56 protein-coding genes (2 of these 56 running past the window's edge) are annotated in these 56,020 nt (G+C 60.9%); 21 read left to right on the forward strand and 35 right to left on the reverse strand.

The genetic code is table 11. The features are described 5' to 3' along the window. The 3 genes in view from J5J09_RS19860 to J5J09_RS19870 are tightly spaced (at most 19 nt apart) and all read right to left on the reverse strand, a layout consistent with a single transcriptional unit that may run on beyond the window. On the reverse strand, positions 1-2,102 hold the 5' portion of the coding sequence (locus J5J09_RS19860; RefSeq protein WP_208553963.1) for a sarcosine oxidase subunit alpha. 892 nt of this gene lie to the left of the window's left edge; only the first 2,102 of its 2,994 coding nucleotides appear in the window; the start codon lies at positions 2,100-2,102; the stop codon falls past the left edge of the window. Further along, the gene (locus J5J09_RS19865) at positions 2,099-2,419 is read right to left on the reverse strand and encodes a sarcosine oxidase subunit delta (RefSeq protein ID WP_208553964.1); all 321 of its coding nucleotides are present in this window, start codon (positions 2,417-2,419) and stop codon (positions 2,099-2,101) included. Before J5J09_RS19865 ends, J5J09_RS19860 begins: the two co-directional genes overlap by 4 nt. A 19-nt stretch (positions 2,420-2,438) precedes the next feature. Further along, positions 2,439-3,692, reverse strand: a complete 1,254-nt coding sequence (locus tag J5J09_RS19870) for a sarcosine oxidase subunit beta family protein (protein ID WP_208553965.1) — start codon at positions 3,690-3,692, stop codon at positions 2,439-2,441. Positions 3,693-3,993: 301 nt separating this feature from the next. Between J5J09_RS19870 and rpsU the strand changes: the two genes are divergently transcribed. Together rpsU and J5J09_RS19880 are read left to right on the forward strand one after the other, a co-directional pair. Further along, a complete protein-coding gene (rpsU, locus tag J5J09_RS19875; RefSeq protein ID WP_208554453.1) occupies positions 3,994-4,221 on the forward strand; it encodes a 30S ribosomal protein S21 in 228 nt (75 codons plus the stop codon). Positions 4,222-4,348: 127 nt separating this feature from the next. Then, positions 4,349-5,218, forward strand: coding sequence for a tetratricopeptide repeat protein (locus J5J09_RS19880; protein ID WP_208553966.1), 870 nt, complete (start codon positions 4,349-4,351; stop codon positions 5,216-5,218). 70 nt (positions 5,219-5,288) lie between these two features. Here the strand turns inward: J5J09_RS19880 and J5J09_RS19885 are convergent, their stop codons facing one another. Both J5J09_RS19885 and J5J09_RS19890 read right to left on the reverse strand, forming a co-directional pair. Then, complete coding sequence (locus J5J09_RS19885) at positions 5,289-5,513, reverse strand: aa3-type cytochrome c oxidase subunit IV (RefSeq protein WP_208553967.1); 225 nt, start codon at positions 5,511-5,513, stop codon at positions 5,289-5,291. A gap of 164 nt (positions 5,514-5,677) precedes the next feature. Beyond that, positions 5,678-7,975 (reverse strand): EAL domain-containing protein, encoded by a 2,298-nt coding sequence (locus tag J5J09_RS19890; RefSeq protein ID WP_208553968.1) that lies wholly within the window; start codon positions 7,973-7,975, stop codon positions 5,678-5,680. 311 nt (positions 7,976-8,286) lie between these two features. Here J5J09_RS19890 and J5J09_RS19895 point away from each other — a divergent pair, with 311 nt between their 5' ends. Then, positions 8,287-8,838 carry a TRAP transporter small permease subunit gene (locus J5J09_RS19895; RefSeq protein ID WP_208554454.1) on the forward strand — a complete coding sequence of 184 codons (552 nt, stop codon included), beginning with the start codon at positions 8,287-8,289 and terminating at the stop codon, positions 8,836-8,838. Position 8,839: 1 nt separating this feature from the next. Then, positions 8,840-10,672, forward strand: coding sequence for a TRAP transporter large permease subunit (locus J5J09_RS19900; RefSeq protein WP_208553969.1), 1,833 nt, complete (start codon positions 8,840-8,842; stop codon positions 10,670-10,672). A gap of 124 nt (positions 10,673-10,796) precedes the next feature. Here the strand turns inward: J5J09_RS19900 and J5J09_RS19905 are convergent, their stop codons facing one another. Next, entirely contained in the window at positions 10,797-11,903 is a 1,107-nt protein-coding gene (locus tag J5J09_RS19905; protein WP_208553970.1) for a TRAP transporter substrate-binding protein, read from the reverse strand. Positions 11,904-12,152: 249 nt separating this feature from the next. Here J5J09_RS19905 and J5J09_RS19910 point away from each other — a divergent pair, with 249 nt between their 5' ends. After that, a complete protein-coding gene (locus J5J09_RS19910; RefSeq protein WP_208553971.1) occupies positions 12,153-12,911 on the forward strand; it encodes a gamma-glutamyl-gamma-aminobutyrate hydrolase family protein in 759 nt (252 codons plus the stop codon). A 3-nt stretch (positions 12,912-12,914) separates the two neighbouring features. Here the strand turns inward: J5J09_RS19910 and J5J09_RS19915 are convergent, their stop codons facing one another. The 4 genes from J5J09_RS19915 to J5J09_RS19930 form a co-directional block, all read right to left on the reverse strand. Then, positions 12,915-13,355 (reverse strand): hypothetical protein, encoded by a 441-nt coding sequence (locus J5J09_RS19915; RefSeq protein WP_208553972.1) that lies wholly within the window; start codon positions 13,353-13,355, stop codon positions 12,915-12,917. Positions 13,356-13,424: 69 nt separating this feature from the next. Further along, positions 13,425-14,387, reverse strand: a complete 963-nt coding sequence (locus J5J09_RS19920) for a 2-hydroxyacid dehydrogenase (protein WP_208553973.1) — start codon at positions 14,385-14,387, stop codon at positions 13,425-13,427. A 23-nt stretch (positions 14,388-14,410) separates the two neighbouring features. Then, positions 14,411-15,427 (reverse strand): LacI family DNA-binding transcriptional regulator, encoded by a 1,017-nt coding sequence (locus J5J09_RS19925; RefSeq protein ID WP_208553974.1) that lies wholly within the window; start codon positions 15,425-15,427, stop codon positions 14,411-14,413. Positions 15,428-15,522: 95 nt separating this feature from the next. Continuing rightward, positions 15,523-16,011, reverse strand: a complete 489-nt coding sequence (locus J5J09_RS19930) for a MarR family transcriptional regulator (RefSeq protein WP_208553975.1) — start codon at positions 16,009-16,011, stop codon at positions 15,523-15,525. Between the two features lie 89 nt (positions 16,012-16,100). Between J5J09_RS19930 and J5J09_RS19935 the strand changes: the two genes are divergently transcribed. Beyond that, positions 16,101-16,895 carry a creatininase family protein gene (locus tag J5J09_RS19935; RefSeq protein ID WP_208553976.1) on the forward strand — a complete coding sequence of 265 codons (795 nt, stop codon included), beginning with the start codon at positions 16,101-16,103 and terminating at the stop codon, positions 16,893-16,895. 3 nt (positions 16,896-16,898) lie between these two features. Here J5J09_RS19935 and J5J09_RS19940 read toward each other — a convergent pair whose 3' ends face one another. Continuing rightward, positions 16,899-18,419, reverse strand: coding sequence for a hypothetical protein (locus J5J09_RS19940; protein WP_208553977.1), 1,521 nt, complete (start codon positions 18,417-18,419; stop codon positions 16,899-16,901). Between the two features lie 206 nt (positions 18,420-18,625). On the opposite strand from J5J09_RS19940, the gene J5J09_RS19945 reads away from it, so the two are divergent. Then, a complete protein-coding gene (locus J5J09_RS19945) occupies positions 18,626-19,732 on the forward strand; it encodes a GTP-binding protein (protein WP_208553978.1) in 1,107 nt (368 codons plus the stop codon). Then, a complete protein-coding gene (locus J5J09_RS19950; protein WP_208553979.1) occupies positions 19,732-20,721 on the forward strand; it encodes a WD40 repeat domain-containing protein in 990 nt (329 codons plus the stop codon). The genes J5J09_RS19945 and J5J09_RS19950 overlap by 1 nt, the downstream gene beginning before the upstream one ends. Before the next feature lie 49 nt (positions 20,722-20,770). Here J5J09_RS19950 and J5J09_RS19955 read toward each other — a convergent pair whose 3' ends face one another. Together J5J09_RS19955 and J5J09_RS19960 are read right to left on the reverse strand one after the other, a co-directional pair. Continuing rightward, entirely contained in the window at positions 20,771-21,457 is a 687-nt protein-coding gene (locus J5J09_RS19955) for an OmpW family protein (protein WP_208553980.1), read from the reverse strand. A gap of 261 nt (positions 21,458-21,718) precedes the next feature. Continuing rightward, complete coding sequence (locus J5J09_RS19960) at positions 21,719-22,351, reverse strand: outer membrane protein (protein WP_208553981.1); 633 nt, start codon at positions 22,349-22,351, stop codon at positions 21,719-21,721. Positions 22,352-22,553: 202 nt separating this feature from the next. Here J5J09_RS19960 and J5J09_RS19965 point away from each other — a divergent pair, with 202 nt between their 5' ends. Further along, on the forward strand, positions 22,554-23,399 hold the full coding sequence (locus J5J09_RS19965; RefSeq protein WP_208553982.1) for a hypothetical protein: 846 nt from the start codon (positions 22,554-22,556) through the stop codon (positions 23,397-23,399). A 113-nt stretch (positions 23,400-23,512) separates the two neighbouring features. On the opposite strand, the gene J5J09_RS19970 is transcribed toward J5J09_RS19965, so the two are convergent. Beyond that, the gene (locus J5J09_RS19970) at positions 23,513-24,106 is read right to left on the reverse strand and encodes an N-acetyltransferase (protein ID WP_208553983.1); all 594 of its coding nucleotides are present in this window, start codon (positions 24,104-24,106) and stop codon (positions 23,513-23,515) included. A gap of 70 nt (positions 24,107-24,176) precedes the next feature. Beyond that, positions 24,177-25,310 (reverse strand): ornithine/lysine decarboxylase, encoded by a 1,134-nt coding sequence (gene odc2 / locus J5J09_RS19975; RefSeq protein ID WP_208553984.1) that lies wholly within the window; start codon positions 25,308-25,310, stop codon positions 24,177-24,179. Positions 25,311-25,874: 564 nt separating this feature from the next. Between odc2 and J5J09_RS19980 the strand changes: the two genes are divergently transcribed. From J5J09_RS19980 to J5J09_RS19990, 3 genes are read left to right on the forward strand one after another with little or no spacing between them, the layout of a single operon-like run. Then, positions 25,875-26,768, forward strand: coding sequence for a LysR family transcriptional regulator (locus J5J09_RS19980; protein WP_208553985.1), 894 nt, complete (start codon positions 25,875-25,877; stop codon positions 26,766-26,768). Positions 26,769-26,824: 56 nt separating this feature from the next. Then, positions 26,825-27,466, forward strand: coding sequence for a DUF1007 family protein (locus tag J5J09_RS19985; protein WP_208553986.1), 642 nt, complete (start codon positions 26,825-26,827; stop codon positions 27,464-27,466). Beyond that, positions 27,460-28,515, forward strand: coding sequence for a nickel/cobalt transporter (locus tag J5J09_RS19990; protein ID WP_208553987.1), 1,056 nt, complete (start codon positions 27,460-27,462; stop codon positions 28,513-28,515). Before J5J09_RS19985 ends, J5J09_RS19990 begins: the two co-directional genes overlap by 7 nt. Before the next feature lie 6 nt (positions 28,516-28,521). On the opposite strand, the gene J5J09_RS19995 is transcribed toward J5J09_RS19990, so the two are convergent. The 4 genes from J5J09_RS19995 to J5J09_RS20010 form a co-directional block, all read right to left on the reverse strand. Next, a complete protein-coding gene (locus tag J5J09_RS19995; RefSeq protein ID WP_208553988.1) occupies positions 28,522-28,728 on the reverse strand; it encodes a hypothetical protein in 207 nt (68 codons plus the stop codon). Continuing rightward, positions 28,725-29,411: a GNAT family protein gene (locus tag J5J09_RS20000; RefSeq protein WP_208553989.1), complete on the reverse strand. Its 687-nt coding sequence runs from the start codon at positions 29,409-29,411 to the stop codon at positions 28,725-28,727. Before J5J09_RS20000 ends, J5J09_RS19995 begins: the two co-directional genes overlap by 4 nt. Positions 29,412-29,487: 76 nt before the next feature. After that, a complete protein-coding gene (locus J5J09_RS20005) occupies positions 29,488-30,189 on the reverse strand; it encodes a tellurite resistance TerB family protein (RefSeq protein WP_208554455.1) in 702 nt (233 codons plus the stop codon). A gap of 85 nt (positions 30,190-30,274) precedes the next feature. After that, positions 30,275-30,913, reverse strand: coding sequence for a 2-dehydro-3-deoxy-phosphogluconate aldolase (locus tag J5J09_RS20010; RefSeq protein WP_208553990.1), 639 nt, complete (start codon positions 30,911-30,913; stop codon positions 30,275-30,277). Positions 30,914-31,074: 161 nt separating this feature from the next. Here J5J09_RS20010 and J5J09_RS20015 point away from each other — a divergent pair, with 161 nt between their 5' ends. The 4 genes from J5J09_RS20015 to J5J09_RS20030 all read left to right on the forward strand — a co-directional run bounded on the left by J5J09_RS20015 (position 31,075) and on the right by J5J09_RS20030 (position 34,246). Further along, entirely contained in the window at positions 31,075-31,563 is a 489-nt protein-coding gene (locus tag J5J09_RS20015; protein WP_208553991.1) for a CYTH domain-containing protein, read from the forward strand. Continuing rightward, entirely contained in the window at positions 31,547-32,461 is a 915-nt protein-coding gene (locus J5J09_RS20020) for a CHAD domain-containing protein (RefSeq protein ID WP_208553992.1), read from the forward strand. Before J5J09_RS20015 ends, J5J09_RS20020 begins: the two co-directional genes overlap by 17 nt. A gap of 44 nt (positions 32,462-32,505) precedes the next feature. Beyond that, positions 32,506-33,204, forward strand: a complete 699-nt coding sequence (locus J5J09_RS20025) for a YafY family protein (protein WP_208553993.1) — start codon at positions 32,506-32,508, stop codon at positions 33,202-33,204. A gap of 97 nt (positions 33,205-33,301) precedes the next feature. Beyond that, the gene (locus J5J09_RS20030) at positions 33,302-34,246 is read left to right on the forward strand and encodes a rhodanese-related sulfurtransferase (protein WP_208553994.1); all 945 of its coding nucleotides are present in this window, start codon (positions 33,302-33,304) and stop codon (positions 34,244-34,246) included. 2 nt (positions 34,247-34,248) lie between these two features. On the opposite strand, the gene J5J09_RS20035 is transcribed toward J5J09_RS20030, so the two are convergent. The 6 genes from J5J09_RS20035 to J5J09_RS20060 all read right to left on the reverse strand — a co-directional run bounded on the left by J5J09_RS20035 (position 34,249) and on the right by J5J09_RS20060 (position 39,768). Continuing rightward, positions 34,249-34,620, reverse strand: a complete 372-nt coding sequence (locus J5J09_RS20035; RefSeq protein WP_208553995.1) for a hypothetical protein — start codon at positions 34,618-34,620, stop codon at positions 34,249-34,251. Positions 34,621-34,725: 105 nt separating this feature from the next. Further along, a complete protein-coding gene (locus J5J09_RS20040) occupies positions 34,726-35,505 on the reverse strand; it encodes a MetQ/NlpA family ABC transporter substrate-binding protein (protein WP_208553996.1) in 780 nt (259 codons plus the stop codon). A 40-nt stretch (positions 35,506-35,545) separates the two neighbouring features. After that, positions 35,546-36,214 (reverse strand): methionine ABC transporter permease, encoded by a 669-nt coding sequence (locus J5J09_RS20045; protein WP_208553997.1) that lies wholly within the window; start codon positions 36,212-36,214, stop codon positions 35,546-35,548. Further along, entirely contained in the window at positions 36,204-37,244 is a 1,041-nt protein-coding gene (locus tag J5J09_RS20050; RefSeq protein WP_208554456.1) for a methionine ABC transporter ATP-binding protein, read from the reverse strand. The genes J5J09_RS20045 and J5J09_RS20050 overlap by 11 nt, the downstream gene beginning before the upstream one ends. 334 nt (positions 37,245-37,578) lie before the next feature. After that, entirely contained in the window at positions 37,579-38,271 is a 693-nt protein-coding gene (locus J5J09_RS20055; RefSeq protein ID WP_246746025.1) for an EAL domain-containing protein, read from the reverse strand. Positions 38,272-38,385: 114 nt separating this feature from the next. Continuing rightward, the gene (locus J5J09_RS20060; protein WP_208553999.1) at positions 38,386-39,768 is read right to left on the reverse strand and encodes a GH1 family beta-glucosidase; all 1,383 of its coding nucleotides are present in this window, start codon (positions 39,766-39,768) and stop codon (positions 38,386-38,388) included. Positions 39,769-40,012: 244 nt separating this feature from the next. Here J5J09_RS20060 and J5J09_RS20065 point away from each other — a divergent pair, with 244 nt between their 5' ends. Next, positions 40,013-40,186, forward strand: coding sequence for a DUF1328 domain-containing protein (locus tag J5J09_RS20065; RefSeq protein ID WP_208554000.1), 174 nt, complete (start codon positions 40,013-40,015; stop codon positions 40,184-40,186). Between the two features lie 59 nt (positions 40,187-40,245). Here the strand turns inward: J5J09_RS20065 and J5J09_RS20070 are convergent, their stop codons facing one another. Continuing rightward, a complete protein-coding gene (locus J5J09_RS20070) occupies positions 40,246-41,418 on the reverse strand; it encodes a Gfo/Idh/MocA family oxidoreductase (RefSeq protein ID WP_208554001.1) in 1,173 nt (390 codons plus the stop codon). 191 nt (positions 41,419-41,609) lie between these two features. Here J5J09_RS20070 and J5J09_RS20075 point away from each other — a divergent pair, with 191 nt between their 5' ends. After that, positions 41,610-42,248 carry a CatB-related O-acetyltransferase gene (locus J5J09_RS20075; RefSeq protein WP_208554002.1) on the forward strand — a complete coding sequence of 213 codons (639 nt, stop codon included), beginning with the start codon at positions 41,610-41,612 and terminating at the stop codon, positions 42,246-42,248. Between the two features lie 5 nt (positions 42,249-42,253). On the opposite strand, the gene J5J09_RS20080 is transcribed toward J5J09_RS20075, so the two are convergent. The 4 genes from J5J09_RS20080 to J5J09_RS20095 all read right to left on the reverse strand — a co-directional run bounded on the left by J5J09_RS20080 (position 42,254) and on the right by J5J09_RS20095 (position 47,050). Further along, positions 42,254-43,306, reverse strand: a complete 1,053-nt coding sequence (locus J5J09_RS20080) for a sugar phosphate isomerase/epimerase (protein ID WP_208554003.1) — start codon at positions 43,304-43,306, stop codon at positions 42,254-42,256. A 132-nt stretch (positions 43,307-43,438) separates the two neighbouring features. Then, a complete protein-coding gene (locus J5J09_RS20085) occupies positions 43,439-44,383 on the reverse strand; it encodes a substrate-binding domain-containing protein (RefSeq protein WP_208554004.1) in 945 nt (314 codons plus the stop codon). Between the two features lie 68 nt (positions 44,384-44,451). Next, positions 44,452-45,399, reverse strand: coding sequence for an ABC transporter permease (locus J5J09_RS20090; protein ID WP_246746055.1), 948 nt, complete (start codon positions 45,397-45,399; stop codon positions 44,452-44,454). Positions 45,400-45,523: 124 nt separating this feature from the next. Continuing rightward, positions 45,524-47,050, reverse strand: coding sequence for a sugar ABC transporter ATP-binding protein (locus J5J09_RS20095; RefSeq protein WP_208554006.1), 1,527 nt, complete (start codon positions 47,048-47,050; stop codon positions 45,524-45,526). A 173-nt stretch (positions 47,051-47,223) separates the two neighbouring features. Here J5J09_RS20095 and J5J09_RS20100 point away from each other — a divergent pair, with 173 nt between their 5' ends. Further along, positions 47,224-48,243 (forward strand): substrate-binding domain-containing protein, encoded by a 1,020-nt coding sequence (locus tag J5J09_RS20100; protein ID WP_208554007.1) that lies wholly within the window; start codon positions 47,224-47,226, stop codon positions 48,241-48,243. Positions 48,244-48,298: 55 nt separating this feature from the next. On the opposite strand, the gene xylA is transcribed toward J5J09_RS20100, so the two are convergent. The 5 genes from xylA to J5J09_RS20125 form a co-directional block, all read right to left on the reverse strand. Beyond that, entirely contained in the window at positions 48,299-49,609 is a 1,311-nt protein-coding gene (gene xylA / locus J5J09_RS20105) for a xylose isomerase (protein ID WP_208554008.1), read from the reverse strand. 58 nt (positions 49,610-49,667) lie between these two features. Next, complete coding sequence (gene xylB, locus J5J09_RS20110; protein ID WP_208554009.1) at positions 49,668-51,116, reverse strand: xylulokinase; 1,449 nt, start codon at positions 51,114-51,116, stop codon at positions 49,668-49,670. 20 nt (positions 51,117-51,136) lie between these two features. Continuing rightward, entirely contained in the window at positions 51,137-52,162 is a 1,026-nt protein-coding gene (locus J5J09_RS20115) for a LacI family DNA-binding transcriptional regulator (RefSeq protein ID WP_208554010.1), read from the reverse strand. A 139-nt stretch (positions 52,163-52,301) separates the two neighbouring features. Further along, complete coding sequence (locus J5J09_RS20120) at positions 52,302-53,885, reverse strand: DHA2 family efflux MFS transporter permease subunit (protein ID WP_208554011.1); 1,584 nt, start codon at positions 53,883-53,885, stop codon at positions 52,302-52,304. A 26-nt stretch (positions 53,886-53,911) separates the two neighbouring features. After that, positions 53,912-55,096 carry an HlyD family secretion protein gene (locus tag J5J09_RS20125; protein ID WP_208554012.1) on the reverse strand — a complete coding sequence of 395 codons (1,185 nt, stop codon included), beginning with the start codon at positions 55,094-55,096 and terminating at the stop codon, positions 53,912-53,914. A gap of 145 nt (positions 55,097-55,241) precedes the next feature. Between J5J09_RS20125 and J5J09_RS20130 the strand changes: the two genes are divergently transcribed. Together J5J09_RS20130 and J5J09_RS20135 are read left to right on the forward strand one after the other, a co-directional pair. Next, complete coding sequence (locus J5J09_RS20130; protein ID WP_208554013.1) at positions 55,242-55,922, forward strand: TetR/AcrR family transcriptional regulator; 681 nt, start codon at positions 55,242-55,244, stop codon at positions 55,920-55,922. 77 nt (positions 55,923-55,999) lie between these two features. After that, positions 56,000-56,020 carry the start of a TerC family protein gene (locus tag J5J09_RS20135; RefSeq protein WP_208554014.1) on the forward strand. It continues 741 nt past the right edge of the window, so 21 of the gene's 762 nt are visible here — the first part of the coding sequence; its start codon is at positions 56,000-56,002; its stop codon lies beyond the right edge, outside the window.

Below are 56,020 nucleotides of genomic sequence, written 5' to 3' on the forward strand. Positions count from 1 at the left end.
ATGATACCGTAGCGGCATTTACCGGGCTTCAGCGTGTCCCATGCATTGGTATACATCAGGTTCAGGAACTTCGCCGCGTCCGGACCGACCACCTCGATCTTGCCGAGGGTGGACGCATCGAAGACGCCGGCGATCTCGCGAACCGTCTTGCATTCGCGATTGACGGCAGTGTGCATGTCCTCGCCCGGCTTCGGATAGTACCAGGCACGCTTCCAGTTTCCGACATCCTCGAAGTCCGCCCCGGCCGCCACTTCAAGGGCGTGGAGCGGCGTTTTGCGGGTCGGATCGAAGAGATCGCCACGCGAGTGGTTGATGAGCGTGCCGAAGGTCACCGGCGTATAGGGCGCGCGGAAGGTCGTGAGACCCACCTGCGGGATTTCCTTGCCGAGCATCTCCGCCGCGATCGCGAGACCATGCATGTTCGACAGCTTGCCCTGGTCGGATGCCATGCCGTTCGTGGTGAAACGCTTGATGTGCTCGATCGAGTGCATGCCTTCGCGCACAGCCAGACGGATGTCCTTGGCGCAGACGTCGTGCTGGAAGTCGATGAAAGCCTTCACGGCATCGTCCGGACCGGCACCCTCGGCCGCGCCGATCATACCGCCTGTCCAGGCATATGCATTGGCGCCGGAGAGCTTGGTAACGGATGCACCCGTGGCACCAGCAGAGGCGGCCATCGCGGAGCCCGCCGCAGACGCCTCGTCCAGAACAGCCTGCAGGTCGTCCGTACCGTTGCAGGCGCCGACGCAAATGCTGTCCTGAGCGTAGATGTCAGGCAGGAAGCGCTGGGTCGCGGCATCGAATTTCAGCTTGCCACGCGATTGCGAGAACAGATGGACCGACGGTGTCCAGCCGGCGGAAATCAGCAGCGCATCGACCTCGATCGTGCGCGCCGAACCGCCACCGTTGCGCTGGACCTTGATCGACTTGACCCGAAGGCGGCCCGAGGTATCGACGACGGAGTGACCGGTCAGGACCTCGATGCCGAGCGACCGGGCTTGTGCCAGAACATCCGCGCCCGGCGCTTCACGGCAATCGACGATCACGGGGACGGAGACGCCGGCCTTTTTGAGATCGATAGCCGCTTCGTAAGCCGAATCGTGCGCCGTGTAGACGCCGACCTTGGCACCGACGGAGACTCCGAAATGGTTGAGATAAGTCCGGCCGGCGGCTGCGAGCAGGATGCCGGGACGGTCGTTGTTCGCGAACACCATGTGGCGTTCGATCGCGCCTGTCGCCAGAATGACCTTCTTCGCGCGAACCTGCCAGAGGCGCTCGCGCGGCTGGTTCTTCTCCGGCTTCGCCAGGTGATCGGTGACACGCTCAGCCAGAGCCACGAAATTGTGGTTGTAGTAGCCGAACGCGGTCGTTCGGTTCAGCACGGTGACATTGGGCATCGCGGCCAGTTTTGCAGCGGTGGCCTGTGCCCAGTCGTAGCCGTTCTGGCCATCGACCATCGCGCCGATATCGTGGTGGAAGGCTCCACCCATTTCCGGCTGCTCGTCGCAGATGAACACCTTGGATCCGGCCTCGGCGGCAGCAAGAGCGGCCGCGAGACCAGCAGCCCCGCCGCCGACGACCAATACGTCGCAATGGGCGTAGCGGTTGGCATAATGATCCGGATCCGGCTCCTTCGGCGCGACACCGAGACCGGCGGCGCGGCGGATGAAGGGCTCATAAAGCTTGTGCCACGCAGCCTTCGGCCACATGAAGGTCTTGTAGTAGAAGCCGGCGGCGAAGAACATCGAGAAGGCGTCGTTGATCGCGCCAATGTCGAGCGACAGCGACGGCCAGCGGTTCTGCGACGTCGTGATCATGCCGTCGAAGACTTCCTGCACCGGCGCGCGCACGTTCGGCTGGCGACGCGCGGCATCGCGCGACACATCCAGCAGCGCGTTCGGCTCTTCCGGACCCGCCGTCAGGATGCCGCGCGGCCGATGATATTTGAAAGAGCGACCGGTGAGATGAACGCCGTTGGCGATCAGCGCCGAGGCAACGGTATCGCCCTCGATCGCCGTGTAACTGGTGCCGTCGAAGGTAAAGCGCGCGGTTCTGGCCGGCGTCAGGCGACCCTTGCCGGGAATACGATTGGCTCCGCTCATTTCGTCGCTCCCGTTACGACACCCGCAGCAGCGAGCCGTTCAGCGTCAGGCATCGGCTCTCCGGCCTTGTAAGTGAAGTGGATCTTGTCGCTGACGGTATCGCGGGCCGCATTGAAGAACCGGCCGCAGCCATGAATATGGCGCCAGCGTTCGAAGATCAGGCCCTTCGGGTTGTCGCGGAGGAAGAAATAGTCTGCGAATTCGGTATCCGAGATTTCGGCAATATTCGTTGGGCGCGCGATGTGCGCCTCTCCGGCTCCGCGGAATTCGAGCTCGGAGCGCTCTTCCTCGCAATACGGACATCTAATCAGGAACATCTTGTGTATCTTCCTTCAATCAGTGCGCAACGGCCGCCGCGGCGGCTTCGTCGATCAGTCTGCCGGTCTCGAAGCGCTTCAGCGTCAACCCTTCGGCAAGGCGATGCGGCTCTCCACGGGCGATAAGATGGGCAAAGAGATGCGCGGAACCGGGCGTCGCCTTGAAGCCACCGGTGCCCCAGCCTGCGTTGACGAACAGGTTCGGAACCGGTGTGACGCTCTGGATGGCGGAACGATCCGGCGTGTTGTCGGTGATACCGCCCCACTGGCGCATCATCTTGACGCGACGGAACATCGGGAACAGCTCGCAGATGGCGTCAAGCGTGTGCGTGATGATCTGCAGGCCGCCGGTCTGCGAATAGGAATTGTATTGATCGGTACCGGCACCGATGACGAACTCGCCCTTGTCCGACTGCGAAATGTAGGCATGAACCGAATTCGACATCACGACGCATGGGAAGATCGGCTTCATCGGCTCGGACACCAAAGCCTGCAACGGGTTGGAATGCAGCGGCAGCTTGACGTCCGCCATCTCCATGATCATCGAGTTGTGGCCGGAGGCCGACACGCCGATCTTCTTGGCGCCGATGAAACCCTTGCTGGTTTCCACACCGGTCACCTCGCCATTCGGCCCGCGACGGATCGCCTTGACCTCGCAGTTCTGGATGATGTGCACGCCCCGGTCGGATGCCGCGCGGGCATATCCCCAGGCAACGGCATCGTGACGGGCCGTTCCACCGCGGCGCTGCAGAGCGGCACCGTTGATCGGATAACGTGCCGATTTCGAGATATCGAGAACCGGCACGAAGTCCTTCGCCTGCTCCGGCGTCAGCCATTCGTTGTCGATGCCGTAAAGATTGTTGGCGTGGACATGTCGCATGAACGACTGCTTGTCGTGGATGTTGTGCGACAGCATCATAACACCGCGCGGGGAGTACATGACGTTGTAGTTCAATTCCTGCGACAGGTTTTCCCAGAGCTTCAGCGAATGCTCGTAGATGTCCATGCTCTCTTCGTAGAGATAGTTGGACCGGATGATCGTCGTGTTTCGGCCGGTATTGCCGCCGCCAATCCAACCCTTTTCGAGAACGGCCACATTGGTGATGCCGTGTTCCTTGGCGAGATAATAGGCCGCCCCCAGGCCATGGCCACCGCCGCCGATGATGATCACGTCGTAGGACGACCGCGGCTCGGGCGAAGCCCACTGGGCTCCCCAGCCCTTGTGGGCGCGCAGTGCCTCCCGCGCCACGGCAAAAACCGAATATTTGCGCATTCGCCTTATAACTCCTGTGGTTTCGGCACTTGGGTATGTCGATAGCAGTCGCAAATCAAGCAGTGTCGCGAAGTCCGTTTTGCGACTCATTGCCACCCGCTTTCGACACCGAGGGAAAAACCGGCGCTCCGCTGTATTTTTTTCGTTTGGCCGCCGCCGGCATCTGGACTTGACCCTGCTGATCTGCTATCCCGCCTGCCAAATCGTGGGCAGGAATGTCTCGCGAGCGGAATTTATTGATACATCCGTCTGTCGCCATTGTGACACGGAATTGCAACCAACCAAAGGAACGGGATTAGACGTGCAGGTACTTGTCCGCGACAACAACGTTGATCAGGCGCTCCGCGCCCTCAAGAAGAAGATGCAGCGCGAAGGCATCTTCCGTGAAATGAAGATGCGGGACTACTACGAAAAGCCGTCTCAGAAGCGTGCCCGTGAAAAGGCCGAAGCTGTTCGTCGCGTTCGCAAGCTGGCCCGTAAGCGCGCACAGCGCGAAGGTCTCGTCAGCGCAGGTCGTACCGGCCGTTAATTCGTCGTTTTTTCGACGTTTTCCGATGTTGTAAGGGCGGTTGCGACTGTGTCGCTGCCGCCCTTCAAGTATAATGTTCATGTCGGCCCTCGTGGCGGAAAAGACTAGACGGAAAGCGCGCCTGGCAATGGCTCTGATGACGTACCTTCCCCTCGTGACTTCCCATAGGGCCGCATCGGTCACCGGATTTCGCACCGTGCTTTGCACTGCAGTAATCGCGATCGGTCTGGCAGGCTGCCAGTCCACGCCGTCAACGACGGACGTCATCCGCATTGACCGGGCGCAGGGATCCGAGGAAAACATTGCGTCGCTGACAGCCGTCATCAACGCCAATCCGCAGGACCCCGAGGGATATAACGTGCGCGGATCGGCTTATGGCCGCGCCGGAGAGTTCCGCAAGGCGCTTGAGGACTTCAACCGGGCGCTTCAACTCAATCCGCGCTTTTATCAGGCATACGCGAACCGCGCCCTCGTCTATCGCAACATGGGCCAGCCGGTCGAAGCGGCAAACGACTACAATTCGGCGCTGAAGCTCAATGCGAACTACGACGTTGCCTATATCGGCCGTGGCAACATTTATCGCCAGGCTGGACGTATCGACGAGGCGTTCACCGATTTCAACCGGGCAATCCAGCTCGATACGACCGACGGTCGCGCCTATCATAATCGGGGCCTGATCTTCCAGCTGCGCGGCCAGCACGCCAAGGCGATCGAGGATTTCTCCAAGGCGATTTCGCTCTCTCCGAGCTCGCCGGAACCCTACAACGGTCGCGGCGTGTCCTATGTCGCATTGAACGACGACGAAAACGCCTTCGCCGATTTCAACCACGCCATCGAGCTCAATCAGCGCCTCGCTGAATCGTGGGCGAATCAGGCCCTGATCTATGAACGCCGGGGCGACAAAGCGCGTGCGATGAAGTCCTATTCCCATGCGCTGGGCCTCGACCCCAAGTATGTCCCGGCACAACAAGGGTTGGCGCGCCTGCGAAGCGCTTAGTCCGTCCATCTCGCGACACAAAAAAGCCGGCGTCACCGCCGGCTTTTTCTTGGCCTTGACGATGCGGTGATCACCGCATGAAGAAAACGCCGATGATCGACAGCACGATGAAGACGATGATGCCGCCGAAGAAGCCGGCTGCCGTGTAGAAGCCCGCTGCCATCGCGACGAGAAGTGCGATCAGGATCGCCGTTCCATACTTGGTGCCGGCGATGAAGAAGTCATACGTCTTCTCGTGCTCGGCATAGTTCATCGGCGCGCCGGTTTCGACGGGGCCCGTGTGGTGTTCGCTCATCATCATTCTCCCTCGCCATCAGATGACCCGGCCCGGGCTATCTGGAGTTTTCCGGTCGTGACGACATCGGTCGCCCCGCAGTGTTTCTGAATTACACAAAGCCGGCGCAGAGCGCAATCGGCTCCTGAGCCAACAGCAACGCCGACGACAGCATCCACATTGCGTTAAGCCACATACGCGCGTCCGCCGCGTCCCTTCTTCCTGGTTCGTTCGAGCAGGTTCGAGATGTCCTCGGCGGATTGCGGGGTAGAATAAACATAGCCCTGGATGAGGTCGGCGCAGCGATGCTGATTGATGAGGGCCAGTTGCTCCTTCGATTCGACGCCCTCGATCACGATTTTCAGATCGAGCTGGCGCGACAGATTGACGATACCTTCGAGGAGTTTGAGACGCCGCGAGTCACCCGTGATGTTCCTGACGAAAGACCGGTCGATCTTGACGACGTCAGCAGGCAGCGAATCGAGGTAGCTCAAACTGGAGAAGCCGGTCCCGAAATCATCGATGGCGATAGTGATGCCCATCGCCCGCAACGCCTCCAGAATAGACCTCGCGGTTGCGAGCTCCTCGATCAGGCTGGTCTCGGTGATCTCGAGATGGAGGCGGCTTGCCGAAAGGCCCGACCTTGAAAGCGCGTCTCGCACGACTTGGAGGATAGTGTCGGTTCGAAGATCCTGGACCGAAAGATTGACCGAGACCGCCACATTCTCCGGCCATGCCGCGGCGGCATGACAGGCGGTATCGACGATCAGGTGGGTCACGTGGGCCGCAATACCCATATCTTCCGCCAAAGGGATGAAGATGTTCGGCGGAATGGAACCCTTCGTTGGATGAATCCAGCGCGCCAAGGCCTCGCAGCAGGCGATGCGGCTACCGTCTGGGAGGAACATCGGCTGATAGGCGACAGACAGTGCCCCGTTCTCGATTGCGTCGCGAAGATCGTCCTGAAGTCTCTGGCGCTCGACATAGCGGGCATCCATTTCCTCCGCGAAAAAGGTCAGCCGGCCCCCTCCCCGAGACTTCGATTCGAAGAGAGCAAGATCAAGCTTGATCTGCCACTCCTCCATGGAGGCAACGGCGGGATCGACGGCCATGCACCCCGCGCTGAACGATACGCGGAAACTCATGCCGTCGAGCTCGTAGGTACCGCAGAGGTCGGCGTGGATGCGTCTGAGCCGCTCGATTAGGCTATCGAGCCCGTCGCGGTTCGTTCCAAAGACGATGAACTGGTCCCCAACCAGGTGACCGACAACCTCGCCGTGGGCGAGCTGTTGCAGCCGTTGTCCGATTGCGACCAGCAGGCGGTCACCGGCCGTATAGCCTTTGGTATCGTTGACATGTCGGAAACCGTCGACGTCCAGCAGCAGCAGCGCTGCGGCGGCGATGTCCTCCTGTTCAGACACGCGCTCTGCGACCAGTTCCGCGAAATGATTGCGCTGCGGCAGGCCGGTCAGGCTGTCATACCTGACCATGTGCAGTATCTTGCGCTCCGCCGACGCTCGCGCGGTGACATCCTCGAAGATCAGAACCACGCCACCTTCGGGACGACGGCTGGCGGAAAACTCCAGCACGAGATCATCGGAGAAGGTCATGACGGCTCTCGAGAGCGAGCCGTCCATCAGTTGCGTCAGCTGTCTCTGGATCATGCCGGGCAGCGATCCGCCAACAACGGTATGTCGGACGCCGTATCGCAAAGCCACATCCAGGTCATATCCTTTCAGCCGGTTCCGCTCGCCAAGATGCAGCAGCTCGCAAGCCTTGCGATTGATCACCTGAATACGGTTTTCGGTATCGAGCATGATAAGACCATGGGTCATGTTGTTGAGCGCCGTATCGAAACGGTCGGCAATCGTCTTCATGTCCCGGGATGCCACGACATTCTCGTGCAGGAACTCGCGCAAGCTCTTGGCCATAGCCTCCGTCGTCAGCATGAAAGGTATGAGCATTGCCGAGAGCACCGCTTTGTATGGATCGTTCGCGAGGAACGCGCCCACGATGATCGGTGCACAGCAGGCGAAAGTCTGCAGGTTGACGGCAAGTCGTGAACCATAATTCCGCCCGACAATCGAAACCATAGAGGCCATGGCAACAGCAACAGACGCGAGCTCGACGAAGGTATCTTCGTAGACGAGGATGGAATAGCCGCATCCGATGCCCAGGACCGCCGCGGTCGACGCAGCTCCGATCACGTAACGGATCTCCCAGCGGCGTATATCCGCGACCGTCAGCGTCGATTTGTCCGCTCTCGCGAACCGCCGGAACAACAAGATCCGGCTGGCGAAAACGACCATGAACGCGAGAGAAACAAGGAGATAGATCGGGTCGCCCGTTTTGTGGAAGACGACCGCATAGGCCAGGATATGGACGACCATGCCCTTCAACAACGTACTGCTGTTGTCGAACAACGAACTGACGAGAGAGAGCTGAACCTCTTTCGGCGTCTCGATCGTGTTGCGAACCTTCATAGCGTGGTCTCCCGATCACCCTGTCGATTAGACCAAACGCTTTAAGGTCGGCTTTCCAGCGTCGTGAGATTTTTAACGATCCTGCTGATCCACCGCCCACGAGGCCAAATCATGTCGTGTTCTGGAGCAACCCCCACAGCAACGGAGCACACACCGACGTCGTTGGCACACGATGGCATCCAGACGCGCTGCTGGTTCAGGGCGAGACATATTTGACGAAAGACAAATGTAGCCCGAAAGACGGAGACCCGTTTGGTTGCAAGGCGTTTGGCCTTGCTCTATGGACAAAGGGGTGCGTCAGGGAGAAAACAATGCGGGCTTTATTGCTGCTGAGCCGGGTGATTGATGCAATCAACGGCGCAATAGGCAGGTGGGTATCTTGGCTGCTTTTGGCTGCCGTTCTCATCAGTGCCGGAAATGCGATCATCAGAAAAATGTTCGACATGTCGTCAAACGCGTTTCTGGAGCTGCAGTGGTACCTGTTCGGCACTGTCTTCATGCTTGCTTCCGCCTATACGCTGCTGAAGAACGAGCACATCCGGATCGATATCCTCTCGAACAACTGGTCCAGGAGGACGCGAAACTGGATCGACCTGGTGCTCCATATCATCTTTCTGGTCCCCTTCTCCTTTCTCATGGCATGGCTTGCATGGCCGTGGTTCTGGAATTCCTACAATATCGGTGAGATTTCCTCGAGCGCTGGTGGCTTGATCGTCTGGCCCGCCAAGGCAGCGGTCTTGGTCGGATTCCTGCTCCTGAGCGCCCAGGCGGTTTCGGAGATCATCAAGCGCGCAGCGGTGCTTGCCGGCGTGCTGGACGAAGACGCCGCAGACAAAAGCGCAGCCGAAACGGCGGGGCAGTGACATGATCGATTTCATTGCCCATAACCTCGCACCCATCATGTTCACAACCGTGATGCTGATGCTTCTGCTCGGCTATCCGGTGGCTTTCACGCTCGCGGCGGGCGGTCTCATCTACTTCGCTCTCGGCGTGGAACTGTCGACGATCTCCCCGGAGATCCGGCTCTTCTGGCCGCTGTTGCAGTCGCATCCGGATCGCATCTACGGCATCATGTACAATGATACCCTGTTGGCGATCCCCTTCTTCACGCTTATGGGACTAATCCTGGAGCGCTCCCGTATGGCGGAGGATCTGCTCGACACGGTCGGCCAGCTTTTCGGCCCGATCCGCGGCGGCCTTGCCTATGCGGTCATCCTGGTGGGTGCGCTGCTCGGTGCCACGACCGGCGTGGTCGCGGCATCGGTGATGGCAATGGGCCTTATTTCCCTGCCCATCATGCTGCGGTACCACTACAACAAGCCGCTCGTATCGGGAACGATCGCCGCGTCTGGCACACTGGCACAGATCGTTCCGCCGTCGCTCGTCCTGATCGTGATGGCCGACCAGCTGGGACGTTCGGTCGGCGACATGTATGTCGGCGCGCTTTATCCGGCGATCATGATCGTCTTCGCTTACTGCGCCTATATCTTTGCCGTCACGATGGTGAAGCCGCATTGGGCACCGGCCCTGCCGCTGGAGGCTCGGACACTCGGTGGCGGGGTGACATCGCTTATCGTCATGCTGCTCATCGCGATCGGCCTCTATTTCCTCGGCCACGACGTGCTTTTCACCGGTATAGAAAGCCCCGAGTGGCAGCTCGTCGCTGCGTTGGCCTTTGCAGTTCTCACTGTCTATGTCGTCGCCATCGCCAACCGCACACTCAATCTCAATCTCATTTCCCGCCTGACCCAGCAGGTGATCATCGTTCTCATTCCGCCTTTGGCTCTGATTTTTCTGGTGCTCGGCACAATCTTCCTCGGCATCGCGACACCCACGGAAGGCGGCGCCATGGGCGCGGCTGGTGCCATCGTGCTGGCGGCCGCCAAGGGGCGACTGTCGATGGCCGTGATGAAGAACGCGCTCGACGCGACCACCAAGCTCTCCGCCTTCGTGATGATGATCCTGATCGGCGCCCGCGTTTTCGGCCTGACGTTCTATGGCATCAACGGCAATGTGTGGATCGAGGAACTGCTGACGGCGCTGCCGGGCGGTGAGTACGGCTTCCTGATCGTTGTCACGATCATCGTCTTTATCCTCGGTTGCTTCCTGGATTTCTTCGAGATCGCTTTCGTCATGGTTCCGCTTCTCGCGCCGGTGGCCGACAAGCTCGGGATCGATCTGGTCTGGTTCGGAGTGATCCTCGGCATCAACCTGCAGACCTCGTTCCTCACACCGCCGTTTGGTTTTTCCCTGTTCTACCTGCGCTCCGTGGCCCCACCCTCCGCCTGGAAGGACAAGGTGACCGGCCGCATGATGGATGGCGTCAGAACGATCGATATCTACAAGGGCGTTTTCCCTTTCATCATAATCCAGTTCATCATGATTCTGGTTGTGATCGCCTTCCCGGACCTCGTCTTGCGGTACAAGGGCGACGCGCCGACCGTCGATCCGAACGATGTGCAGATCGAAATCCCGGGCTTCGGACAAGGCAACGGAATGTCATTGCCGCCTCTCGGCTCAGATGGCGCCGGAGGAGCGCCGGCCTTCGGCTTGCCCCCCCTTGGCTCGGAGGGTGGCAACGGCCAACAGGCGCCCGCCATAGGCCTGCCGCCGCTCGATCTCGGAGGTCCTGCCCCTGCGCCAGCAACTCCGGCGGCGCCCGCTCTCGACCTCAGCCAGCCACCCGTTATCCAGTAGCTGGCACAGATGATGTCCGACCTGAAGGACGGCGCCATCGAGCGCCGTTTTTCTTGACTGCCGTCGCGGGACAAAAAAGGCCCGCGCGATGCGCGGGCCCCGAAGTCTTCGAACGGTGGAACCGTTAGAGTTTGCCGGCCCGCTGCTGGATCATCATGAACGTGTCGAAGGTGTACTCGCCGAGCTGGGCCCAGAGGTACGCGTCCTTCTTGAACGCGAGCTGGTCTTCGTAGGTCTTCTTGAAGAACTCGCTCTGCGCGGAGAGCTCGGCGTAGATGCCAATTGCAGCCTGATAGCAGGCTTCCATGATTTCCTGGCTGAACGGACGCAGCACGGTGCCCTCGGACACCAGCTGCTTCAGCGACGCCGGGTTCTTGGCGTCGTATTTCGCCATCATGTTGGTATTGGCGTAGGCACAGGCGTCCGTGAGGATCGCTTGGTAATGCTTCGGCAGTCCATTGAACTTCTCCAGATTGAAGAAGCCATGAACGACCGGTCCGCCTTCCCAGAAACCCGGGTAGTAGTAGTACTTGGCGACCTTGTGGAAGCCGAGCTTCGAATCGTCATAGGGGCCGACGAATTCGGCCGCATCGATCGTGCCCTTTTCAAGGGCCGGATAGATATCGCCACCCGCAAGCTGCTGCGGCACGACGCCGACCTTCTCAAGCACCTTGCCAGCGAGGCCGGCGATACGCATCTTCAGACCCTTGAGGTCGTCGACCGTGTTGATTTCCTTGCGGAACCAGCCGCCCATCTGAACGCCAGTATTGCCAGCCGGAAGACCGTAAAGACCCTGCGTGGCATAGAACTCGTTCATCAACGTGTTGCCGTTGCCCTGGTTGAACCAGGCGTTCGACATGCGCGCGTTGAGACCGAACGGCAGTGCAGTGCCGATTGCGAACGTCGGCTCCTTGCCCCAGAAATAGTAGGACGTGGTATGCGCCGCCTCGACGGTGCCAGCGGCCACGGCATCCACGGCCTGCAGGCCGGGAACGATTTCGCCGGCGGCAAACACCTGGATATTGAAGTTGCCGTCGGTCGCGGCAGCGACGCGTTCAGAGATATCGGTAGCACCACCGAAAATCGTGTCCAGCGACTTCGGGAACGACGACGTCAGGCGCCAGGTAATCTTGGGGTTTTCCTGCGCGATCGCAGGTGCTGCAAGCACGGTGGACGCGGCAGCGCCGGCGCCAGCGACTCCGGCCTTCTTAATGAATGAACGACGATCCATGAATTAAACCTCCCATCATGGTTACCCCTGCCTCTCTTCGAAAGACCAAGGGAGTAAAACGAGATAACCATGCCGTTCAAAGCGTTTCAAGCTTTGAACCAGACGACTTTCGACTAAAGAACGGTGTCCTCGAACAACTGGCTTTGCCATCCGCCAAGTGGGGCACCAGCGGGCAAGGCCAAACGAATTTCGTTGACTTGGGCTCGCGGATGGAATGAGAAAAGACATCGTCCCCAATCGGAGCCATCTATGTCCAAACCGATTATCGCAGTACCAGCCGACATTCGCGAATTCGATGGCACGACATGGCACGCGGCACAGAACCAGTATGTGAAGGCGGCGCTTAAGGTCGCGGACGTGATGAGCTTCATCATTCCGGCTTTCGTCGAGGGGAATGACGCGGACGCGATTCTCGATCGCGTCGATGGGCTTCTGGTGTCCGGTTCAGCGACAAATGTCCACCCGACGCTCTATGGTGCCGAAGCATCTGAAAAAGATGGGCCCTTTGATCCCGCCCGCGATGCGACCACGTTCCCCCTGATCCGGCGCGCGCTCGAGAGAGGCATTCCGCTGCTGGCGATATGTCGTGGCATTCAGGAGTTGAATGTCGCGCTCGGGGGTACGCTCGCAACCGAAATCCAGGAGCAGCCGGGCGTCTGGGACCATCGCAAACCTGCGGATGTCGATCGCGACACGGCCTTCTCCATTCGTCAGGACGTTATCATCGCAGAGGGCTCATGCATCGCGCGTTATCTCGGCACGGGAAGGGTCGCGGTCAATTCGCTCCACCGCCAGGCGATTTCCAAAACGGCGCCAGGCCTGCAGGTCGAAGCGATCGCAGACGACGGCACGATCGAGGCCGTGTCGGTTATCAATGCCAAGGGCTTCGCGATTGGCGTGCAATGGCATCCGGAATACTGGGCGGAAACCGACCGTCCGTCCCGCTCCCTGTTCCAGGCATTCGGGGATGCCGTGCGCGACTATGCCGGAATGCGGGCAGCGGCCTGAAAGTCAGGGCAACAGGAGCCAGGCCAGACTGGCTCCGTCGGTATCCAGGGACTCGTAGCTGAAGCCGTGCCCACGACCGAGCGTCAGCACCACTTCGCCGTTACCGTTTGACAACGTCACCGTTCCGTCGCCGTTCTCGATCCAGTTCGCGGCCTGAACGAGGCCGGGCCACACGGCGCTGCAATCCTGTCCGGCCTCGAAGCTGCGGCTGCGGCTGGTCAATGCGCCGCCCCGATCGACCAGACACACCGTCATATCGCTCAGGTTGGTTACCGAAAACCGCGCTGGCGGTGATGCCAGCCCGGCGGTCAGTTGCGGTGGAATCGAGGCCGAGACGAAATCATCCGGCCAATCCTGGCGCTGAGAGAGAAACGGAAGCGTCACGACGGCTGCCAGCCCCGCTCCCGAAATCGAGCTCAAAGCAACGACACCACGAAGTCCCATGAATGCCCCCTGCCCATCGTCCATGAAGCAGAGTGTGCGCTCCGGAACTTGCCGAAAACTGGAGGATGGTCAGTCCCTCGAGACAGGCGTCTCTGGTACGGGTGTGATAGGCTTTCCAGTGTCGAACCAGGCGATGAGGTTGTCGACCACCAGATCCGCCATGGCGTTACGTGTCGGCACCGACGCCGATGCCACATGCGGGAAGAGGGACGCATTCGGCAGACCGATCAACCCCTTCGGCACCTTCGGTTCATCCTGGAACACATCGAGCCCGGCAGCGGCGATCGTTCCCTGCCTCAAGGCCGCTTCCAGCGCATCCTCGTCAACGGACCACCCACGACCGACGTTGATGAGAACCCCGTTCTCACCGAGCGCCGCCAAAACCTGCGCATCGATGGCCTTGTGGGTTTCTGGCGTCTTCGGCACGATGCAGATCAGCGTGTCCACCGCCTTGGCCAGATCGAGAAGGGTTGGCTGGTAGGAATAGCTGACATCCGTCCGCGGGCTGCGAGTATGATAGCTGATTGCGACCTTGAATGGCTCGAGCCGGCGCGCGATCTCAAGGCCGATTCGGCCGAGGCCGTACAGACCGACATGACGTCCCTTGAGCGACAGCGGCGACAGCGGAAAGGCGCCCTCGCTCTCCCAGCGACCGTCGCGCAGCCAGCTTTCCGCAGCATGGAACCTGCGAACCGTATTGAGCAACAGCGCGATCGTGGTATCGGCAACTTCATCGTTCAAGACGTCGGGCGTGTTGGTGACGACCACGCCTTGGGACGCGGCGGCCTTGGCATCAACGCCATCATAACCCACCCCGAAATTCGCGATGATTTCGAGACTTGGCAGCTTTTCGATCCATGAGGCGGGGGCGAAGTTGAAGGATGCCATGCCCTTGATGCGCCTTGCCTCCTCGTCCCCAAGCGTGAAACCGGTACCCGCCGGTGCCGTGACGATCTCGAAGCGCTCCTGCAATCGCTCAAGGACACGCGGGTGCACCCGTCCGGGCACGAGAATGGTCGGCGTTTCCGTCATCAGTCTTCCTCGTAGTCTTCTTTTCAACGTCGCATGGGGCCGGTTGACTGGCGAATGCGCATCTCCGGCTTGATCAGATGGATACCGTCCGGCTCGTGGCTGCCGGCGAGTTTGTCGAGCAAAGCACGGGCAGCAAGCCGCCCGACCTCCGCCTGACCGTTCCAGACCGTCGTCAGCGCCGGTGTGGCGATAGATGCCTCTTCCAGATCGTCGTAGCCGGTCACGGAAATATCCTGTCCGGGCACCAGCCCGGCACGGGCGATACCGTTCATCAACCCGATCGCAACGAGATCGTTCCAGCACACGGCGGCGGTCGGCTTTTGCGGCAGCGACAGGAAGTGAACAGCAGCCTCGAAGCCGCCCTGCTTGGTGCGCGGGCCGGGAATTCGCAGGTTGGGATCGACCTCGATACCCGCCTTGCGCAGCGCGTTGACGTAACCCTGGTATCGATCCCTGCCGGTCGAGGTCAGGTCCGTGCCGCCAATGAAGGCGATCACCCGGTGGCCCAGTCCGATCAGGTGATTGGTAGCAAGCGATATCCCGTAGCTGTCGTCACCACGATAGATCGGCAGGTCCACGCCCTCCATCGATCGGGCCACGAGGATGGCAGGCATGCCGTTCTGCTCGGACAGCATCACATCCTCCGCCGGCGTCCCGATCGCCGGTGACATGATCACGCCATCGCCACCGAGTTGCAGCAAGGTCTCGATGAACGTTCGTTGCTTTTCGACCGAGTCATAATGGTTGGAGAGGATGAACGTGTGCCGGCTGCGATCGAGTTCGCTTTCGATGGCCTTCAGGATCTCGCCATAGAAAGGGTTCATGATGTCATGAACCACGACACCGATAATACCCGATCTGGAGGTTCTTAGGCTGGCGGCCCGGCGATTGTAGATATAGCCGAGGGCCCGAGCCTGCTCCTTGATCTTTTCTCTGGTGTCCACGGCCACCAGAGGACTGTCGCGCAGCGCGAGCGATATGGTTGCAGTGGAAAGACCGAGAGACTCGGCAATCGTCGACAACTTGACCTTTTGCGCCACGATTCCTCCGTCGGGCTTGCCCCCTCTCCCGCGTCTACCGCGATTAAACCGTTTAATTAAATAGTTTAATTCTCAGATGCAACTGTTTTCGTTTCTCATTCGGACTGTTGCTGGAGATTGTCCTCGACGCTCTGCAAGAGCCGAACCAGAAGTTTCACGTCCTTGCCCGACAGGCCCTGCACAGCCTGCAGACTGCATTCTTGCGTCGCGCGCTCAATCTTGGAAAGGGTATCGGTGCCTGCCGGCGTCAGATGCACCTTCGTCAGGCGGGCGTCCTTGGGATCGGCGCGCCGCTCCACGAAGCCCTGCGCCTCCAGACGCCCGATCGTGCGGGTCATGGTCGGCGCCTTGACGCCAAGCCGTTGGGCAAGAGCGCCGGTCGTCAGCCCCTCCTCCTCCGCCAGAGCCTGGATCACCCCGTCCTGGCCGGCATAGAGGCCGCTTTCGGCCAGATTGCGCGACAACCGCGTCCGCATCGCCCGCGCCGCGTGGATCATCACGGGCCCGAGGTCGCCGATCCTTTCGTCGAGCGCCGCCTTTTTCTTGGCCTTGCCCTTCTTGTCGCCCTTGTCCTTTTTCGACATTGTTCACCCCGCCGCTCGCCGGCATTCGCCGCAGTCCGCACCATCTAAGACAGGCTATGCATACCAGTCAAAGCCGGAGCAACAATTCCATGGCACGTCCCGAACGCGCATTTTCTGAGAACGACCCGGCACTCCCGAGATCAGAACGTCGCGAGTGGATCGCAGTGCTGCCGCTGGGAGCCCACGAACAGCACGGACCCCACCTGCCGTTTGAGACGGACACGCTTATCGCGGCCGGAATCGTTGATCGCCTGATTGAAGCTCTTCCCGAATCCATACCCGCCACGTTTCTCCCGGTTGAACCCGTGGGCTATTCGATCGAACACATGGATGTGGATGGGACCCGAACGCTGCCCTTCGACGAGGCCTGTCATCGATGGCTCGCGATCCTTGCCGATCTGGCGCGCCAAGGCATCCGGAAGGCGGTTCTGCTGAACGCACATGGTGGCAACTCTCCCTTGCTGACGATTGTCGCCACGGAAGCGCGGGTTCGCTTCGACATGCTGGTGGTAGCGACCAGCTGGACCCGGTTCGGCGTGCCTGACGACGTGATTGTCGCGGAACGCAAGGCCATCGACATCCACGCCGGCGATATCGAAACCTCGGTCATGCTCGCTCTCCACCCTGAGAAGGTCGTCATGTCGAAGGCCGGCAACTTCACCTCCCGGCAAAGCCGCTTCATCGAGGACTTTGTCCATCTCCGCGCCTACGGTCCCCACGCCTTCGGATGGAAGATGTCGGATCTCAATCCTGAAGGCGCGGCAGGCGACGCATCCGCCGCAACGGCAGAAAAGGGCGAGGCGCTCATCGCCCACGCGGTAGCCGGTCTCCTGGCGCTCCTTGACGACGTGCACCGCTTCGACATCACGCTCTTCGACCGGTGAAGGCTAGCCTTTGCCGAGCACTCCGCTCAGCCTGTCCCGCCAGAAAGCCAGAGCTTCGTCTTCGGTGCGGACGTCCGTCGCATAGCTGTGCCGCAGTGCATAAAGCAGCGCCTCGATCCGCTCCGCCGGCGCCGGCAGCCGGTCCGGAACGAACAGGCGCGCGAACTCGCCGCGTTCCCTGATCCGGAACGTCGCCGCCTGATATTCCGCCCGCCCGAATGTGTAGACGGGCTTGCCATGCAGAAGCGCCTCGGCACCGACGCCGGAATTGATCACGCAGACCGCGCAAGAGCCATCGATCAGATCGTGAATGGAGCCCTCGGTCAGCGAAAACAGCCCACGCCTGACGCCCTTGGCTAGGACGAACCGGACAGCCGCCGACCGGCAGAGCGGATGGCGCTTGACGACGACCGCTATCCCTCTGGCCGCACAGGCCCGACTGACCTCCTCCAGCATGTCGAACATATGCAGGGCCGCCTGGCGCTGGACCGCATCGTCGATCACCTGCAGGGCGACAAACACATATTGTCCCGCCGGTCGATCCGGACCGGTCTCAGGCTGGAGATATTTGGACTGGTTTCCGGCGATCAGTTGTTGTCGTTCGGACGAGATGAAAGCTGCCACCACTGCCGGATCGAAAGCGTCAGCCGGCGGCAGGGGCTTGTCACTGAAGGCGCTCCAGCCCGAATAGCCTCCGGTGTCGCCGCTGAAGTGGCTCCGGCGATCGGTTTCCTTGACGTGGAGACCTCGTCCCTCGCCACCGACGGTATGGTAGGCGATAAACGCTCCCTCATCAGCCAAAGCGCCGTGCTTGGCGACCCTCATCTCGACCGAGTAGGACGTGCCGTTTTCACGCAGAACGGATACGATCTGCCGGAACGACCGGCGGATGTCCTCCCTGAATCCCGGATAATCCCGGTGATTCATCCGGAAGGCTGCCACGGGCACATGAACGGTCAGCCTCTCCTGAAGGGGTGTTGCGCCTCCCTGTAAACGTCGCCTCAGCGATGCACACGCAGCGTCTACGACATCCCGCCAAGGCTTGCATTCGGCTTCGAGGTCCGCGACACGCTGCGACAACTGGTTCGCAAGCTCGGGACGCGTATCACGGATAGCTCCAATGACGCGCTTTGCGGCATCAAAGTCCATGAGCGAGATTTGGAAATCCACGAGCAGCGTGGCGCTTCCAGGCTTTTGCCGGAGACGTGTTTCCAAACGTCCCGCATCGGCAATCGCACGGCGCATCATGGCAGCGAACGTGCGTTCGTCGCCGAGGCCTTCCGCCAACATTGCCACGTCGCGCGCCAGCGAGATCATCGGCGACCGCAGAAATGTCAGAAGAAGACGTCCGAGCAGGATCAGTTCGCGCTGCTGGCGATCATATTGCCGGGGGTCATGCCGGATCACACCGCTGAAGCGCGTGAAGGCCAGCAGCGCCTTTATCCCGTCCCGGCGACCCGTGATCATCTCGCCTAGCCGTTCAGGGAGATTCGCGAGACGGGAAAGAACGGAGCTTTTCGACATGTCGCTCGCAAATCCGCTGAAAGAAAATGTCGTACGCAACGACCAAACGGCATCTTGAGCGTCGATAGGGTAAGGAACCCGGAGTGTCAAACAGGGGAACGCCGAAGACCGGCAGAAAGCCTTTGAACTGACGCAAGCCAGCGCCTATATGACGGTAACACCATTACAGGCGCACTGCCGTAACTCCCCTTTCGTCGAGGTTTCCGATGACCGAAGCTGCTGCTGCAAAACCCACTCCCGTGACCGTTCTGACCGGCTATCTCGGAGCAGGCAAGACCACGCTCCTGAACCGGATTCTTTCCGAAAATCACGGGAAGAAATATGCCGTCATCGTCAACGAGTTCGGCGAGATCGGAATCGACAACGATCTGATCGTGGAGTCGGACGAGGAAATCTACGAAATGAACAACGGCTGTGTCTGCTGCACAGTCCGCGGCGACCTGATCCGCGTGGTCGAAGGCCTGATGCGCCGCCCCGGCCGCTTCGACGGCATTATCGTTGAAACCACGGGCCTCGCCGACCCCGTTCCGGTCGCGCAGACTTTCTTCATGGATGATGACGTCCGCTCCAAGACGGAACTCGATGCCGTCGTGGCACTCGTCGACGCCAAGCACCTGCCGCTCCGCCTGAAGGACAGCCGCGAAGCCGAGGACCAGATCGCCTTCGCCGACGTGGTCGTTATCAACAAGACCGACCTCGTCAGCCACGACCAGCTCCACCAGATCGAGGACATCGTCCGCGCCATCAACCCCTCGGCCCGCATCTACTCCACGACCCGTTCGGGCGTCGATCTGGCCAAGGTTCTGGATCAAGGTGCCTTCAACCTCGAGCGCGCTCTCGAAAACGATCCGCATTTCCTGGATCACGACGACCCGGATCACGTCTGCGGACCCGATTGCGATCATGATCACCATCATCACGGTCATGACCATCACCATGATCACGATCATCATCACCACCACGACCATGATCATCACCACCATCACGACCATGGACCGTCCGCCATTCACGACGTCACGGTGACCTCCGTATCGCTGCGTGGTGGCGAGATGAATCCGGACCGCTTCTTCCCCTGGATCCAGAAGGTTACCCAGACGCAGGGACCGAATATCCTTCGTCTCAAAGGCATCATCGCCTTCAAGGGAGACGAAGAGCGCTATGTCGTCCAGGGCGTTCATATGATCGTCGAAGGCGACCATCAGCGCCCTTGGAAGGAAAACGAGAAGCGTGAGAGCCGCCTGGTCTTCATCGGGCGCGAACTTGATCGCGAAAAGCTGGAAGCAAGTTTCAAGGCCTGCGAGGCCACCGCCTGATGCCATCGGTTGCGCCTCTCGATATAGAAGGTCACGTCGTCGCGGCGACCTTCCTTGGTGACATGCCGGTTTTCGCGGCCGCCAGTGGAACCATTCACCGTCTGGACGGCGGAGAAAAGGTGACCGAAGCACACGAAGGCATCCTCGCCTGCGTCAAGGATCCGGCCAACCAGACTCTCGTCACGGGCGGCGAAGACGGCAAGGTGTTGCGGATCGCGCACGACGGGAGCATCACCGAGCTCGCGCATCTGCCTCGAAAATGGATCTCCGTCGTCGCCACCGGTCCGCAGGGCGCGGTCGCGTATGCGCAGGGCAAGTCAGCCTTCGTTCGTCTGGCTGACGGCACCACAAAGGAGTTCACAGAGCAGCGGACAGTCGAAGCGATTGATTTCGCACCGAAGGGTCTGCGCATTGCGCTGGCGCGCTACAACGGCGTCACCCTTCACTGGGTCGGCACCTCCGGCGCACCGATCGATCTTGAGTGGAAGGGAGCTCATACCGGCGTCACCTTCTCACCCGACGGGCGCTTCATCGTCACGACGATGCAGGAAAATGCGCTGCATGGCTGGAAGCTGGACGGCAAATCCGGCGCGGACGCCCGCCACATGCGTATGACCGGCTATCCGGCGAAAGTGAAGTCCGTTTCCTGGTCGCCCAAGGGCAAGTGGCTCGCCTCCTCAGGTGCGCCGGCCGCGATCGTCTGGCCTTTTTCCGGCAAGGATGGCCCGATGGGCAAGGCACCGCTCGAACTGGGAACGCGCGCCAACATCATGGTCACGGACGTGTCTTTCCATCCGGCGGAGGAAATCCTCGCGATTGGTTTTGTCGACGGAATGATCCTCGCGGTTCGCATCGCCGACGGCAAGGAGGCGCTTCTGCGTCGTCCAGGCAAAGGTGCGATCACGTCGATGGGATGGAGTTCGACGGGCAAGTTGCTGGCATATGCGTCAGACGCCGGCGATTGCGGCGTCATCGACATTTCGGCCTGAAAGACTGTGGAGAAAAACATGGGGAGCACGAGGCTCCCCATGTCGCTTTCTAGAACCGGTATGTGACACCGCCGCCGATCAGCCAGGGATCGAGCTTGGCCTTGCCGCTCAAGGGAGCGCCGCCGCTGGTGGCCTCGTAGTCGGCCTCGAGGAAGATCTTCTTCACGTCGAAGTTCACACCCCAGTGCTCATCGAGCATGTAGTCGAAGCCGACCTGCAAGGCCGCACCGAATGTGTCCTTGACGTCGATGTCATCCACGGCCGAACCGGACTGATTGTAGAACATCGTGTAGTTGATGCCGGCACCCACATAGGGCTTGAAAGCGCCGAAGTCGGTGAAGTGGTACTGAAGCGTCAGCGTCGGCGGCAGAACCCAGGTCTTGCCGATCTTGCCGAGGCCCGCGATTGATCCTTCTCCACTGATGTTGGCATAGGTGGTGCCAAGGATCAGTTCGGCAGCGATGTTGTCGGTGAAGTAGTAGGTGATGTCCAGTTCCGGGATCACCGTATCGCTATAGGAAAGGTCCGAACCCGGCACGCCATCCAGACTGCCACTGTCATTGGTGATGACGCCGAGCCCGCGGACACGGATCTGCCAGGGGCTCAACGACGCCACCGCCGACTCTTCCGCCGGGGTGAGCGGCGCCAGGTCCGCCGCCGGCGCGACCTGCGCAGTAAGCGTCAGTATGGTGGTTGCGGCCAGCGCCCGAAGGCGCGTGCTCCATGTCTTGCTCATTGTTCTCTCCTAGATTTCAGATTTGGCAGAGCCGCGTCGACTATCGGGGAGCGAGCCTTCAAGCGTTTGATTCAAATCAAAGAAAGGGAATTGCTGCTGCTATGCACACAAGGAGAAACGTATAGTTACAGTTTTACAACATAACAAAATGACAGATGCCAAATCCGGGTCATTTGAAGCGTCGGTTTTGACCGGGATAAACACAAAAAAGTCCGGCCCACAAAGGGGCCGGACGTGTCACGACGGGTCTGTCAGCGATTCTTAGAACTTCACGCCAAGACCGACATTGACGACGTGCTGGCTGAAATCGACGTTGGTTCCGCCGATATCCTTGTCGCCATAGTCGTTGTAGCGGTACTCAAGCCGGCCGAACATCCGGTCGGTGAACGCGTAGTCTACGCCTGCGCCAATCGTCCAGCCATGCATGGTCTCACTGTCTTCGCCGGCGCCGGTGTCGAGGTTTGCATCGGTTGCTGTCCAGCCGCCAGCCGCATAGATCAGCGCCCGGTCCATCGCGTAACCGACGCGACCGCGAATTCCGCCGTTGAAGCCCGTTTCGAAATCGGCGCCCGCGACGGAACCGTCGTTCCAATCGTAATCTACGTTTCCTTCGAGACCGACGATAACGCTGTTGCCGAATTCCCAGTTGTAACCGACAAAGCCGCCAAAGCGGCCGCCGTCGAATCCGTCAGAGCCAAAGCCATCGACATCGGCGTCACCCCAGCCGTAACCGCCTTCGACACCGACATAGCCGCCAGCCCATGAGAACACGACGGGCGTTTCTATCGTTGCCGCCGGAGCTTCCGGCACCTCGTAGATCGCGTCCGCAGCAAAAGCGGCGCCGGTGGACAGAAGCACTATCGCGGTGGACGTCGTGAGCAATTTCTTGAACATTCGGATATCTCCCCTGAGACTGTGTGCGAACCCCGATCGCGGGGCAGGTGTCTATCACCACCGCCATAACTCATGAACGCAGGGGTAAAGTTCCGAAGGTTCCACAGCCGCTCGAATTTCTTCCGGCTTGCCGTGACGCATTTGTCACAACGGCTCGACGCCATTCGGCGATTTCGGCTAGACTGAACTCTGGAGGCTCCAAATGCACATTCTGCCGCGATCGCTTCTGGCGGGCGCTCTTGCCCTTGTCGCCGCAACCGCCGGTGCGGCCGACATCTGGCGGATGGCCGATCTGAGCGACCCTGTATCACCGCAGATCCCCACCACTTTCCTGGATCTCGCTCGCGCGGTCGTACCGGATTTGGAAGCGACGTCTGGAGGCTGGCGGGGAAACACGGTCGCCCCCACCATGGCGGAGGAACTGGATGTGGACGAGGCGTGGCCGGAGGGGCTGCAAGTCAACAAAGCCGAAGTCATGCACCTCGCAGGCGCGAAGGCGATGATCGTTTTCCTGGATTTCGGCGAGCCGGATGGACAACCCGATGCGCCAGCGTCGCTCGCCCTCTATACGCTCGCCGGAGAAACGCCCGTGCTAGGCGATATAGTAAATGTCGGCCTTGATCGGCAGACAGGGATATCAGGCGATACGCGGCTCGTCGATGACAGGACGGCGTTGATTGTCATCGACAATACCCACTCCAACTCATCCCAGCACTACCGAATCACGAGCCTCTATCTCGCGACACCGGAGGAACTCCTTCATGTCGACGATGTCTTCACGTTTTCGGAATCGCTTTGCGGCCTCTGGCGCCAGCAACAAACGGGTGTTTCGGTCAACGACGCGGTTCCAAGCGGCAAACCCGCGATTTACGTCGAAATCAGCCTCCACGACGATCCGAAGGAGGGCGACGAATGTGCCGAGCCGATTGCCGTCATCGCCGACCGCACCATCGGCGTTACCTACACTTGGTCTGAGAAAACAAAGTCCTATCAACCTGACTCCGATGCCCTGCAAATGCTCGCTGAAGAGAACGAGCGCCGGTTCTGACGCCGACACAGGAGATCGGGAATCGGACATTCACGACCCGCGCTCGACCGGCGGCTCCAGACGCGGGTTGCGTCGAACCGGTCCGGGAGCGCGGGCCGAGCGAGCGGCGGCCTTTACGCCGCCTGTTCGAGAGAGGTACCGCTCAACTTGCGGCCGGTGGCAACGATCATGCCCGCCGCGCCGCCCAGCCATCCGTCCTTGAGTTCCAGCCCCAGAAAGCGCGCACGATCGAACGGTCCCGGCATGACGAGATGGCGGGCACGATACGCAAAGAAGCCGAAGCGCTCGTAATAGGCCGCGTCACCCACCAGGAGTACGGCACCGTGGTCGCGCTTCTTCGCTTCCAGAAGCGCTGCACGCATCAGCGCGGAACCGATGCCCTTGCCTTCATGGGCGCAATCTACGGCCAGCGGCCCGAGCAGGAGCGCCTCGATCGGGCCCCCGTCCCGGTCTACGCCGGCCTCGACATTCCAGAGGCGAACGGTGCCGATGACATGACCGGCGCGATCGCGCGCCACCAGTGCGAGGCCCTCGGCCGGGACGCGCCCGCGCCGGATCTTCTCGGAAGACTTTGTCTTGCGATCGGCGCCCATCACCTTGTCGAGCAGCGTCTCGCGCGCCACGACGTCGGCAGGCGTCTCGCGGTCGATGACATAGGCAGGTGCAGGCGCGAAAAGGGCGCGCACGTTGTCGAGAACAGTGGCCATGCTGGCCTCCCGTATCAAGAGTGTTCCAATGATTGTGAAGGTCCGCGCCGGTTGGCCGGCGCGGGAGACGTCAGATCACGTAGGACTTCAGCGGCTCGAAGCCGTTGAACGCCACCGCCGAATAAGTGGTGGTGTACGCGCCGGTGCCCTCGATCAGAACCTCGTCGCCGATCGAAAGCGAGATCGGCAGCGGATACATGTTCTTCTCGTACATGACATCAGCCGAATCGCAGGTCGGGCCGGCCAGCACGCAGGGCTCCATCTCGTCGGCATCATGGGCGGTGCGGATCGGGTAACGGATCGCTTCGTCCATGGTTTCGGCGAGACCGCCGAACTTGCCGATGTCGAGAAACACCCAGCGATGCGCGTCATTGTCCGACTTCTTCGAGATCAGCACGACTTCCGCCTTGATCACGCCGGCATTGCCGACCATGCCACGGCCCGGCTCGATGATGGTCTGCGGGATGTTGTTGCCGAAGTGCTTCTTCAGCGACGCATTGATCGCCTGACCATAAGCTTCTGCCGACGGAATGTCGCGCAGGTACTTGGTCGGGAATCCTCCACCCATGTTGACCATCTTCAGAACGATGCCCTGCTTGGCCAGCGAAGCGAAAACACGCTTGGCATCCGCAAGGGCGCCGTCCCAGGCATCGACCTTGGTCATCTGCGAACCGACATGGAACGAGACGCCAAAGGATTCGAGGCCGAGCTGGTGGGCGTAGACGAGAACGTCGACGGCCATCTGCGGCACGCAGCCGAACTTGCGGGAAAGCGGCCATTCGGCGCCTTCGCCATCGGTCAGGACGCGGCAGAACACGCGGGCGCCGGGAGCGGCACGGGAAATCTTCTCGACTTCCTCGTGGCTATCGACGGCATAGAGGTTCACACCGAGCGCGAACGCACGGGCGATGTCGCGTTCCTTCTTGATGGTGTTGCCGAAGGAGATGCGGTCGGCGGTGGCGCCGGCATCGAGAGCCATCTGGATTTCGGCAACGGAAGCGCAGTCGAAGTTCGAGCCGAGCGAGGCCAGGAGCTGGAGGATCTCCGGCGCCGGGTTCGCCTTGACTGCGTAGTAGATGGCGCTGTCCGGCAGGGCGTGACGGAAGGCACCGAAATTGTCGCGCACCACGTCGAGGTCGACCACGAGGCAGGGACCTTCCGGACGTCGGGTGTTGATGAAGTCGAGGATACGAGCAGAGGTCATCGGTCTTCCTTCCAAATTCCAAGCTTCCCGAAGCGGCAAGGCTTCGGATGGACAAAGGACGGCGAGACATCGCTCGAAACCAGTCGGTGGAGACACTGGTACCGTACGAACGCTCGACGCGCGAAACGATGGATGAACGCACTCTTGCCTGAGCGCATAAATCCGCTTTGTCTGCCATGGATTGGAGGGAGACCCTACCGCACTTCCGGCAATGATGGTGTGCCTCTTCAGTACCCCGGCTGATGGAAAGCCGGCAGAGAACCAGAAAGGCCCGCACCGTCGTTGCTTCAAGATGTCCTCGCATTTCCCGGTTGGCCGGAATAGCGACTGGAGGGGTTAGTTCCAGGTACCTTACCGATGACCTCACCTTAGGGATAAATCCCAGTTCGAGGGTCGGCGGACACCCACGGGCACGTGCGACTTTGGGCAACGACGCAGATAAGAAAAGTGAACGTCATAATCAAGAGGATTTTTTGCCCCTGGTTAATTTCGTTACGAACTATGCTATTCCTTGAACAATTCGCGGTGCACGTTCACAAATGTGGGACGAGCCAAGGGGCAAAAATGGATACACTGACAAGAATCAGAGCCTTCATCGACGTGGTCGAGGCGGAGGGCTTTTCTGCAGCCGCGCGCAAGACCGGGCGATCCAAGGCGTTGCTCTCGAAATATGTACGGGAACTGGAGGATGAACTCGGCGCGCTCCTCCTCAACCGCACGACCCGCCAGTTCTCGATGACCGAGGCGGGCCACATCTACTATCGCAGCGCCGCCGACATTCTCAAGGAAATCGAGAGCCTGGCGGACCTGGTGCGCGAGAACAACGCCGATCTCAAGGGACGGCTGAAGGTCTCGGTGCCGCGGACCTTCATCGATGCAGACATCGGACAGTCGCTGATCGATTTCGCGGTTGAGAACCCCGACCTGTCGCTCGACATCGTCGCGGAGGACCGATTCGTCGATCTCATTGAGGAAGGGTTCGATCTTGCGATTCGAATCACGCGACTTGAGGATTCCGGCCTCATTGCCCGAAAGCTCGCTGACTTCCGGATCTATGCCCTTGCAACACCGGATTTCGTAAAGAAGCACGGGCCGCTCGACCACCCGCAGGACCTTTCGCGCGTTCCGGTACTGATCGACACCAATTCCCGGGGACACAACACCGCCCGCTTCAACCTTCCCGATGGCGGCGGCGTCTCTGTTGCCGTCAACGGACCGATCGAGGTCAACAGCCCGCAAGCGACTCTGCGGGGGGCACGCGCCGGTCTCGGCGTCGCCATGATCCCAGACTTCATCGGGCGACCCTATGTCGACTCCGGCGAACTCATACCGTTGCTGGAGGACTTCCTCCCGAACGACCGGGGCATCTATGCGGTCTATCCGCATCGGCGCTACCTGCCGGCGAAGGTCCGGTCCTTCGTCGACTATCTTCATGCCTGGTTTCGCAAGAACACATAATTGCCAACACTCACCACTACCGAGAGCGAAGGACGGAATCACCGGCGGTTCTAGAGATGAAAAAAAACCGATTGCTGCTCGCACTCATCCTTGCCACGGCGCCATTGCCTGCGGCAGCCCACCCGCATGTCTTCGCCGAGGCGAGGCTGGAGATCGTCGCGGCAGATGACGGCACGGTACAGGAGCTTCGCAACGTCTGGCGCTTCGATGACATGTTCTCCTCCAGCGTCCTGATGGATTTCGACACGAACACGAACTTGAAGCTGGAGGAGAGCGAACTTCAGGAAATCAGCAACACGATCCACCAGTCGCTCGCGGACTACGACTACTTCACCTTCATCAATCACGACGGCAAGCCTGTCGAGATTGCCGCCCCGGACGTTCTCCACGCGGACTTCCAGGACAACCAGTTGCTGGTGATCTTTTCGGTGAAGCCGAAGGTCTCGCTGCCCGCCAGCGGCACGCTGTCGTTTGGCGTCTACGATCCGACTCTCTACACGGCAATCGACTTCACCGACGACACCCACATGGTTCTGGAAGGACCGGGCTTCGCCAAGTGCAAGCATCAGGTCATTCGGCCGGATGCGGACGAGGTCATCGCCCAGAACCAGGCGATGCTGACGGAAGCCTTCTTCGCTGACCCCGCCAACAACGACATGGGCAAGCTGTTCGCGACGCGCTTGGAGGTGACATGCTGAGCGGTCGGCGAGCAGTCTTGATCGCCGCTCTGATTTGCCTCGCCGTGCCTTCGGCTCAACAGGCCCTCGCGGCCTCGCCGCTCGGTATAGGCACCGCCGAGCCTTCGTTTCAGACCACCGGAATTTTTGGCGGCTTCCTCGCCTGGGTCAACGAACATCAGCAGGCCTTCTACCGTTCGCTGACGGGTGCGCTGAGAGAAATGCGCGATGATCCGGCGGCACTTTGGAGCCTGATCGGACTGTCTTTCGCCTATGGCATTTTTCACGCCGCCGGACCGGGCCATGGCAAGGCCGTCGTCTCATCCTACCTGCTGGCAAACGAAACCCAACTGAGGCGCGGCATAGCCATCTCCTTCGTCTCCGCCATGATGCAGGCGTTCGTCGCCATTGCCGTTGTGGTGACGGCCTACATCCTGCTGCGCGGTTCTTCCATAAAGATGACGGACGCGACCAATGGGTTGGAAATCGCAAGCTATGCCATGGTGGTGGCCTTCGGAACCTGGCTTCTCCTGAAAAAGCTCCAACCCTTGCTGCCGCGTCGCAAGGCGCTCGTCGGCGATGCTCTGTTCGCCAATTCCGAGGTGGCCACGCTTCCGTCCGGCGGCAGCGGACTGCGTTTCTCCGCTGTTGCTGTCGACCATGACCACAACGCCCTCGCCCCCGGTTCCATCTGCCCCGATTGTGGCGTTTCTCACCTGCCCGACCCATCAATGCTGCGGGGCGAGCGTTTCACCAGCAGGGAAGCTTGGTCGGCGATCGTGGCGGTCGGTCTCAGACCCTGCTCCGGGGCACTCCTGGTCCTCGCCTTTTCGGTGCTGAACGGCCTCTATCTCGGCGGCGTCCTGTCCGTCTTCGCCATGGCCCTCGGCACAGCGATCACGGTGTCGGCGCTGGCAATCATGGCCGTCTCCGCCAAAGGTCTTGCAATCCGGTTGACGGGTGCCGGCTCCGGCCTGTCGCGAAAGGTGGGCAACGCGATCGAAATCGGCGCGGCACTCCTCGTCATCCTTCTGGGCGGCACGCTGCTGATGGCCGCCCTTCAGGGTTGACCATTCTCAGCGCTTCTGAAAACGCGAGCGGACCCAGAAAATCATGAAGAAGGCCATGACCCCGAGAGCGCCCACCGCAACCGCAAGCGCCGGCGAATAATCGCCGATCCACAGCACCAGGCTCGGCAGAAAATAGAAAACGACGCCGACGACGAGGATGATGATCGCCGCGGCAATTGCAGACGACCGGTTGTTGTTTGACGTCTCGTTCACGTGGAAGCTCCGGAAAGCTGGTTACGGATATCGTCGAGGCGACGCTTCTGAACGCCGCCCGAGGTGAAGTTGTCGGGGGAAAGCCATTCCTCGAAGGCAGCTTTCAGGTCGGGCCACTCGCTATCGATCATCGAGAACCACGCGGTGTCGCGATTGGCGCCCTTGGAGATCACATGGTTACGGAAGACGCCCTCGAACGTGAACCCGTAGCGCCGAGCCGTCGTCTTAGAGGCCTCATTCTCGTTGTGGCACTTCCACTCGTAGCGGCGATAACCAAGATCGTCGAACACATGGCGCGCCATGAGATAATGCGCTTCCGTTGCCAGCGGCGTCCTGCTCATGGCCGGACCGTGCGCGACGCCACCCACCTCGACCACGCCGTTTGCAGGATCCGCCCGCATGTAGTTCGCCATGCCGACCACTTTGCCATCCGCCTTGTTGCGAAACACATGGGTGAGCCAACCGGCGTTCTTCATGGCATCGAGCCAGTTCCCGAAGTCGTCGAGATCCCTGAAGTCCGGCTGCGTGAAATACTTCAGAAGCGGGTTGATCCCAAAACCGCCAAGCCCCTCCCAGAGAGCCTGCAGGTGGCGCGCGCGCTCATAGGGCTCCACCACCACGAAACGCCCTTCGAGCGTTACCGGTGCCGGCGCCGGGGCCTTGTAGCTGGATAGATCGCGCATGGCCGTCTCCTCTTCACCAGAACGGATTAGGCCAGCCGCCCCCTAAAGGCAACTGGCCCGAGGCGCGGCGTCGACGTCACACCTTCGCAGCGGCGGCGACAGTCGCTTCGATGTGATCGACAAGCGCGTCCGGCAGGCCAAGCCGTCCGGCGAGCAGGTCGAGGTAGCCACGCTCGGCCCGGCCATCCGGCTCGATCGCCAGGCGGGAAGCCGTATAGAGTTCGACCTTCTGCTCTTCCGTCTTGGCGGACGCGATGAGGGCATCGAGGTCAGACGGACTGGCCAGTTCCTTTTCAATGAAGGCTTCGGCTTCGGCGCCCAGCCCCGACAATTGGATCTTGTCCATGATCCGCCCCCGCTCGGTCGCGTCGATGTGGCCATCCGCCTTGGCGGCGGCGATCATCGCCCTCACCAGCGCCAGAGCAAAATCCTCGGTTACCTGCGGCGACTGTGGACTAAATGGGGAATCGGTTGGAGGCGGCAACAGTTCGGGAAGGCTGTCGGTCGGGCCGGTGTCCGGTGAGTTGCCGGTCTTGTAGTTGCGATAGGCCAGGTAGCCGAGCCCTGCAATTGCGGCAAGACCACCGAGCTTGACCGCACTGCCGGTCAAGTTGCGACCGGCCTTCGTGCCGAGAAGGACCGCGGCCAGCGCACCGCTCGCCAGCGGATTTTTCTTCGCGAGATCGAGCGCGCTGCCGGCCGTACCTTTTACTGTTCCCTGCGTTCCCGGAATCTGCGATCCCAAAAATTGATCCAGTAGCTTCTTGGCATCGAACATCGCGTTCTCCCTGCGTGCGTTTTCACGAGCAAGATAAGAACGCGACCTCCGAATTACAAAGAAACCGCTCTCAACAAAAAGGTGATCAGCCGGAGAGAGCCGCAGCTTCAGCCGCAAGCTTGGTAATGCCCGCCCAGTCTCCTGCCGCGACGAGTTCCTTGGGCGCGACCCAGGAGCCGCCGACGCAGACCACATTTGGCAGCGACAGATAGTCCTTGGCGTTTTTCAGCGAAATGCCACCGGTGGGGCAGAACATGGTGCCGGCGAGCGGAGACGACAGCGACTTGAGATAAGCCGCACCGCCGGCCTGCTCGGCCGGGAAGAACTTGAGCACGTCGTAACCTGCCGCGCGAAGCGCCATCACCTCGCTTGCGGTCGCGGCACCCGGCAGCAGCGGCACTGGCGATGCGGCAGCGGTATCCAGCAGTTCCTTCGTCGTACCGGGGCTGACGATGAATTCCGCACCCGCCTTTACCGCGGCCTCGAAATGCGCGGGATTGAGGATCGTGCCGGCACCGGAGACGGCCCCCTCCACTTCCTGTGCAACCAACCGCACGGCTTCGAGCGCCGCCGGCGTCCGCATGGTGATCTCGATCGCCTTCAAGCCACCGGCGACCAGCGCCTTTGCGAGCGGCACGGCTGTCGCAGCGTCTTCCACGATCAAAACAGGCACGACCGGCTGCAGTTTCAGCACGGAAAGGAGCTTTTCGGTCTTGGAAGTCATGGCGACGCCCTTCTTAAAACGATTGAAATTGGCCAAGGATTAGCCCGCGCCAGTCTCGTTGTCGAGACAAATGCGCGCTGCGCGGCGCAACCGATTTGCCTGTGCCGCGTTTTCGGCTAAGCTTCTTCTAGTGCCGGACCGGGACAGGACGGGTAAGTGTAATGGCCAAGGAAATCGAACGCAAATTCCTCGTCGTCGATGACAGTTGGAGGGCGGCGGTGAAAACGGCGACCGCCCTGCGCCAGGCCTACATCGCAAGCAGCGACGACCGCTCCGTTCGCATTCGCACCCGCGACGACACCTCCGCGAGATTGACGATCAAGATCGGAAAATCGGCTCTGGTGCGGGACGAATTCGAGTATGATATTCCCATGGCCGATGCACGCGAGATGATGCAGCTCGCGCTCGGAAACATCATCGAAAAGGTGCGCTACACCGTCGATGTCGCAGGCTTTCTCTGGGAAATCGATGTCTTTGAAGGCCCCTATCGCGGTCTCGTGATCGCCGAAGTGGAACTCGCGTCCGAAGCTGATCGTCCGACGATACCGAAGTGGGTTGGCCGCGAGGTCACCGGTGACCGCCGATACTCCAATCAGGGACTGGCTAACGAGCGCCTGAAGCCGGAATTGGTTCATGCCCTACCGAATTAGGCCGCGGCACGCCTTTGCGAAGGAAATCCGGCGCATAGTCAAAAGCCAGTTGGAAAAAGCCGTCGAGGTACTCGAGCAGCAGCCAAGCGGAATCCATGAAGCCGTCCACGAGGCCCGCAAGAAGTTCAAGCGGGTCCGTGGCTTGTACAGACTGGTGGCGCGAGGACGCGGTGATTTCCGACGCATTGAAAACGCGCGTCTGCGCGACACGGCACGAGCCCTCTCTGCGGTCCGGGATGCCGGTGCGCTCGTCGAAACGGTGAGCCAGCTCGAAGCCCGTTGCAAGACCGAGGGAGAGAGCCAGGCCGTCGCAGCGACGCTGCAGGCCCTGAGGGACCGTCGTGACAGGATTGCCGCAGCAGAAACCGGCCTGTCATCCAAGGTCGCGACCGCAATAGCGGAAAGCCGACAGGCTATCGATGCGATAAACAGCCTTGAGCTGGAGGACGCACCGCGCGACGCCGCCCGGCATCTGAAGAAAGCCTGGACGAAGACGCTTGCTGGCGCACACGAGGCGCTCGACGGGTGCCATCATCTGGCAGACCCCGAAAAGTTTCACGAACTCCGCAAGTCCGCGCAGACCTACTGGATGTGCCTTTCACTGCTGCGCGACATATGGCCTTCCGCGATACGCGCCAAGCGGACGGAGGCAAAGGCATTGGTCGATGCCCTTGGTCACGAGCACGATATCTCGATCCTGGCAACCGTGCTCGATGAGGAGCCGGGTTTGCTGGGCGATGAGGAGCTTTCACATCTCCTCAGCCTCATCATCCGGTCCCAGCAGGAAATCCGCCAGTCCGCCTTGGCCATGGCTGACCGCGTATTTGCCGACGAGCCGAAGATGGAAGCCAGGGTCATCGCGAAACTCTGGAGTCTTGCATCCAAAAACGAAAGCTAAATACTGACACATAATGTCAGCATGCATCTGCTATATCGATGCATATGAGCCGTTCCGTCCGCCTTCTCGACCTGCTGCAGATCCTGCGCCGCCATCGCCAGGCGGTGAGCGGGCAGGTTTTGGCCGACGAACTCGGGATTTCGCTGCGCACCCTTTACCGGGACATCTCCGCGCTGCAGGCCCAGGGCGCCGATATCGAAGGCGAACCCGGGGTAGGCTACATGCTCCGCCCCGGCTACATGCTGCCGCCGCTGATGTTTTCCGTCGAGGAGATCGAAGCGCTGGTGCTGGGATCGCGCTGGGTCTCCAGCCGTGCCGACAACGAGCTGAACGAGGCCGCCCGCAATGCGCTTGCCAAGATCGAGGCGGTGCTGCCCTCCGACCTTCGCAACCACCTGCACAATTCCGGCCTTCTGGTTTACCCCGGCGACGGTGTCGGCGACGGCATCATCGACGTTGCGCTGGTGCGCCGGGCGATCCGCGAGGAACGCAAGCTCGATATCGGCTACAAGGACGTCAACGACCGGGAGAGCGAGCGTACGATCTGGCCGATCGCTCTGGGCTACTTCGAGAAGCAACGTATCATCGTTGGCTGGTGCGAACTTCGCCAGGCCTTCCGCCATTTCCGCACAGATCGCGTGGTTCGGCTTGATGCGATCGCAGACCGTTACCCCCGCCGCCGGACACAATTGCTCAAGGAGTGGCGCAGCGCGCTGGAGAGCAATCATGGGCATACATACTGAATGTATGTAAATTTGACAAAGCGCAAAGCGAAGCGGAACGGCGGATTTTAAGCCTTCGGCGATTGCGAAAAGCCCGGCCAGACTGTATTTCCGGCGCATGACCGACAGCCTTCAATCCATCCGCCATGAAGAAGGCGGCGCGTTTCTCGTCGCCGCGCTCTATCACTTTGTCCGTTTTCCGGAATTCGAAAGCTTCCGCGAGCCGCTTCTGGCACTTTGTCGCGAGACCGGTGTGAAGGGTACTCTGTTGCTGGCGGCGGAAGGCATAAACGGCACGATTGCCGGTACCGACGAGGGTATCGGACGGGTTCTCGCGTTCATCCGCGCCCGGCCGGAATTTGCCGCTCTGGTGCACAAGGAAAGCAGGGCCTCCAAAATGCCCTTCCTGCGCATGAAGGTGCGTCTGAAGCGGGAGATTGTGACAATGGGCGTCGAGGGCATCGACCCCAACAAGGTGGTCGGCACCTATGTCGAGCCGAAGGACTGGAACGCATTGATCTCCGATCCGGAAACCATCGTGATCGACACCCGCAACGACTACGAAACCGCGATCGGCATCTTCAAGGGCGCGATCGATCCCAACATCAAGACATTCCGCGACTTCCCCGACTGGGTCCGCAACAATCCCGGCCTTCACAACAAGCCGAAGATCGCGATGTACTGCACCGGCGGCATCCGCTGCGAGAAGTCCACCGCCTTTGCCAAGGAACTGGGCTTTGACGAGGTCTACCATCTGAAGGGCGGCATCCTGAAATATCTGGAGGAAGTGCCGCCCGAGGAAAGCCTCTGGGAAGGCGCCTGCTTCGTCTTCGATGATCGCGTCTCCGTCACGCATGGGCTCGCAGAAGGCGAACACAAACTCTGCCATGCCTGCCGCTATCCGCTGACCGCAGAAGAGGTAACCTCCCCTCTATTCGAGGAAGGCGTCACATGCCCGCATTGCTACAATGAGCGGACGGACGAGGATCGGCAGCGCTATCGCCAGCGGCAGGCGCAGATCGAACTTGCGAAGAAGCGCGGCGAGAAGCATCTCGGAAGCTGAAATCAGGCTGTGACGGCCCGCATGTCACGCGCTGACTCAGGCGCAGGAGTGACCTTGTGCCGGGCCTTCACGTTTTCGACCTCGTCGCGCAGCAATTCAAATGCAACGATCGCCTTGTGCTGCTCCGGCGTCAGCGACTGCCTGTCCAATTGCTCGATCAGCACCGCCATGGCATCACTGATCTGACCGATCTGCCGCCCGTAGCTCGCAACATCGCGCACCACTTCCGCCTCGATGTCCGGATCGGCCGAAGGACCGAGATCGATCTTCAGGTTAAGCAGGCCGAACTGCGAGGCTGCCGGAGAAAACACCCAGGTCCAGGGATTGATCGTCTGCGTGACATCGCCCGATAGCGGCAATTGAAAACGTGCCATGTCGCCCTCCACAACCGAAGGACGTATAATCCGCTGTTATCCCGCAAAACACAAGAGGCATCCGCTTGCACGGATGCCTCTTCCAATCGATGACGTGTTGTCGACTTACCAGGCGGGAACAACCGCACCCTTGAACTCAGCCGCGATGAAGTCCTTAACCGGCTGGCTGTGATAGGCCTCGACCAGAGTCTTGACCCACTCGGCATCCTTGTCCACTGCGCGAACGGCGATCACGTTGATATAGGGGGCCTTCTCGCTCTCGCGGGCGATCGGGTCCTTGCCCGGGTCGAGGCCGGCCTCGAGCGCGTAGTTCGTATTGATGACCGATGCATCGACGTCATCCAGGCTGCGCGGCAGCTGAGCGGCGTCGAGTTCGGCGAACTCAAGGTTCTTGGGATTTTCGGTGACGTCAGCCGGACCGACCTTCAAACCGGCCTCAGCGTTCAGCTTGATCAGGCCCTTGTCGGCGAGGATCAGCAGTGCCCGGCCGCCATTGGTCGGATCGTTCGGGATCGAGATGGTCGCACCGTCGGCGAGTTCCCCAAGGCTCTTCAGCTTCTTGGAGTAGATACCCATCGGGAAGTTGACGGTCTGGGCGACGCTGACAAGCTCAAAGCCACGATCCGCGACCTGGTTGTCGAGATAGGGCTGATGCTGAAAGGAATTCGCCTGCAGGTCGCCGTCGGCCAGCGCCTGATTAGGCACGACATAATCCGAAAACTCCAGGATTTCGAGATCGAGGCCCTTCTCGGCCGCGACTTCTTTCACCTTCTCCATGATCTGCGCATGGGGGCCGGGCGTGACGCCGATCTTGATAGTTTCCGCGAACGCGGCTCCGGCCGAAAAGATGGCAGCGAGCGAGGCTGCCAGAACGAGAGTCTTCATGATGGTCTCCTTGGTTTCCTGTTTTTCCTTGGGAGGGAATTCAGTTTTTGCGATTTCGCTTGTCGAAGCGTCGCGCCAGCGCGTCTCCGGCGCTCTGCACCGCCTGGACCAGCAGGATCAGCACCACGACGACCGCCAGCATGACCTCGGGCATGAAGCGCTGATAGCCGTACCGGATGCCGAGATCGCCGAGCCCTCCGCCACCGACGGCGCCGACCATCGCCGAATAACCGATCAGGCTGACAATCGTCATCGTCAGTGCCAGCGTGATGCCGGGCCGGGCTTCGGCAAGCAGCACCTTGAAAACGATCTGGGTCGGCGTGGCGCCCATCGCCCTGGCCGCTTCGATCAGCCCCTTGTCGATCTCGCGGATCGCCGCCTCCACCAACCGGGCGAAGAACGGAATGGTGGCAATCGTCAGCGGCACGATCGCTGCGGACGTCCCGATGGACGTGCCCGTGACGAAACGCGTGAACGGAATGATGGCGACGACAAGGATGATGAAGGGTGTCGAGCGCGCCGCATTGACGATCAGGCCGATAATCCGGTTGGTGGTGGGCGCAGGGAACAGTTCCCCCTTGCCGCTGGTCGCCAGGAACACGCCAATCGGCAATCCGATAAGCGAACCCAGCAGTCCGGCTATGGCGACCATCTGCAACGTCTGCAGCAAGGCCTTAGTCAGTAACGAAATGAGCATCTCAAGCGCCATAGCCGAGCACCTCCCTCGTCAGGCCGGTTTCGGCATAGAATTGCTCGGCGCGCTGCACGACATCCGTTGCTGCGGAATACGACACCACCAGCGAGCCGAACGGTTCGCCCGCGATTTCGTCAATCGTACCTGCCATGATGTTGACGTCCGGACCGATGCGCTCGACCAGCTTTGCGGTGAGCGGCTGGAAAGCCGTTTCGCCAAAGAAGACCAGCCGCACGAACACCCGATCCCCCGCCGCTGGCTCCGGCTTGATCGCCGACGTCACCCATTCCGGCAGTTTGATGCCGAGCGAAGCGGACAGCAGTGACTTCGTTGTCTCGTGCCGGGGGCGGGTAAAGACGTCGAAGGTCCGCCCGCGTTCCACGATGAGGCCCTTGTCGATCACTGCGACTTCGGAGGCGATGGTTTTCACCACTTCCATCTCGTGCGTGATCAGCAACACGGTAAGATCGAGCTCCCGGTTGATCCGCTTGATGAGATCGAGGATCGACTGCGTCGTCTCCGGATCGAGCGCCGACGTCGCCTCGTCCGAAAGAAGCAGCTTAGGCTCGGTCGCCAGTGCCCGGGCAATACCGACGCGCTGTTTCTGGCCGCCGGAGAGTTCCGCCGGGTAGCGCCCGGTTTTGTCGGAAAGCCCAACGAGCTCCAACAACGGGTCCACCCGCGCACGAATGGCATCGCGATCCATGCCGGCGATTTCGAGCGGCAGCGCGACATTGTCGAACACGGTTCGCGAGGACAGCAGGTTGAAGTGCTGGAAGATCATTCCGACCTGGCGGCGCAGCTGGCGAAGTCCCTGCTCCGTCAGTCCGCCGACATCGACGCCATCGACAAGAATGGTGCCTGATGTCGCGACCTCCAACCCGTTGACGAGCCGGATCAGCGTCGACTTGCCCGCTCCCGAACGACCGATGATGCCGGTGATCGAACCTTTGGGGACCGTATAGTCGATACCGGCCAGCGCCGTGAACTCACCCTGTCCGCCACGATCGGCAAAGAGCTTGGTGACACCGCGAAACGACACCATGGCAGGCGCCGTCACTGCCGACGAGAAATCGGCGGCGCCATCAGGCGCCGGCTGCGTGATATGTTCTGTGAGAGGCATGCGAAACTCGTTTTCGGTGCCGCGAGGAGCGGCAAGATCAGGGCGTGGCTCGGTTCAGATCGAGCGACACATTCGACGCATGAAACGCCGTGCTGACATCCCTGATATTCCTTTCGCCGAGGCTGGCTGCACCAGCGCCACGTAATGACTGTGCCGCTTATTGCACTGCGGTGAAACGAATCCCAGAAATGACATTCTCGAAATTGGGCAATATCGGAAAAATCTTCCGATATGTCGCCAACGACCTGATAACCGGTCAGGCAGCCAGGAAAACCGGTTCGGGGAAAATCTCGAAACCGGGCTTCGCAAGCAGGTATCCCTGAAACAGCGTGACACCGAGGTCCTGGAGCGCGCGGAGTTCTCCTTCGGTTTCGATGCCCTCACAGACCGGGATGATGCCGAATTCGCCGAGCATGGCCAGCGTGTGCTTGACGACAACACGGCGCGCCGGGTCCGTGTCGATACCCCGGATCAGGTCCATGTCCAGCTTGACGATGTCAGGCTGGAACCGTGCGAGCAGATTGAGGCCGGCGTGACCGGCACCGAAATCGTCGATCGCGGTCTTGAAGCCGATGGATCGGTAGGTGAACAGGATGTTGAGGACATGCTCGGTGTTGATCCGCTCACTTTCCGTGAATTCGAAAATGATGCGCTCGGGCGCGAAGCCAACCCGCTCGGCCGTTTCAAGCGTCAGGCGGATGCAGGCGCGCGGTTCGTAGACGGCATTCGGCATGAAGTTGATCGACAGCTTCTCCTGTCGCTCGGGCGACGACAGTGCCGCGGCAAGTTCGATCGCCTTCACCCTGCATTGCTGATCAAAGGCGTAGCGGTTCGTCTCCGTCACCCCCGACAGGATACTGCCGGCGCTTTCCCCGGCAAGCCCGCGGACCAACGCCTCCTGAGCGAAAATCGTCCCATTTGTGATATTGACGATCGGCTGAAAAGCCATCGAAAAGGAAAGATCCAGACCGGACCCATTCCTGCATCCTTCGCATGCGACAGCCATTGCAACCTCTTTTGCGGATAGGCAAAACAGATTACGGAAGAACCGGTTAAGTCTTGCCTAAGCCGGCTCCGAGGACCTGTGGTTTCCTTTCGGAAACTCTGACGCGAGCGCGCTATACCACTTGCCGCTCTTCTTGATGATGCGTTCCTGGGTCTCGTAGTCAACATAGACGAGGCCGAAGCGCATCCGGTAGCCTTCGGCCCATTCGAAATTGTCCATCAGGCTCCAGGCAAAATACCCGCGCATTGGGATGCCCTCCTGGATGAGGTCCGCGACCATGCCAAGGTGTTCGACATAGTAGTCAAGGCGCGGTTGGTCATCCACCTCGCCGCCTTCCGGCCCCATGTTGTAGCAGGCGCCGTTTTCGGTGATGTAGCATTCGGGCAGGTCGTAGCGGTCGTAGAGACCTTTGACGAGCGACTTCAGCGCCGGCGCATAGACTTCCCAGCCGATGTCGGTCTTAACCTTGGAAACGGGAGGTGCCCCTGCGGTCGCAGGGAACTCGGCGCCGGGTGTGGGATCGTCCGCCACGCGCATCGGCGTATAGTAATTCAGCCCCCACCAGTCGATCTTCTGGCTGATGACCTCAAGATCGCCCTCCTCGATGACGGGCATGCGATCACCCAGCGCAGACATGAAGTCGTCGGGATAATGGCCATTGATGATCGGGTCGAAGAACACCCCGTTGTGGAACTGGAACGCCCGTTCGGCGGCGGCCTTGTCGGCCTCGCTGTCGGAACCGGCGATAACCTCGTGCGCATTGAGAACGATACCCGCCGGCACCTGCGGCGCCACCTGGCGGATCGCGTCCAGGCCAAGCCCATGGGCGAGATTGGTGTAGTGGAGGGCATGCAGCGCCGCGTCCATGTTCTTCTCACCGGGCGCATGGATGCCGTAGAGGTGCGACAGCCACACCGAACACCAGGGCTCGTTGAACGTAGCGACTGCATCGAGACGGTCACCCAGACGAGCCATGACGACCTTGGCATAGCGCTGGAAGGCATAGGCCGTGGACCGTCCCGTCCAGCCACCTTCGCCCATCAGCGCGAGCGGCAGGTCCCAGTGGTAGAGCGTCGCGTAAGCCTTGATGCCGCGCGCCTGCAAACCGTCCACCAGTTTGTCGTAGAAGTCGAGGCCGGCCTCGTTGATCCGTCCCGTCCCCTCCGGAATGATCCGCGGCCAGGCGATCGAGAAGCGATAGGCCGAGGCGCCCATCTCCTTCATCATGTCCAGATCCTGCTCCCACCGATGATAGTGATCGCAGGCGACCTCACCGCTGTGCCGGCCATAGACGCGTCCCGGCATGGCGCAGAACGCGTCCCAGATGGAAGGCTTGCGACCATCCTCTTTGGAGGCCCCCTCGATCTGGAACGAGGCGGTGGCGACGCCGAAGACGAAGTCTCCGGGAAAACGGTCGGCGAATTGCTTCGGATCGATCATGATCTGCTCTCCTGCGCTCGCGGCGCAGCAGCGCCTGCGCTTCATTGGGATCCGAGGCGCGGTTTAAACCAAACTTGCACTGCAGTGAAGCCGACGCGGCCAATTTCTGCAACGTTTCAGAACAGTCCAGCCAAAAATGCCGGCATTCCTCACAAGTGCTACCGTGTAGCGGGCCGGAACAGGAGGACGGGAACAAATTTGCGGTTCCGCAGTTTATCAGGAAACCAACGCAAGGGGTTTCCTTATGCTGAAATGGGCTTTGATTTTTCTCGTAATCTCGATCGTCACCGGCCTTCTGGGCTTTACCGGCATCTCCGCCGCTTCAGCGGGAATCGCGAAGATCCTGTTCTTTATTGCCGTGGCGATCTTCGTGGTTCTGCTTCTGCTGGCACTGTTTGCCGGCGCAGCCATTGTCTGACCCATCAAAACCGTTGACGGCAGGGGCCGCCACCCCTGCTGTCACAGACCGGCGCCGGGTCAGAGATTGACCCAGGCGCCGTTCTGTTTTGAGGAAGCCACGCACGCTTCGACGAAGGCGACACCCTTCACACCGTCATCAACGGTCGGATAAACCACCGCCGGATCGGCCTTGCTCCCGTTCTGATAGGCACGGATCGCATGCGCGGCTTCGGTGTAGATCGTTGCAAAGGCTTCGAGGTAACCCTCCGGATGTCCGCCGGGAATACGGCTCACACGGCCTGCGGACGCTCCCGCGCCGGCGCCGTTGCGTGTGATGAGGCGCTTCTGCTCGCCGAAAGGCGTGAACCAGAGATAATTGGGATTCTCCTGTTCCCACTCCAGGCCACCCTTAGTGCCGTAGACGCGAAGCTTCAGCCCGTTTTCATTGCCGGGTGCCACCTGGCTGCACCACAGCATGCCCTTCGCCCCGCCCTCGAAACGAAGAAGCACATGGCCGTTGTCGTCGACGCGGCGACCTTCGACGAAACTGTCGAGATCGGCCGCAAGGCTCTTGAGGGTAAGCCCCGTCACGAAGGAAGCGAGGTGGTAGGCGTGCGTGCCGATGTCGCCTGTCGCGCCGCCAGCGCCCGACTGGTTGGGATCGGTCCGCCAGAGGGCCTGCTTGGCACCGGTCTGCTCGACGGCCTCCGTCAGCCAGTCCTGTGCATATTCCGCCTGGATCACCCGTAGCTGCCCGAGCTTGCCCGCCGCCACCATCTCGCGCGCCTGCCGGATCATCGGATAGCCGGTGTAATTGTGCGTCAGGACGAAAACGGCCTTCGCCTTGTCGGCCACCGCTTTGAGCTTCCTCGCATCTTCGAGGTTCGAGGTTAGCGGCTTGTCGCATATCACGTGTATGCCACGTTCGAGGAAGGCCTTCGCCGCCGGATAGTGAACATGGTTCGGCGTTACGATCGAAACAGCCTCGATGCCGTCGGCGCGCGCAGCTTCCTTCTCAGCCATTTCCTCAAAGGAACCATAGCAGCGATCCGGATCGAGGCCGAGATCCTTGCCGGATGCCTTGGACTTCTCCGCTGTCGATGACAGCGCGCCGGCGACGAGTTCAAAATGATCGTCGAGACGCGCCGCCATCCGGTGCACGCCACCGATAAAGGCGCCCTGCCCGCCGCCGACCATGCCAAGCCTGATACGCCGCCCGCCAGCCCGTTCGTCCTTGCCTTCGATTGCCATCAGTTTCCTCCATTGGATTGTTTCACTGGAATATCACGCGATCACGGCATAAAATGATGCCACGACGTGAAGAGGAGCCTCGTGCCGTGACCTTCTGAAGACCCGTAAAAGCAAGACAGCGCCCCATTTGGCCCGTCTTGCTGTTGAAACGAACCGGCTCGCCCGCCAGCCTTCAACGAGGTCTTCCTGCAATGCCCCTTCTCGACCCGAACCTTGCTTATCCGATCACGCTCGCCGACGGCACGCCGTACCGGGAGACGATGTACCTGAAGAACGTCATCGATCATCCAAGAATGGAGATTGGCGACTTCAGCTACTTTTCCCACGTCGGGACCAAGGCTGAGACGGCGTCTCTGCTGGCACCCTATCTCTATCCCGTCAGCAGGGAGCGGCTCGTGATCGGCAAATACGTCCAGATCGCGCGCGGCGCCTATTTCATCACCTCGTCCGCCAATCACCCCATGGCCGGTTTCACCACCTACCCGTTTCGCATCTTCCGGCAGGACACGATCAACGGCTACGACGACCTGCCTGTCCGGGACACCATCGTCGGCCACGACGTCTGGATCGGCCACAATGCGACCATCATGCCGGGTGTCACGATCGGCAATGGCGCGATCGTCGCGGCCGAGTCCGTGGTGACCCGTGACGTTCCGCCATACGCCATCGTCGGCGGCAACCCCGCCCGCGTTATCCGGATGCGGTTCGATGACGAGACGATCGAAGCCTTGCAGCAGATCGCCTGGTGGGATTGGACAGTCGACAGGATCGAGCGCAACCTTCCAGCCTTGGAAGGTTGCGATATCGCGGCCATTCGAAAGGCCGCCTGAGCCGATCACAGACCGAGCATCCGCCGGTTGGCGGCGTCGTCGGTGCCGCTGGAGGCAAAGTCGTCGAACGCCTTTTCGGTGACGCGGATGATATGCGCCCGGACGAACTCGGCGCCTTCGCGCGCGCCGTCCTCCGGATGCTTCAACGCGCATTCCCATTCGACCACGGCCCAGCCATCGAAATCGTTCGCCGCCATCTTCGAGAAGATCGCGCCGAAATCGACTTGGCCGTCGCCGAGCGACCGGAAACGGCCGGCGCGTTGCACCCAGCCCTGGTAGCCACCGTAGACACCCTGCCGGCCGGTCGGATTGAATTCCGCGTCCTTGACGTGGAACATCTTGATCCGGTCCTTGTAGATGTCGATGTTGTCGAGATAGTCGAGGCACTGCAACACGTAGTGCGAAGGATCGTAGAGCATGTTGGCTCTGCTGTGGTTCTTCACGCGTTCGAGGAACATCTCGAAGGTCACGCCGTCGTGCAGGTCTTCACCTGGATGGATCTCGTAGCATAAGTCGACGCCCTGCTCGTCGGCATAGTTGAGAATCGGCGTCCAGCGTCGTGCGAGCTCATCGAAAGCCGCCTCGACGAGACCCGCCGGCCGCTGTGGCCAAGGATAGATGAACGGCCAGGCGAGCGCGCCAGAGAAAGTCGCATGCGCCTTGATGCCGAGATTGCGCGACGCCTTCAGCGCCATCTTCACCTGCTCGACGGCCCATTCCTGCCGCGCCTTCGGATTGCCCCGCACTTCGGGTGCGGCAAAGCCATCGAAGGCCTCGTCATAGGCCGGATGCACGGCGACAAGCTGGCCTTGCAGGTGGGTGGAGAGTTCCGTCACCTCGACGCCGTTCTCCTTCGCCTTACCCGCGAATTCGTCACAATAGTCCTTCGACTCGGCAGCCTTCTTCAGATCGATCAGCTGAGACGCCCAGGTCGGCACCTGAACGCCGACATAGCCTTTTTCGGCCGCCCATTTGGTGATGCCGCCCCAGGTATTGAACGGTGCCGCGTCGCCCGCGAACTGTCCGAGGAAGATCGCGGGGCCTTTGATCGTCTTCATGATTTCTCCTCCCTGAGAATAACTGCAACGTTGCCGCTAGAAGTAAAGGACTTGGCTGTGGCACACAATATTCCGCTCGAAACTTCGCCCGGATGAACCGGGCGAAGTCGTGCCTTGATGATCCGGAGAGGATCAGAACGGCGAGTCGGGGAAGTAGTAGCCTTCCGCGTTCTCTGGCGTGATCAGGGTCGCATCCAGAGTATAGGTGCCGTGGACCGGAACCGCGTCGTAGATCGCCGCAGCAGTCAGTTCCATCGCCGTGCCGACCATCGACGGCGGATACAGAACGTTGACCGGAACCATCTTGTCGCCGTCCATGACCTTCTTGATCATGTCCTTCGAGCCCGCACCGCCGATGATGTACTGGATATCGGAACGGCCGGCCTGCTCGATCGCCTGCAGAACGCCGACGGCCATGTCGTCATCCTGGCACCAGACCACGTCGATCTTCGGGTACTTGGTCAGAAAGTCCTGCATGACCTTGAAGGCGTCGTCGCGGTTCCAGTTGCCGAACTGACGATCGAGAACCTTGACGTTGGAGCCTTCGATACCCTTGTCGAAGCCGTCCTGGCGCTCCTGGTCGATCGGGATCGGCAGGCCGCGGATGATCACGACTTCAGCGTCGGGCGTGTTTTCCTTGATGTATTCGCCGGCGACGCGACCGAGAGCCGGGTTGTTGCCGGCAACGTAGAGGTCGCGGACCGAGTTGTCGTTGACCGAAGGCGCACGGTCGACGATCGAGACGAAGGTGCCCTTGCCCTTGACTTCCTTGATCGCGTTGACCAGCGGATCAGGATCGGTCGGCAGGATGACCAGAGCGTCGATACCCTGGACCTCAAGATCCTGCAGGGCGTTCGCCTGGCTTGCCGGATCGGGCGATGTCTTCACGACGACGTTGAGACCCGGATGCTCCTTCATCAGCAGCTCGGCAACGCGATTGGCGTGATAGACGACGCCAGCCGTCCAGCCGTGGTCGGCGGCCGGAATGGATACGCCGAGGGTCTTCGTCTCCTGTGCCTGGGCAATTCCGATCATCGCCGTCATGGCGAGCGCAACGCCCATCAATCTCTTGTACATGTTGGTTCCTCCCAATGTGACCGGGGTCCTTCGGCGTGAGACCGGGCGACCCCATGAGCCCGGCCGCCTCACGCTTTGCGCGTCAGCGAGCGCTGGACGAGCATTGCGATGATGATGATCGACCCCTGGATGGCACCGATCAGGTATTCGCTGATGAAATTCGAAAGCAGCATGATGTTGCCGACGAGTTCGAGAATGAACGCGCCGCAGATGGTACCCCAGACCCGGCCCGCGCCCCCCTTGAGCGCCGTACCGCCGACGACCACAGCCGTGATCGCCTGCAGCTCCCACAGGATGCCGGTCGTGGCCGAGGTGGAGCCGAGGCGCGGGACGTAGAGCAGAACCGCGATCGCCACGCAGAGCCCTTGGATGACGAAGGCTATGGTGCGGACGCGGTCAACGTTTATGCCGGAATAGCGTGCCACCTCGCGACTGGAGCCGACGGCGACGACATGACGGCCGTAGCGGGTCCGGTAGAGCACGAAGGCGGCAACGGCGGTGACGCCGAGGATGACGACGATCGGCACGGGAATCCCGAGGATCGAGCCGAAATAGGCTGGACGGTACAGGCTCTGCAGTTCCTGCGAACTGAGTGTGATCGCGCCGCCCTGCGACAGCCACGTGGTCAGCCCGCGATAGATCCCCATCGTTCCAAGAGTCGCGATGAACGGCTCGATCTTGCCGACCGTGGTGATGAGGCCGTTGAAGAGACCGCAGCCAGCGCCGATGACGACGGCGACCACGATCGATGCCGTCAACATCAAGGAGGGATCGGCGATCACGCCAGAATTCATGAACAGGATCATGAGGCTGGCAACAAAGGCCACCATCGAGCCGACCGACAGATCGAGATCGCCCGATGAGATCACGAACGTCGCGCCGACGGCGATGATCGCGATGAAGGCGCTGCGGGTCGCGACGTTGGCAAGATTGGTGAGACCGATGAAGTTCGGATTGACCAGCGCTCCGACGATCAGCAGAAGGATCAGCGCCGCGAACGGCGCAACGGCGCGCATATCGACATCGCGCCAGGACCGGCTGCGTTTTGTTGCGACTTCTGCGTCGTTGCCTGCACTGGTATTCACGTTCATCCTCCCGTCGGCCGCCCGGCCGGATATTGTTGTTCAGCCCGCCGGCGTTTCAGCCGACCGCCTGTTTTCTGAGCCCCGCCGCATAGCGCATGATCGTCTGCTCGGAGATTTCCTCTCCCTCCAGCATCCCCACCAGTCGACCCTCGCGCATCACCGCCACACGGGTGCAAAGCCCGATGATCTCCGGCATTTCCGACGAGATCACGATGATCGATCGCCCTTCGCGCGCGAGCGCGGCGATGAAGTGGTAGATCTGCTGCTTGGTTCCGACATCGATGCCGCGCGTCGGCTCGTCGATGATGATGATCTGCGGCTCCGTCTCCATGATTTTCGCCAGCATCAGCTTCTGCTGGTTGCCGCCCGACATACGCCCGACCCGGACATTGTCGTCCCGCACCCGGATGTCGAAGCGACGCTTGGCGCGCGCCATCGCCTTGGCTTCGCTCGCGGGATCGAGATAACCGCGACGAACATGCTGCCCGAGCGACTGAAGCGTCAGGTTGGGCGTCATGCCCTCCCCGAGCAGCAAACCACGTCCTTTGCGATCCTTGGTCATGTAGGCGAGACCCAGATCGGTGGCCGCCTTCAACTGCGAAGACGGAAGGGATACGCCGTTGACCAGCACCTCGCCCTTCGCGCGCGGCCGCAAGCCGATCACCGCCTCCATCACCTCGGTCCGGCCCGATCCGATGAGGCCGGAAAATCCGAGGACCTCGCCTTTTCTCAGATCGAAATTCACATCACGGACATAACCTGTCGTCAGATCACGCACCGACAGGACGACCGTCTCGTCCACATCCGGCTCATGCTTTCCCGGATAGAGTGTGGAGAGCTCACGCCCGACCATCAACTGCGCAATCGCCTCGCCATCGAGCAGCGATGTCGGCGCGGTCTTGACCCACTGGCCATCCCGCAGCACCGTGACCCGGTCGCTGAGCTCCATGACCTCGTCGAGCTTGTGGGACACGAAGACGAAGCTGGTTCCGCTAGCCTTCAACTTCCGGACCTGTTCGAACAGCACGTCCGTCTCTTCCCGCGAAAGAACCGCGGTCGGCTCGTCCATGAAGATCACACGCGCATCACGGCTGATCGCCTTTGCGATCTCCACCATCTGTTTGTCGGCGACGGCCAGCGAGCTGATGAGCGCGTCCTCATCGATATTCGTTCCCAGCATATCGAGCACGCGACGCGTCTCCGCCCGCATTGTCTTTCGGTCAAGAACGCCGAAGCGGCTGACCTCCCGCCCGAGAAAAAGACTTTCGGTAACGGTCAGGTGTTCCGCGAGATTGAATTCCTGATGGATCAGAATGATGCCAAGCGCTTCGGCGGCGCTGTTGGCCGGAAGCGATATCGGATTGCCATCAAAAAGGAGACGGCCCGAGGTCGGGCTCTCAAAACCCGACAATATCTTCACGAGGGTGGACTTTCCGGCGCCATTCTCTCCGACCAGCGCATGCACCTCGCCGGGCAGCACATCAAAGTCTACGCTGAAGAGGACCTGAACCTCTCCGAAGCTCTTTGAAACCCGCTCGGCCGCCAGCACGGGAACGCGTGGCGCGCTTCCACCAGTGTCCATGATTTCCTCCCTGCGGCTCCTCGACCGCTTGAGGATTGTGTAAACCTTTACATGCTCAATGTAAAGGTTTACATTTTCAATCATTGTGGATTTTCACGCATCGGACAGCTTCCGCCCGTGCACGAGAGGCACTAGGGTCGCGGACGATTCCCAGCACAGGATAACCACACGCCGTGTCCATCCAGCCGACTGCCACGATCGAGGACGTCGCCCGCCTTGCGGAAGTATCGATCGCGACCGTCAGCCGGGCTATCCACACCCCTGAAAAGGTTGCCAAATCAACACGCCAGCGCGTGAACCAGGCGATTGCGATCACCGGCTACACCACGAATGCGATGGCCCGGTCGCTGCGCATGGGCCGTTCCAACATGATCCTGGTGCTTGCGCCCGACATCGGCGATCCCAACTTTTCGTCGATCCTGATCGGCCTGGAAAACGAGGCCCGTGCACATGGGTATGGCGTGCTGATAGGCCACACTCAGAACGACCCGGAGCGGGGCCTGGAATACCTGAAATTCCTGAACTCCGGACAGGCAGCCGGACTGCTGCTTTTCACCGGTCACGAGCCGTTTGGCGCACGCGAGATGGGACAGCGCCTGCCGCCGACGGTGGCGGTCTTCGAACCGGTGTTCGGAAGTGCGCTTCCTTACGTGGGTGTCGACGATACGGCAGGCGCGCGCAAGGCGGCCGAATACCTGTTGGCCTCAGGCCATCGCTCCATCGCCTTCATCGGCGATTCCAAGACGCGGCTGGGGCATGTCAGACGCCGTAAGGGCTACGACAAAGCATTGGAGGCGGCCCGCATCCCCGTCGGCCAACGCATGGTGATCGACGGCGAGGGTACGATCGAAAGCGGCCGGCTGGCCGTTGAACAGCTCTTCATGCGCGACACGCTTCCGACCGCCTTCATGTGCGTCAACGACGCCACCGCGATCGGCGTCATGAACGGTTTGGCCGCCCGAGGCTACGATCTCCCACGGGATTTCTCCGTCATCGGCTTCGACGACGTGCCGCAGGCGACCTACATGACCCCCGCACTGACGACGATCCGCCAGCCCCGATCGGCGATCGGCCGGCAAGCCATGGCACTGTTGCTCGAAACGCTGACGGAACCTCTGGTATCTCCGAAGGAAATCCTGATCATGCCCGATCTCGTGGTGCGCGGATCGGTGACGATGCCAGGGAAGAGATAAAGAAAAGGCGGGGTGCTCGCACACCCCGCCTCGCTTTTTGCATCGTGACGACCTGTCAGACGTAGCGGTTGACCACGTTCTCCAGATATTCCTGGCGACCGGACTTCGGCGCCGGATTGATGTTCTCCTTCTCGACCCGCGCCGCAATCTGCTCGAGCGTGTAGTCGCCCTTCAGCATCTTCTGGGCTTCGGGAGCATCCCAGCCGGCATAACGCTCGGCAAGCGGCTTGGAGAGCGCCTTGTCCTCGATCATCTTTGCCGCAGCCTTCAGGCCGCGCGCGCAGCAATCCATGCCGCCGATATGGCCGATCAGCAGGTCTTCAGCGTCGATCGACTGGCGACGCAGCTTGGCATCGAAGTTCGTGCCGCCCGTGGTGAAGCCGCCGGCCTGGAGAACCTGGTAGTAGGCGAGCGCCATTTCCGGAACGTTGTTCGGGAACTGGTCGGTATCCCAGCCGGACTGATAATCGTTGCGGTTCATGTCGATCGAACCGAAGATGCCGAGCGCTGATGCGAGCGCCAGCTCGTGCTCGAACGTGTGGCCGGCGAGGATCGCGTGGCCCTGCTCGATGTTCATCTTCACCTCGTTTTCGAGGCCGTACTTCTTGAGGAAGCCGTAAACCGTCGCGACGTCATAGTCGTACTGGTGCTTGGTCGGCTCTTGCGGCTTCGGCTCAACCAGGATCGTGCCCTTGAAGCCGATCTTGTGCTTGTACTCGACGACCATGTGCAGCATGCGCGCCATCTGGTCGAGCTCGCGCTTCAGGTCGGTGTTCAGCAGCGTCTCGTAGCCTTCGCGACCGCCCCACAGCACGTAGTTCTCGCCGCCGAGCTTCATCGTGGCATCCATGCAGGTCTTGATGGTCGCGGCCGAGTAGGCAAAGACGTCGGGGTCGGGATTGGTCGAGGCGCCCGACATGAAGCGGCGGTTGGAGAACAGGTTCGCCGTGCCCCAGAGCAGCTTGACGCCTGACTCTTCCTGCTTCTTGGCGAAGTAGTCGACGATCTCGTTCAGGTTCTTCGTGTTCTCCGCGAAGGTCTTGCCTTCCGGACGCACGTCAGCGTCGTGGAAGCAGTAGTAGGGAGCGCCGAGCAGGCTGAACATCTCGAAGGCCACATCTGCCTTGAGCTTCGCCTTGCTCATCTCGTCGCCATACCAGGGGCGATCGAAGGTGCGGCCGCCAAAAGGATCGCCGCCCTCCCAGGCGAACGAATGCCAGTAGGCGATCGCGAAACGCAGATGATCTTCCATCCGCTTGCCGAGAACGACTTCATCCGGATTGTAGAACCGGTAGGCCAGCGGATTGGTGCTGTCCGGGCCTTCGTACTTGATCTTCTGCGTCTTGCCGAAGAAACCTGTGCTCATGGGTATTCCCTCCTTTTGGAATAGACGTCATGCCTCCCGTTGACAGGGAGGCGAAGCTTCAGATGTTTTTGATCGCCGGGTAGAGCGCCCGGTAGCGGCCATAGGCCTGCTCGTAGGCACCTGAAAGGGCCGAGACCGGCTCGATCGTCTCGGCGGTTTCAGGCGCGGTGCAGACGGAAAGCGGATCGGCACCGGTCGCGGCGATGAGACCAAGCCGCGCCGCTCCGAAGGCCGCGCCGAAATCGCCGTCTGCCGGAATGTCGACCGGCATGCCGAGCGCCGTTGCGATCGATGCAAGCCAGTAGCGCGAGCGCGACCCGCCGCCGATGGCGGTGACGCGGTCGATTTGGGTACCAGCCGATTTCAGGGCCTCAAGGCTGTCGCGGATCGCAAACGTTACGCCTTCGACCACCGCCTGCGTCAACACGGCGCGATCGGAATCATGGCCGAGACCGATAAACGCGCCACGGATCTTCGCATCGTTGTGCGGCGTACGCTCGCCGGAGAGATAGGGAAGGAAGGTTACGCCGCTTGGTCCCTTCAACGTATCGCCGAGCTCAGCGGTCAGTTCCGCCGCCGACTTGCCGGTGACGTGCGAATGCCAGTTGAGCGCATCCGTGGCGGACAGAATAACACCCATCTGGTGCCAGGTGTTGGGAAGCGCGTGGCAGAAGGCATGCACAGCGCTCTCGGGCTTCGGCAGGTAGGAACCGTTGGCTGCGAACAGCACACCTGACGTGCCGAGCGACACGAAAGCCTGCCCCTCGGCGACCGTGCCCATGCCGCAGGCCGACGCCGCATTATCCCCTGCCCCGCCGGCGACAACGACGCCGGGCGTCATGCCCCATTCGGCCGCGAGATCGGCCCTCAGACCGCCGGCAGCCTCCGTCCCCTCGACCAGAGCGGGCATCTGCTTGTCCGTGAGGTTGGTCTTTTCCAGAAGCTCGCTGGACCACTGCCGTTTGCCGGTATCGAGCCACGAGGTGCCCGCCGAATCCGACATCTCCGACAGGTATTCGCCCGTGAGCCAGAACCGCAGATAATCCTTCGGCAGCAGCACCTTCGCGACCTTGGCGAACACATCAGGCTCGTTGCGGGCGACCCAGACCAGCTTCGGTGCGGTGAAGCCCGGGAAGACAATGTTGCCGGTGATCGCCCGGAAAGCCGGATCGGCATCGAGTTCCGCCGCTTCGACATGGCTGCGGGTGTCGTTCCAGAGGATGCATGGCCGCAGCACGTCGCCGTTTTCGCCGACGAGTGTTGCCCCGTGCATGTGCCCTGAGAGGCCGATACCCTTCACGGCAGCCAGTTCCTTGCCGAACTTCACTTTGAGGTTCGCGACCGCTTCCTTGGTCGCCCGAACCCAATGGGCAGGGTCCTGTTCGGACCAGCCGGAATGCGGACGACTGACGTCGAGGGCCGCATGCCCGACGCCGATGACCTTCTGGTCGCTGTCGATCAGCATGGCCTTCACACCGGAAGTGCCGAGATCCAATCCCAGATACATGTTTCGCTCCCTTCCGCCTCTCAGGGCAGGTTGTCTTTCAGGAATATGTCGAGACGGATGCGCTCCTGTGCCTCGACGATCGGTTGTTTGTCGGCCTTGGCCTTGAGCACGCGAATGGCGCTTCTGACTTCGTGCCCAGGATCCTGGTTCAGCACTGCGTCGATCAGCCCGAGTTGCAGCGCCGTACGCGTCGTGCCGGTCAATTCGTGGGCGATCGTGAAAATGTGTGTTTCCGCCGATCGCCGCTCTAGCGCCCGAACCAGGCCACGATTGCCGGCGCCAAGACTGTAGATGCCCAGAACGTCCGGATGATGTCTAAGCGCGTTGGTCACGAGATCTTCAGCGATCTTCGGATCGTCCCGTCCCTCGAGAACCGGCAGCACCGAAAGCGATGGAAAGTCCGAGGCGACGACGCTCTGAAAGCCCTCAAGCCGCTCGCGATGGTCCCGCACCAGCATCGAACCCGCAAGCACCAAGAGCGATCCCTGGCGTCCGCCGGCAAAGCGTCCAAGCAGGCTTGCCGCGGTTCGGCCTGCAGAGATGTTGTCGATACCGGCGTAATGCTGACGGGACGAGGTCGGAAGGTCCGACACGAGCGTCACCACCGGAATCCCGTCCTCGACGAGGCGGTCGATGGCCTCCGCAACCTCAGGCGCGTCGACGGCGACCAATGCTACTCCCGAAGGTCCGTCTGCCCTCACGTCCTCGATCGCCCTGGCGAGCGCCGCCGGGTCAAAAGCCGGAACATCGACCACGCGCAGGTCGAGCCGATCGATGGCACCGCGTTTCGCAACTTCCTCGACCTCTCGGCGAAGCGCCACCATGAAGGAGTTGTCGCTGGTCGGAACGATGAAGACGAAGGGATAAAGCCTGCTCTTAGCGAGATTGGCCGCGGCCACGTCCCGTACATATCCAAGTTCGACGATCGCGTTTTCCACCCTGTCACGGGTCACGCCACGCACGCCGGGACGCCGGTTGAGGACGCGGTCCACCGTGGCGAGGCTCACGCCTGCATGGGCGGCAATGTCGTGGACTGTGGGCTTCATTGTTCCTCCGGCAGCAGCCCTATCCGAATTTCTGAGGTACGTAAATCAAAAATCGTCACGCAAAGTTCGAAAGCCGGAAAAGAAAACGCCGCCCCGTTGAAACGGAGCGGCGCGAGGCGGACACGGGCGGTGGATCAGGTCAGTGTCCGGAACCTGCGGGGGCCGCAGCAGCGGGCTTCTTGATCATGAGAACGAGAACGATGAGTCCCGCGAACAGGAAGGTCAGCCCCATGAACACATCCATGAAGGACAAAAGCCAGGACTGCTGCGTGACAATGCCCGACAGCTTCTTGATGGCGGTGACGCTGCCGTCCAGGCCGTAACTGTCATAGTTGGCGCCAACGCTGTTCAGCCAATCGAGCGCGGAACGGTTGCTCCAGCTCACATGCTCGGAGAGCCGCGCGTAATGTTCGTCGGTCCTCTGGGTGAGCACGGTGTTGATGATCGCAAGACCGACGGCGCCGCCAAGGTTGCGAGTCAGATTGAAGAGGCCCGAGGCGTTCTTGATGCGATCGGGAGGCAAGGTGCCGAGTGCGATATTGTTGATGGGAACCATGCAGATCATCAGCGAGCAGCCACGCAGGATCTGCGGCACCAGCAGTTCGTAGAAATCCCAGTCGGCGGTGATTCCGGTCATCATGTAGGTACCGAGGGCAAACCCCGCGAAACCCATCATCATCATGACGCGAGGGTCGAGCTTGCTCGACAGCATGCCGGCGACGGGCGCGGTCATGAACATCGCCGCGCCTGAAACGAACATGGTCTCGCCGATCATCAGGGAATCGTAACCGCGGATGCGCCCGAGATAGAGCGGATAGAGGTAGGTCAGCCCGTAGAGCCCGACACCCATGATGAAGGAGAACAGCGAGCCAAAGGCGAAGTTTCGGTTCGCGAATGCCCTAAGGTCAACGACCGGAAAGTCCACCTTGAAGACCCGGTAGAAGAAGATCAGTCCGCCGACCAGCATGATGACGGTTCCGATCACGATGTGCTCGTCGCTGAACCAGTCTTTGTTGTTGCCCTCCTCCAGCACGTATTCCAGCGTGCCGAGGAAAAGCGCCATGGACGCAAGTCCCCACCAGTCGAACTTCTTGAACAGCGACCAGTCAGGCTGGTCGAAGTCGATAAGGCGCCAGGTCACGGCCGTCACGATAATGCCGGGGATGACGTTGATCAGGAACAGCCAGTGCCAGGACATCGCATGGCTGATGTAGCCGCCGATGGTGGGACCGACCGTCGGCGCCAGCGTGGCGACGAGACCGATGATCGGCGAAACGACGTTTCGCTTCGACGGCGGGAAAATGGTGAAGGCGGCCGCGAACACCGACGGGATCATGCCGCCACCGATGAAACCCTGCAGCGCGCGGTAGACGATCATCTGATCGATACTTGTCGCCGTCGCGGCAAGCGCGCTGGCGAGCGTGAAACCGGCGGCCGACACCGAGAACATCACGCGCGTCGAGACGATGCGCGCAAGGGCGCCCGACAGCGGGATCATGATGACCTCGGCAATAAGGTAGGAGGTCTGCACCCAGGAGACCTCTTCCGAGCCGGCCCCAAGTCCGGCCTGGATCTCGGCCAGAGACGCCGAAACGATCTGGATGTCGAGGATCGACATGAACATCCCGAACACCATCGCGAAAAACGCGATGACCCTCTTCGGATCCATGCGTTCGGCGTTGTGAGCGCCGGCAACCGGCGCCGCTGTCACTGATCCAGCCATGATCGAACCCGCCTTTCTCCGACGGTTTACTTGGCCGCGAGCGCGGCGCCGGCGGGGGCGGTGCGGGTATCGACATCGACGACGACCGACAGGCCCGCCCTCAGATGTCCTCCATCAAGCGCATCCTGCGGGATCGCGATCCGCACCGGAACGCGCTGCACGACCTTGGTGAAATTGCCCGTGGCGTTTTCGGCAGGAAGCATGGAGAAGACCGAGCCGGACGCCGGAGCGATCGACGTTACTGTGCCCACCAGCGGATCATCGCCAAAGGCATCCACATGGATATTGACCTTGGAGCCCGGCTCCAGGTGAGCGATCTGCGTCTCCTTGAAATTCGCCTCGATATAGAGATCCCGAACAGGAACCAGCGCGGCAAGACGCTTTCCCGTCGAGACAAGATCGCCCGTCTGAACCGCCAGATTGCCGACAACACCATCGTAGGGAGCCTTCAGGACGGTGAAGTCGAGATCGCGTTGCGCCTTCTGGAGCGCGAGTTCGGCAGAGCGGATGCTTGCATCGGCCTCAGCGCGCTGCGCCTTGAGCACCGAAATCTGCGCATCCGCGGCAGCGATGTTCGCATCCGCCGCAGCCATATTGGCCTCAGCCTGTTCGAACTGCGTGCGGGCGCTATCGAGATCGGCAGTGGAGACGACGTTTTGCGCCTGAAGACCGGTCACGCGCTTGAGCGAGAGGCGAGCGAGGTCGAGGCTCGCGGAGGATGACTGCTGCTGTGCCTTTGCCTGCAGCAGGCTGGCTTCCGCACCCTTTATCTGTGCGTCAATGCGGTCGAGCGCAAGATGCTGGCTCTTCAACTGCGCCTCGGCTTGATCGACGGCGATGCGGTAATCCCCGTCATCGAGAACGACGAGCGGTTCGCCGGCCTTGACGACCTGGTTGTCGCTCACCCTCACCGAAGCAACATAACCAGAGACCTTCGGTGAAATGATCGCGATATCGCCTTCTATATAGGCATCCTCGGTCGACACCATGAAGCGGCCATCGGTCCACCACTGATAGCCGTACCAGCCTCCCGCCGCGAGCAGCGCCGCGACGATGACCGGCAAGACCGGAGAACGACGCTTTTTCGGAGGGGCCGTGTCCACGGAAGCGGCAGCCGCCGGAGCAGGCGCCTCGCTCCGGACGTCGATGACCTCCGCTTCCTCATCATTGGAAAGCGAACGAACTGCACCTGTTCTCTGTGAGCCTGACATGGAATTGGACCGTCTTGGTGAACTGAAGATAATCGAACTGAACCGTTCGGTTCGATTTGACATAGAGCGTTTTATCCCCCATATCAAGGGCAATCGAACCGCGCGGTTCGATAAAGTTAACATTTTGAGGCTAACGGCCAGATCGATGGTGAAGACAAACGACATAGCTCAGCAAAGCGCCGACAATGGTCTCGGCACACCAGCCACGCGGTTTGCGGCCGGCGCCGATCCTGCGAAGCGTGAACAGATCATCGACGGCGCGCGCCGCGTATTCATGAAACTCGGTTTCGATGCCGCGAGCATGAACGATGTGACGCGCGAAGCCGGCGTCTCAAAGGGCACGATCTATGTCTATTTCTCCAGCAAGGAAGAGCTGTTTGCCGCCTTGGTCGACCGGGAAAAGACGCGCTTCGCGGAATCGCTTCGCGATGTCATGGCAGGCACGAACGACGCCGCCGACGGTCTCGAACGGTTCGCCCGCGCCTTTGTGCAGCAGGTGACCGGGAGCGACATGGTGCCGGCTATGCGCACCGTTCTCGGAGTGGTCGATCGCATGCCCGGCCTGTGTCGCCGGTTTTTTGCCACCACGCCCAACAACGCCAAGGCGGTCCTGGAACAATTCCTGGCACGCCAGGTGGCGATCGGCGCCCTGATTATCCCTGACATCGAGCTTGCAGCCCGCCAGTTCATCGACCTGTCGACCGGAACCTTTTTCAAGCTGCGGCTTTTTGACGACATCAAGGGGCCGCCTGCTGCAGAGGAAGTCGACAGGGTCGTAATGAGCGCCGTCTCGATGTTCTTGAAGACCTATCGAGCGGGCTCCTGAGCGAGGGCGTCGATCATCTTTGCGCCTGGCATGTTCCGTGATATCGCCTTGCCATCGCAAACCGTGGATCGCCCTATATGCAGGACATAATCCTCCTC

It is taken from the genome of Ciceribacter sp. L1K22 (assembly GCF_017599385.1).
Lineage (GTDB): Bacteria > Pseudomonadota > Alphaproteobacteria > Rhizobiales > Rhizobiaceae > Allorhizobium.

What these genes read in the sequence shown, in the direction of transcription:
- J5J09_RS20035 (WP_208553995.1), bottom strand. Translation starts at nt 34,620, where the DNA reads ATGGCACGTTTTCAATTGCCGCTATCGGGCGATGTCACGCAGACGATC.
- J5J09_RS19920 (WP_208553973.1), bottom strand. Translation starts at nt 14,387, where the DNA reads ATGACGGAAACGCCGACCATTCTCGTGCCCGGACGGGTGCACCCGCGT.
- J5J09_RS19940 (WP_208553977.1), bottom strand. Translation starts at nt 18,419, where the DNA reads ATGTCGAAAAGCTCCGTTCTTTCCCGTCTCGCGAATCTCCCTGAACGG.
- J5J09_RS19990 (WP_208553987.1), top strand. Translation starts at nt 27,460, where the DNA reads ATGCTGAGCGGTCGGCGAGCAGTCTTGATCGCCGCTCTGATTTGCCTC.
- J5J09_RS19900 (WP_208553969.1), top strand. Translation starts at nt 8,840, where the DNA reads ATGATCGATTTCATTGCCCATAACCTCGCACCCATCATGTTCACAACC.
- J5J09_RS19880 (WP_208553966.1), top strand. Translation starts at nt 4,349, where the DNA reads ATGGCTCTGATGACGTACCTTCCCCTCGTGACTTCCCATAGGGCCGCA.
- odc2 (WP_208553984.1), bottom strand. Translation starts at nt 25,310, where the DNA reads ATGACCTCTGCTCGTATCCTCGACTTCATCAACACCCGACGTCCGGAA.
- J5J09_RS20015 (WP_208553991.1), top strand. Translation starts at nt 31,075, where the DNA reads ATGGCCAAGGAAATCGAACGCAAATTCCTCGTCGTCGATGACAGTTGG.
- J5J09_RS20090 (WP_246746055.1), bottom strand. Translation starts at nt 45,399, where the DNA reads ATGCGCGCCGTTGCGCCGTTCGCGGCGCTGATCCTTCTGCTGATCGTC.
- xylB (WP_208554009.1), bottom strand. Translation starts at nt 51,116, where the DNA reads ATGTATCTGGGATTGGATCTCGGCACTTCCGGTGTGAAGGCCATGCTG.
- J5J09_RS20125 (WP_208554012.1), bottom strand. Translation starts at nt 55,096, where the DNA reads ATGTCAGGCTCACAGAGAACAGGTGCAGTTCGTTCGCTTTCCAATGAT.
- J5J09_RS19885 (WP_208553967.1), bottom strand. Translation starts at nt 5,513, where the DNA reads ATGAGCGAACACCACACGGGCCCCGTCGAAACCGGCGCGCCGATGAAC.
- J5J09_RS19955 (WP_208553980.1), bottom strand. Translation starts at nt 21,457, where the DNA reads ATGAGCAAGACATGGAGCACGCGCCTTCGGGCGCTGGCCGCAACCACC.
- J5J09_RS19935 (WP_208553976.1), top strand. Translation starts at nt 16,101, where the DNA reads ATGGCACGTCCCGAACGCGCATTTTCTGAGAACGACCCGGCACTCCCG.
- J5J09_RS20025 (WP_208553993.1), top strand. Translation starts at nt 32,506, where the DNA reads ATGAGCCGTTCCGTCCGCCTTCTCGACCTGCTGCAGATCCTGCGCCGC.
- J5J09_RS19895 (WP_208554454.1), top strand. Translation starts at nt 8,287, where the DNA reads ATGCGGGCTTTATTGCTGCTGAGCCGGGTGATTGATGCAATCAACGGC.
- J5J09_RS20000 (WP_208553989.1), bottom strand. Translation starts at nt 29,411, where the DNA reads ATGCGCGATCTATCCAGCTACAAGGCCCCGGCGCCGGCACCGGTAACG.
- J5J09_RS20030 (WP_208553994.1), top strand. Translation starts at nt 33,302, where the DNA reads ATGACCGACAGCCTTCAATCCATCCGCCATGAAGAAGGCGGCGCGTTT.
- J5J09_RS20040 (WP_208553996.1), bottom strand. Translation starts at nt 35,505, where the DNA reads ATGAAGACTCTCGTTCTGGCAGCCTCGCTCGCTGCCATCTTTTCGGCC.
- J5J09_RS19930 (WP_208553975.1), bottom strand. Translation starts at nt 16,011, where the DNA reads ATGTCGAAAAAGGACAAGGGCGACAAGAAGGGCAAGGCCAAGAAAAAG.
- J5J09_RS20080 (WP_208554003.1), bottom strand. Translation starts at nt 43,306, where the DNA reads ATGAAGACGATCAAAGGCCCCGCGATCTTCCTCGGACAGTTCGCGGGC.
- J5J09_RS19910 (WP_208553971.1), top strand. Translation starts at nt 12,153, where the DNA reads ATGTCCAAACCGATTATCGCAGTACCAGCCGACATTCGCGAATTCGAT.
- xylA (WP_208554008.1), bottom strand. Translation starts at nt 49,609, where the DNA reads ATGAGCACAGGTTTCTTCGGCAAGACGCAGAAGATCAAGTACGAAGGC.
- J5J09_RS20070 (WP_208554001.1), bottom strand. Translation starts at nt 41,418, where the DNA reads ATGGCAATCGAAGGCAAGGACGAACGGGCTGGCGGGCGGCGTATCAGG.
- J5J09_RS20120 (WP_208554011.1), bottom strand. Translation starts at nt 53,885, where the DNA reads ATGGCTGGATCAGTGACAGCGGCGCCGGTTGCCGGCGCTCACAACGCC.
- J5J09_RS20020 (WP_208553992.1), top strand. Translation starts at nt 31,547, where the DNA reads ATGCCCTACCGAATTAGGCCGCGGCACGCCTTTGCGAAGGAAATCCGG.
- J5J09_RS19965 (WP_208553982.1), top strand. Translation starts at nt 22,554, where the DNA reads ATGCACATTCTGCCGCGATCGCTTCTGGCGGGCGCTCTTGCCCTTGTC.
- J5J09_RS20005 (WP_208554455.1), bottom strand. Translation starts at nt 30,189, where the DNA reads ATGTTCGATGCCAAGAAGCTACTGGATCAATTTTTGGGATCGCAGATT.
- J5J09_RS20115 (WP_208554010.1), bottom strand. Translation starts at nt 52,162, where the DNA reads ATGAAGCCCACAGTCCACGACATTGCCGCCCATGCAGGCGTGAGCCTC.
- J5J09_RS19890 (WP_208553968.1), bottom strand. Translation starts at nt 7,975, where the DNA reads ATGAAGGTTCGCAACACGATCGAGACGCCGAAAGAGGTTCAGCTCTCT.
- J5J09_RS19980 (WP_208553985.1), top strand. Translation starts at nt 25,875, where the DNA reads ATGGATACACTGACAAGAATCAGAGCCTTCATCGACGTGGTCGAGGCG.
- J5J09_RS20055 (WP_246746025.1), bottom strand. Translation starts at nt 38,271, where the DNA reads ATGGCTTTTCAGCCGATCGTCAATATCACAAATGGGACGATTTTCGCT.
- J5J09_RS20060 (WP_208553999.1), bottom strand. Translation starts at nt 39,768, where the DNA reads ATGATCGATCCGAAGCAATTCGCCGACCGTTTTCCCGGAGACTTCGTC.
- J5J09_RS19915 (WP_208553972.1), bottom strand. Translation starts at nt 13,355, where the DNA reads ATGGGACTTCGTGGTGTCGTTGCTTTGAGCTCGATTTCGGGAGCGGGG.
- J5J09_RS20045 (WP_208553997.1), bottom strand. Translation starts at nt 36,214, where the DNA reads ATGGCGCTTGAGATGCTCATTTCGTTACTGACTAAGGCCTTGCTGCAG.
- J5J09_RS19945 (WP_208553978.1), top strand. Translation starts at nt 18,626, where the DNA reads ATGACCGAAGCTGCTGCTGCAAAACCCACTCCCGTGACCGTTCTGACC.
- J5J09_RS20065 (WP_208554000.1), top strand. Translation starts at nt 40,013, where the DNA reads ATGCTGAAATGGGCTTTGATTTTTCTCGTAATCTCGATCGTCACCGGC.
- J5J09_RS20050 (WP_208554456.1), bottom strand. Translation starts at nt 37,244, where the DNA reads ATGGTGTCGTTTCGCGGTGTCACCAAGCTCTTTGCCGATCGTGGCGGA.
- J5J09_RS19950 (WP_208553979.1), top strand. Translation starts at nt 19,732, where the DNA reads ATGCCATCGGTTGCGCCTCTCGATATAGAAGGTCACGTCGTCGCGGCG.
- J5J09_RS20085 (WP_208554004.1), bottom strand. Translation starts at nt 44,383, where the DNA reads ATGTACAAGAGATTGATGGGCGTTGCGCTCGCCATGACGGCGATGATC.
- J5J09_RS19905 (WP_208553970.1), bottom strand. Translation starts at nt 11,903, where the DNA reads ATGGATCGTCGTTCATTCATTAAGAAGGCCGGAGTCGCTGGCGCCGGC.
- J5J09_RS19960 (WP_208553981.1), bottom strand. Translation starts at nt 22,351, where the DNA reads ATGTTCAAGAAATTGCTCACGACGTCCACCGCGATAGTGCTTCTGTCC.
- J5J09_RS20010 (WP_208553990.1), bottom strand. Translation starts at nt 30,913, where the DNA reads ATGACTTCCAAGACCGAAAAGCTCCTTTCCGTGCTGAAACTGCAGCCG.
- J5J09_RS20095 (WP_208554006.1), bottom strand. Translation starts at nt 47,050, where the DNA reads ATGGACACTGGTGGAAGCGCGCCACGCGTTCCCGTGCTGGCGGCCGAG.
- J5J09_RS19985 (WP_208553986.1), top strand. Translation starts at nt 26,825, where the DNA reads ATGAAAAAAAACCGATTGCTGCTCGCACTCATCCTTGCCACGGCGCCA.
- J5J09_RS19970 (WP_208553983.1), bottom strand. Translation starts at nt 24,106, where the DNA reads ATGGCCACTGTTCTCGACAACGTGCGCGCCCTTTTCGCGCCTGCACCT.
- J5J09_RS20130 (WP_208554013.1), top strand. Translation starts at nt 55,242, where the DNA reads ATGGTGAAGACAAACGACATAGCTCAGCAAAGCGCCGACAATGGTCTC.
- J5J09_RS20075 (WP_208554002.1), top strand. Translation starts at nt 41,610, where the DNA reads ATGCCCCTTCTCGACCCGAACCTTGCTTATCCGATCACGCTCGCCGAC.
- J5J09_RS19870 (WP_208553965.1), bottom strand. Translation starts at nt 3,692, where the DNA reads ATGCGCAAATATTCGGTTTTTGCCGTGGCGCGGGAGGCACTGCGCGCC.
- J5J09_RS19865 (WP_208553964.1), bottom strand. Translation starts at nt 2,419, where the DNA reads ATGTTCCTGATTAGATGTCCGTATTGCGAGGAAGAGCGCTCCGAGCTC.